Annotated in this window: 50 protein-coding genes and 6 pseudogenes (1 of these 56 only partly in view); 24 read left to right on the top strand and 32 right to left on the bottom strand. The window is 72.9% G+C overall.

The features are described from left to right. Positions 1-311, bottom strand: partial view of an apolipoprotein N-acyltransferase gene (lnt, locus tag AB0O67_RS00280; protein ID WP_365443581.1) — the 5' portion only. The gene continues 1,303 nt to the left of window position 1, outside the view; the window shows 311 of its 1,614 coding nt (coding positions 1-311); it begins with the start codon at positions 309-311; its stop codon lies off the left edge, out of view. A 233-nt stretch (positions 312-544) separates the two neighbouring features. Between lnt and AB0O67_RS00275 the strand changes: the two are divergent. After that, a pseudogene (locus AB0O67_RS00275) lies at positions 545-1,589 on the top strand (O-antigen ligase family protein). Positions 1,590-1,668: 79 nt separating this feature from the next. Here the strand turns inward: AB0O67_RS00275 and AB0O67_RS00270 are convergent. After that, positions 1,669-2,217: a hypothetical protein gene (locus tag AB0O67_RS00270; protein ID WP_365443578.1), complete on the bottom strand. Its 549-nt coding sequence runs from the start codon at positions 2,215-2,217 to the stop codon at positions 1,669-1,671. Between the two features lie 106 nt (positions 2,218-2,323). Beyond that, on the bottom strand, positions 2,324-3,109 hold the full coding sequence (locus AB0O67_RS00265) for an aspartate/glutamate racemase family protein (protein WP_365443575.1): 786 nt from the start codon (positions 3,107-3,109) through the stop codon (positions 2,324-2,326). Positions 3,110-3,148: 39 nt separating this feature from the next. Between AB0O67_RS00265 and AB0O67_RS00260 the strand changes: the two genes are divergently transcribed. Further along, positions 3,149-4,342, top strand: coding sequence for a glycosyltransferase (locus AB0O67_RS00260; RefSeq protein ID WP_365443572.1), 1,194 nt, complete (start codon positions 3,149-3,151; stop codon positions 4,340-4,342). Between the two features lie 13 nt (positions 4,343-4,355). Here AB0O67_RS00260 and AB0O67_RS00255 read toward each other — a convergent pair whose 3' ends face one another. Beyond that, positions 4,356-5,630, bottom strand: a complete 1,275-nt coding sequence (locus AB0O67_RS00255) for a TerD family protein (RefSeq protein WP_365443742.1) — start codon at positions 5,628-5,630, stop codon at positions 4,356-4,358. Positions 5,631-5,931: 301 nt separating this feature from the next. Between AB0O67_RS00255 and AB0O67_RS00250 the strand changes: the two genes are divergently transcribed. From AB0O67_RS00250 to AB0O67_RS00235, 4 genes and pseudogenes are all read left to right on the top strand, one after another. Then, positions 5,932-6,360: a DUF6643 family protein gene (locus tag AB0O67_RS00250; protein WP_365443569.1), complete on the top strand. Its 429-nt coding sequence runs from the start codon at positions 5,932-5,934 to the stop codon at positions 6,358-6,360. Between the two features lie 42 nt (positions 6,361-6,402). Beyond that, positions 6,403-7,224: an MOSC N-terminal beta barrel domain-containing protein gene (locus AB0O67_RS00245; RefSeq protein ID WP_365443566.1), complete on the top strand. Its 822-nt coding sequence runs from the start codon at positions 6,403-6,405 to the stop codon at positions 7,222-7,224. Positions 7,225-7,408: 184 nt separating this feature from the next. Further along, positions 7,409-7,660 (top strand): annotated as a pseudogene (locus AB0O67_RS00240) (hypothetical protein); the annotation flags it as partial. A 231-nt stretch (positions 7,661-7,891) separates the two neighbouring features. Continuing rightward, complete coding sequence (locus AB0O67_RS00235; protein WP_365443563.1) at positions 7,892-10,333, top strand: right-handed parallel beta-helix repeat-containing protein; 2,442 nt, start codon at positions 7,892-7,894, stop codon at positions 10,331-10,333. On the opposite strand, the gene AB0O67_RS00230 is transcribed toward AB0O67_RS00235, so the two are convergent. Further along, complete coding sequence (locus tag AB0O67_RS00230; RefSeq protein WP_365443560.1) at positions 10,326-12,683, bottom strand: hypothetical protein; 2,358 nt, start codon at positions 12,681-12,683, stop codon at positions 10,326-10,328. The two genes, AB0O67_RS00235 and AB0O67_RS00230, sit on opposite strands and share 8 nt — an antisense overlap. 301 nt (positions 12,684-12,984) lie before the next feature. On the opposite strand from AB0O67_RS00230, the gene AB0O67_RS00225 reads away from it, so the two are divergent. Continuing rightward, on the top strand, positions 12,985-13,815 hold the full coding sequence (locus AB0O67_RS00225) for a DeoR/GlpR family DNA-binding transcription regulator (RefSeq protein WP_365443557.1): 831 nt from the start codon (positions 12,985-12,987) through the stop codon (positions 13,813-13,815). 82 nt (positions 13,816-13,897) lie between these two features. Continuing rightward, the gene (locus AB0O67_RS00220) at positions 13,898-14,368 is read left to right on the top strand and encodes an SRPBCC family protein (protein ID WP_365443554.1); all 471 of its coding nucleotides are present in this window, start codon (positions 13,898-13,900) and stop codon (positions 14,366-14,368) included. A 239-nt stretch (positions 14,369-14,607) separates the two neighbouring features. Here AB0O67_RS00220 and AB0O67_RS00215 read toward each other — a convergent pair whose 3' ends face one another. Next, positions 14,608-15,732, bottom strand: coding sequence for a PLP-dependent cysteine synthase family protein (locus AB0O67_RS00215; RefSeq protein WP_365443551.1), 1,125 nt, complete (start codon positions 15,730-15,732; stop codon positions 14,608-14,610). Between the two features lie 407 nt (positions 15,733-16,139). Between AB0O67_RS00215 and AB0O67_RS00210 the strand changes: the two genes are divergently transcribed. Then, a complete protein-coding gene (locus AB0O67_RS00210; protein ID WP_365443548.1) occupies positions 16,140-16,463 on the top strand; it encodes a hypothetical protein in 324 nt (107 codons plus the stop codon). Between the two features lie 306 nt (positions 16,464-16,769). Continuing rightward, positions 16,770-17,294, top strand: coding sequence for an ATP-binding protein (locus tag AB0O67_RS00205; protein WP_365443545.1), 525 nt, complete (start codon positions 16,770-16,772; stop codon positions 17,292-17,294). Positions 17,295-17,413: 119 nt separating this feature from the next. Here AB0O67_RS00205 and AB0O67_RS00200 read toward each other — a convergent pair whose 3' ends face one another. The 3 genes from AB0O67_RS00200 to AB0O67_RS00190 all read right to left on the bottom strand — a co-directional run bounded on the left by AB0O67_RS00200 (position 17,414) and on the right by AB0O67_RS00190 (position 19,666). Next, positions 17,414-17,647: an SHOCT domain-containing protein gene (locus tag AB0O67_RS00200; protein ID WP_365443739.1), complete on the bottom strand. Its 234-nt coding sequence runs from the start codon at positions 17,645-17,647 to the stop codon at positions 17,414-17,416. A gap of 81 nt (positions 17,648-17,728) precedes the next feature. Further along, on the bottom strand, positions 17,729-18,973 hold the full coding sequence (locus AB0O67_RS00195) for an ROK family protein (protein WP_365443542.1): 1,245 nt from the start codon (positions 18,971-18,973) through the stop codon (positions 17,729-17,731). A gap of 42 nt (positions 18,974-19,015) precedes the next feature. After that, the gene (locus tag AB0O67_RS00190; protein ID WP_365443539.1) at positions 19,016-19,666 is read right to left on the bottom strand and encodes an alpha-ketoglutarate-dependent dioxygenase AlkB; all 651 of its coding nucleotides are present in this window, start codon (positions 19,664-19,666) and stop codon (positions 19,016-19,018) included. Positions 19,667-19,891: 225 nt separating this feature from the next. On the opposite strand from AB0O67_RS00190, the gene AB0O67_RS00185 reads away from it, so the two are divergent. Next, entirely contained in the window at positions 19,892-21,025 is a 1,134-nt protein-coding gene (locus AB0O67_RS00185) for a methyltransferase (protein WP_365443736.1), read from the top strand. On the opposite strand, the gene AB0O67_RS00180 is transcribed toward AB0O67_RS00185, so the two are convergent. Together AB0O67_RS00180 and AB0O67_RS00175 are read right to left on the bottom strand one after the other, a co-directional pair. Continuing rightward, complete coding sequence (locus AB0O67_RS00180) at positions 21,015-21,875, bottom strand: class II fructose-bisphosphate aldolase (protein ID WP_365443536.1); 861 nt, start codon at positions 21,873-21,875, stop codon at positions 21,015-21,017. The genes AB0O67_RS00185 and AB0O67_RS00180 overlap by 11 nt on opposite strands. A gap of 77 nt (positions 21,876-21,952) precedes the next feature. Next, entirely contained in the window at positions 21,953-22,828 is an 876-nt protein-coding gene (locus AB0O67_RS00175; protein ID WP_365443533.1) for an SIS domain-containing protein, read from the bottom strand. 128 nt (positions 22,829-22,956) lie between these two features. Between AB0O67_RS00175 and AB0O67_RS00170 the strand changes: the two genes are divergently transcribed. Both AB0O67_RS00170 and AB0O67_RS00165 read left to right on the top strand, forming a co-directional pair. Beyond that, the gene (locus tag AB0O67_RS00170; RefSeq protein ID WP_365443530.1) at positions 22,957-23,736 is read left to right on the top strand and encodes a DeoR/GlpR family DNA-binding transcription regulator; all 780 of its coding nucleotides are present in this window, start codon (positions 22,957-22,959) and stop codon (positions 23,734-23,736) included. A gap of 150 nt (positions 23,737-23,886) precedes the next feature. Next, entirely contained in the window at positions 23,887-25,719 is a 1,833-nt protein-coding gene (locus AB0O67_RS00165) for a glycoside hydrolase family 15 protein (protein ID WP_365443527.1), read from the top strand. A gap of 47 nt (positions 25,720-25,766) precedes the next feature. Here the strand turns inward: AB0O67_RS00165 and AB0O67_RS00160 are convergent, their stop codons facing one another. The 11 genes from AB0O67_RS00160 to AB0O67_RS00110 all read right to left on the bottom strand — a co-directional run bounded on the left by AB0O67_RS00160 (position 25,767) and on the right by AB0O67_RS00110 (position 38,427). Next, on the bottom strand, positions 25,767-27,056 hold the full coding sequence (locus AB0O67_RS00160; RefSeq protein WP_365443524.1) for a phosphodiester glycosidase family protein: 1,290 nt from the start codon (positions 27,054-27,056) through the stop codon (positions 25,767-25,769). A 182-nt stretch (positions 27,057-27,238) separates the two neighbouring features. After that, positions 27,239-28,837, bottom strand: a complete 1,599-nt coding sequence (locus AB0O67_RS00155; protein WP_365443521.1) for an ATP-binding cassette domain-containing protein — start codon at positions 28,835-28,837, stop codon at positions 27,239-27,241. Next, the gene (locus AB0O67_RS00150) at positions 28,834-29,634 is read right to left on the bottom strand and encodes an ABC transporter permease subunit (protein WP_365443518.1); all 801 of its coding nucleotides are present in this window, start codon (positions 29,632-29,634) and stop codon (positions 28,834-28,836) included. The genes AB0O67_RS00155 and AB0O67_RS00150 overlap by 4 nt, the downstream gene beginning before the upstream one ends. Then, positions 29,631-30,584 (bottom strand): ABC transporter permease, encoded by a 954-nt coding sequence (locus tag AB0O67_RS00145; RefSeq protein WP_365443515.1) that lies wholly within the window; start codon positions 30,582-30,584, stop codon positions 29,631-29,633. Before AB0O67_RS00145 ends, AB0O67_RS00150 begins: the two co-directional genes overlap by 4 nt. Next, positions 30,581-32,155: an ABC transporter substrate-binding protein gene (locus AB0O67_RS00140; RefSeq protein ID WP_365443512.1), complete on the bottom strand. Its 1,575-nt coding sequence runs from the start codon at positions 32,153-32,155 to the stop codon at positions 30,581-30,583. The genes AB0O67_RS00145 and AB0O67_RS00140 overlap by 4 nt, the downstream gene beginning before the upstream one ends. Before the next feature lie 28 nt (positions 32,156-32,183). Next, a complete protein-coding gene (locus AB0O67_RS00135) occupies positions 32,184-32,987 on the bottom strand; it encodes a class I SAM-dependent methyltransferase (protein WP_365443508.1) in 804 nt (267 codons plus the stop codon). Positions 32,988-32,995: 8 nt separating this feature from the next. Then, a complete protein-coding gene (locus tag AB0O67_RS00130; protein ID WP_365443505.1) occupies positions 32,996-34,237 on the bottom strand; it encodes an MFS transporter in 1,242 nt (413 codons plus the stop codon). Then, positions 34,234-35,274 carry a dipeptide epimerase gene (locus AB0O67_RS00125; RefSeq protein WP_365443502.1) on the bottom strand — a complete coding sequence of 347 codons (1,041 nt, stop codon included), beginning with the start codon at positions 35,272-35,274 and terminating at the stop codon, positions 34,234-34,236. The genes AB0O67_RS00130 and AB0O67_RS00125 overlap by 4 nt, the downstream gene beginning before the upstream one ends. Further along, entirely contained in the window at positions 35,271-36,350 is a 1,080-nt protein-coding gene (locus tag AB0O67_RS00120; protein ID WP_365443499.1) for a PLP-dependent cysteine synthase family protein, read from the bottom strand. The genes AB0O67_RS00125 and AB0O67_RS00120 overlap by 4 nt, the downstream gene beginning before the upstream one ends. Next, positions 36,347-37,174, bottom strand: a complete 828-nt coding sequence (locus AB0O67_RS00115; RefSeq protein WP_365443496.1) for a DUF364 domain-containing protein — start codon at positions 37,172-37,174, stop codon at positions 36,347-36,349. Before AB0O67_RS00115 ends, AB0O67_RS00120 begins: the two co-directional genes overlap by 4 nt. After that, a complete protein-coding gene (locus tag AB0O67_RS00110; protein ID WP_365443493.1) occupies positions 37,171-38,427 on the bottom strand; it encodes an ATP-grasp domain-containing protein in 1,257 nt (418 codons plus the stop codon). Before AB0O67_RS00110 ends, AB0O67_RS00115 begins: the two co-directional genes overlap by 4 nt. Before the next feature lie 334 nt (positions 38,428-38,761). Between AB0O67_RS00110 and AB0O67_RS00105 the strand changes: the two genes are divergently transcribed. Beyond that, a complete protein-coding gene (locus AB0O67_RS00105) occupies positions 38,762-38,908 on the top strand; it encodes a hypothetical protein (protein WP_365443490.1) in 147 nt (48 codons plus the stop codon). 190 nt (positions 38,909-39,098) lie between these two features. Further along, positions 39,099-39,653, top strand: coding sequence for an alpha/beta hydrolase (locus tag AB0O67_RS00100; RefSeq protein ID WP_365443487.1), 555 nt, complete (start codon positions 39,099-39,101; stop codon positions 39,651-39,653). Positions 39,654-39,714: 61 nt separating this feature from the next. Here AB0O67_RS00100 and AB0O67_RS00095 read toward each other — a convergent pair whose 3' ends face one another. Then, positions 39,715-41,160 carry a glyceraldehyde-3-phosphate dehydrogenase gene (locus AB0O67_RS00095; protein ID WP_365443484.1) on the bottom strand — a complete coding sequence of 482 codons (1,446 nt, stop codon included), beginning with the start codon at positions 41,158-41,160 and terminating at the stop codon, positions 39,715-39,717. 200 nt (positions 41,161-41,360) lie between these two features. Between AB0O67_RS00095 and AB0O67_RS00090 the strand changes: the two are divergent. The 3 genes and pseudogenes from AB0O67_RS00090 to AB0O67_RS00080 form a co-directional block, all read left to right on the top strand. Next, positions 41,361-41,621: pseudogene (locus tag AB0O67_RS00090) on the top strand (hypothetical protein); the annotation flags it as partial. A gap of 200 nt (positions 41,622-41,821) precedes the next feature. Next, positions 41,822-42,991, top strand: a complete 1,170-nt coding sequence (locus AB0O67_RS00085) for an MFS transporter (RefSeq protein ID WP_365443733.1) — start codon at positions 41,822-41,824, stop codon at positions 42,989-42,991. Positions 42,992-43,114: 123 nt separating this feature from the next. After that, positions 43,115-43,855: a maleylpyruvate isomerase family mycothiol-dependent enzyme gene (locus AB0O67_RS00080; RefSeq protein ID WP_365443481.1), complete on the top strand. Its 741-nt coding sequence runs from the start codon at positions 43,115-43,117 to the stop codon at positions 43,853-43,855. 19 nt (positions 43,856-43,874) lie between these two features. On the opposite strand, the gene AB0O67_RS00075 is transcribed toward AB0O67_RS00080, so the two are convergent. Further along, positions 43,875-44,270, bottom strand: a complete 396-nt coding sequence (locus tag AB0O67_RS00075) for a MarR family transcriptional regulator (protein WP_365443478.1) — start codon at positions 44,268-44,270, stop codon at positions 43,875-43,877. A gap of 113 nt (positions 44,271-44,383) precedes the next feature. Between AB0O67_RS00075 and AB0O67_RS00070 the strand changes: the two are divergent. Together AB0O67_RS00070 and AB0O67_RS00065 are read left to right on the top strand one after the other, a co-directional pair. Further along, positions 44,384-44,666: pseudogene (locus AB0O67_RS00070) on the top strand (MFS transporter); the annotation flags it as partial. A gap of 274 nt (positions 44,667-44,940) precedes the next feature. Further along, positions 44,941-45,225 (top strand): DUF6332 family protein, encoded by a 285-nt coding sequence (locus AB0O67_RS00065; RefSeq protein ID WP_365443475.1) that lies wholly within the window; start codon positions 44,941-44,943, stop codon positions 45,223-45,225. Here the strand turns inward: AB0O67_RS00065 and AB0O67_RS00060 are convergent. Both AB0O67_RS00060 and AB0O67_RS00055 read right to left on the bottom strand, forming a co-directional pair. Beyond that, a complete protein-coding gene (locus tag AB0O67_RS00060; protein WP_365443472.1) occupies positions 45,186-45,851 on the bottom strand; it encodes a response regulator transcription factor in 666 nt (221 codons plus the stop codon). The genes AB0O67_RS00065 and AB0O67_RS00060 overlap by 40 nt on opposite strands. Further along, positions 45,848-46,981 (bottom strand): annotated as a pseudogene (locus AB0O67_RS00055) (sensor histidine kinase); the annotation flags it as partial. The gene AB0O67_RS00060 and the pseudogene AB0O67_RS00055, both read right to left, overlap by 4 nt. A 951-nt stretch (positions 46,982-47,932) precedes the next feature. Between AB0O67_RS00055 and AB0O67_RS00050 the strand changes: the two are divergent. Continuing rightward, entirely contained in the window at positions 47,933-48,082 is a 150-nt protein-coding gene (locus AB0O67_RS00050) for a hypothetical protein (protein WP_365443469.1), read from the top strand. Positions 48,083-48,173: 91 nt separating this feature from the next. Here AB0O67_RS00050 and AB0O67_RS00045 read toward each other — a convergent pair whose 3' ends face one another. The 3 genes and pseudogenes from AB0O67_RS00045 to AB0O67_RS00035 all read right to left on the bottom strand — a co-directional run. Next, complete coding sequence (locus tag AB0O67_RS00045; RefSeq protein WP_365443466.1) at positions 48,174-48,380, bottom strand: hypothetical protein; 207 nt, start codon at positions 48,378-48,380, stop codon at positions 48,174-48,176. 352 nt (positions 48,381-48,732) lie between these two features. After that, on the bottom strand, positions 48,733-49,008 hold the full coding sequence (locus tag AB0O67_RS00040) for a hypothetical protein (RefSeq protein ID WP_365443463.1): 276 nt from the start codon (positions 49,006-49,008) through the stop codon (positions 48,733-48,735). A 292-nt stretch (positions 49,009-49,300) separates the two neighbouring features. Continuing rightward, a pseudogene (locus AB0O67_RS00035) lies at positions 49,301-49,400 on the bottom strand (IS5/IS1182 family transposase); the annotation flags it as partial. Positions 49,401-49,740: 340 nt separating this feature from the next. Between AB0O67_RS00035 and AB0O67_RS00030 the strand changes: the two are divergent. Beyond that, complete coding sequence (locus AB0O67_RS00030) at positions 49,741-49,935, top strand: hypothetical protein (protein ID WP_365443460.1); 195 nt, start codon at positions 49,741-49,743, stop codon at positions 49,933-49,935. 318 nt (positions 49,936-50,253) lie between these two features. Here AB0O67_RS00030 and AB0O67_RS00025 read toward each other — a convergent pair whose 3' ends face one another. Next, on the bottom strand, positions 50,254-51,024 hold the full coding sequence (locus AB0O67_RS00025) for a TetR/AcrR family transcriptional regulator (RefSeq protein WP_365443457.1): 771 nt from the start codon (positions 51,022-51,024) through the stop codon (positions 50,254-50,256). A gap of 312 nt (positions 51,025-51,336) precedes the next feature. Between AB0O67_RS00025 and AB0O67_RS00020 the strand changes: the two genes are divergently transcribed. Then, on the top strand, positions 51,337-51,813 hold the full coding sequence (locus AB0O67_RS00020; protein WP_365443454.1) for a nitroreductase/quinone reductase family protein: 477 nt from the start codon (positions 51,337-51,339) through the stop codon (positions 51,811-51,813). A 159-nt stretch (positions 51,814-51,972) separates the two neighbouring features. Here the strand turns inward: AB0O67_RS00020 and AB0O67_RS00015 are convergent, their stop codons facing one another. After that, entirely contained in the window at positions 51,973-53,298 is a 1,326-nt protein-coding gene (locus AB0O67_RS00015) for a geranylgeranyl reductase family protein (protein ID WP_365443451.1), read from the bottom strand. Between the two features lie 250 nt (positions 53,299-53,548). Between AB0O67_RS00015 and AB0O67_RS00010 the strand changes: the two genes are divergently transcribed. Further along, complete coding sequence (locus AB0O67_RS00010) at positions 53,549-54,904, top strand: dipeptidase (protein WP_365443448.1); 1,356 nt, start codon at positions 53,549-53,551, stop codon at positions 54,902-54,904. Between the two features lie 229 nt (positions 54,905-55,133). Here AB0O67_RS00010 and AB0O67_RS00005 read toward each other — a convergent pair whose 3' ends face one another. Next, the gene (locus tag AB0O67_RS00005; RefSeq protein WP_365443445.1) at positions 55,134-56,177 is read right to left on the bottom strand and encodes an NUDIX domain-containing protein; all 1,044 of its coding nucleotides are present in this window, start codon (positions 56,175-56,177) and stop codon (positions 55,134-55,136) included. Between the last annotated feature and the right edge of the window lie 169 nt (positions 56,178-56,346).

Here is a 56,346-nt window from a genome sequence, read left to right as displayed (position 1 = left end):
CAGGGGCCGGGACCGACCTCCACGCCGGTCCACACCAGCAGCGGCAGCAGGAAGCCGAGGCCGAAGACGTAGCCGAGACCCAGGGCCGCCCTCCAGCTCCGGCCGCGCAGCACCCAGCCGAAGACGGCGAAGGCCGGCAGGGCCAGCCACCACAGGGTGCGCGGCGGGAAGCTGACGTAGAGGAGCACTCCGGAGAGCGCCGCGGCGGCGGCCGGGACGAGGCGGCGCAGCGACCGCGCGGTGCGCGACTCGGGCGCGGTTCGCGGGGTGGGGGCGTCCGACTCGTCCACGGAGGTTGCGGTGACGGTCACTCCGGGAGTCTACGGCGGCCCGCCGCGCAGCCGACAACGCGGTCGGGACGCTCCGGACGCCGCCGCCGCATCGTTTCTGCACAAGTCGCCGACACATATCCACAAACTGCCCACAAGCCGTTACGGTGTGGCCGAGCCCAGGTCGCGTGGCGGGACGGCCCGGGCCCGTACAGGTCGGGAGAACGGCCGGTGGCGAGGGGACGGGTGGGGTCCACGGGAGTGACGTCTGGCCGATGCGCAGGCCGACGGCGGAAGACGCAGCGCCTCCGACGCGGCGGGGTGTCGTCGCGCTCGGCGCCTGTGCGCTCTGGTCGCTGATCACGGCGGCCGTCCAAGCGGACGCCCGGAAGGCGTGCTGCTGGTGGTGCTTGCCGTCACGGCCGGTTACGCCGCGGGCCGCATCTGCGGGGCGATCGCGCCGGTCGCCGCGCCCCTGACGGGCGCGCTGGCGGGAGCAGTGCTGACGATCACCGTTCCGCCCCTTTCCCCGGGGCCGCCGCCCGGTGTGCCGCTGGGACACGCAGGCGCCACGGCCGCCCTGCTCACGCTCGCGACCGGCGCCGCGTGCTGCGCCGCCTGGTCCACGGTCGTACCGGCGCTGCGTCCGGCCCTGTGGGCGCCGGCGGCCGGCATCGTGGCGACCGCGGCCGTGCTCGGCACGATCACCGGGGTCGTCGCCTGTGCCGGAGTCCTGCTCTGCTCGCTGGCGGCCGGGCGCATGGGTCACCGTGGATCGGCCTCGCCGGCCTGGCCGCGGTGGCGGCGTCGGTGACCGGCCTGAACTGGGCGGTCGCGAGCGGCGTGCTGCCCGCGGGGCTCGCCTCGGCCCTGGAGGGTCCGCTGACCGGGCACCGCGTGGAGCTGTGGCGCGACGCGCTGTCGATGGCCCGCCAGGACCCCGCCCTGGGGGTCGGTCCGGGGCGGTTCGGGGAGCTCAGCGCGACCTCGGCGGTGGCGCCGCTGTCCGACGGCAAGCCGCACTCCGCGGTGCTTCAGCAGGCGGCCGAACAGGGGGCCATTGGAGTGACGCTGCTCGCGGCGGCCTTCTGCTGGCTGCTGTACGCGCTGTGGCGCACCGCGCGGCCGACGCCGGTCGCGCTGAGCGCGGGCGCGGCACTGACGGCGCTCGCGGCCATCGCCGCGGTGGGCAACGCGCTCAGCTTCACGGCGGTGTCGGCGGGAGCCGGTCTGCTCGCGGGGCTGGCCACCGCACGACCGCTGGTGGAGGAGCCGACGCACCAGCAGGACGTCCTGCCCACGGATCGCCCGGTGCCGTGATCCTCGCCACGCTGTCCGCGAGGCCGCCACGCCGCGCCGGCGTCGTGAACCGGGCAGCCGCTCACGGCGGCCATCGGCCTCAGCGCACGGCCCCCGGCGTGGTCGGCCGCAGGCGCTCCTTGATGACCCGGACCGCCGCCTCCGCGTCGTCCACGGTGATCGTGAACGTGTGGCCGTCCCACAGCCGCAGTTCCAGGCCCTCGCCGCGTCGCACGACGACCGCGGTGCCCTTCTCGGGCCGCCAGCGGTAGCCCCAGCCGCCCCATTGGCGCGGGGTGACGTGCGGCACGAACTCCGCGCCTGCCACCTGCGACAACGGGATACGGCGGCGCGGCACCCCGATGTGGCCGCAGCGCACTTCGAGGCACTCCTTGTCCACCCGCAGGGCGACGTGCACGAAGGCGAGCGTGCCGAACAGCACCAGCAGACCGGCGGCGATGCAGCCGACCACGGACATCACCAGCGGCGCCAGACCCTCGTCCGTCCACGCGGAAGCGACGGCCAGCTGGATGCCGAGCGCCAGGCAGGCGGCGCCGACGAGCGCGAGCAACCACTGGACCCGGTTGGTCGCCCGGCCCGTCCAGATGTCGGGGTGCGAGGTGCGCTTGCCGTGGGGGTGGTGCCTCATGTCATTGAGACTACTCAGGTTTCGCTGAGCGGGTAGGGGGTCGCACACAGTGACGAACGAGGGCAAGGCTCGGTGCGGACCGACAGCTTCCGGCAGTGACCGGCGGTCACCGTACGGGGCTGGCGGCCGCGAGCAGGCGGCCTTCCTCGTATGCCAGGGCGGCTGCCGGCAACGCGCCCTCGCGGCCGCTCAGCAGCACCGTCACCGTGCCGAGAGGCGTGGTCGCCGGGTCGGGACGCGCGCCGATCCGCCGCAGCGCCTGGGCGGCCACCGCCCCGGCGGAACCGTGCAGGGCGAGCGGGGGCAGGCCGGGGCGCTGCACGGCGGCGCGGATGCGCTCGGCGACCAGTTCGTAGTGGGTGCAGCCCAGCACGACGGTCGTGACGTCGTCCGGTGTCAGCGCCGCCGCGGCGGCGACGGCGATGTCGACGGCCGTCTCGTCGGCGCGTTCCACTGCCTCCGCGAGTCCCCAGCAGGGCACCTCGGCGACGTCGACGCCGTCGGCGAAGTTCTCGATGAGCCCGCGCTGGTAGGGGCTGCCGGTGGTGGCGGGCGTCGCCCAGATGGCGACCGGTCCCCCGCCCGCTGCGGCCGGCTTGATCGCCGGGACCGTGCCGACGACCGGCAGGGCGGGCTCCAAGCGGGCGCGCAGGGCGGTCAGGGCGTGCACGGTGGCGGTGTTGCAGCCGACGATGAGCGCGTCGGGACGGTGCGCGGCGGCCGCCTCGGCGACGGCCAGGGCGCGCTCGGTGAGGTCCTGTGGCGTGCGGGGTCCCCAGGGCATGCCGTCGGGGTCGAGGGAGAGCACGAGATCGGCGTCGGGTCGCAGGCGCCGTACCGCTGCGGTGGCCGCCAGCAGACCGATTCCGGAGTCCATGAGCGCGATCTTCACCCGGTCACGATAGACGATGGGCCTCCTGCGGCCGGTCCGGTGGGGCAGACTGCGCGGGTGAGCGCCCTCCTGTGGATCGTCGCCGGATCTCTCGCCGCCTGGCTGTGGCTGCTGCTCTGTCAGGGCTTCTTCTGGCGCACGGACGTTCGCCTGCCGCCTCGGACGCCACCCGCCGTCTGGCCGTCCGTCTGCGTCGTCGTACCCGCGCGCGACGAGGCCGCGGTGCTCCCGACGGGCCTGCCGTCACTGCTCACGCAGGATTACCCCGGGCGGGCCGAGGTCTTCCTGGTGGACGACGGCAGCACGGACGGCACCGGGGAGCTGGCGCGCGAGCTGTCGCGCCGGTACGGGGGGCTGCCGCTGACCGTGGACTCACCGGGCGAGCCGCCGCCGGGCTGGACCGGCAAGCTCTGGGCGGTGCGCCACGGCATCGGCCTCGCCCGCGCGCGTGACCCCGAGTACCTGCTGCTCACGGACGCCGACATCGCGCACGCGCCGGACAGTCTGCGCGAGCTGGTGGCGGCGGCGCGCACCGGCGGCTTCGACGTCGTATCCCAGATGGCCCGGCTGCGCGTCGAAAGCCTCTGGGAGCGGCTCGTCGTACCGGCTTTCGTCTACTTCTTCGCGCAGCTGTATCCGTTCCGCCGGATCGGCCGGGAGGGCGCGCGGACCTCGGCCGCGGCGGGCGGCTGTGTGCTGCTGCGTACCGAGGCCGCCGAGCGGGCGCGGATCCCCGACGCCATCCGGCACGCCGTCATCGACGACGTGGCTCTCGCTCGGGCGGTCCGCAGCGGCGGCGGGCGGATCTGGCTGGGGCTCGCGGAGCGGGTGGACAGCGTGCGCCCGTATCCCCGGCTGCACGATCTGTGGCGCATGGTCTCGCGCAGTGCCTACGCCCAGTTGCGGCACAACCCCCTCGTGCTGGCCGGGACGGTCGCCGGGCTCGCGGTGGTGTACCTGGTGCCGCCCGTCGCGCTCGTCGCGGGCCTGGCCCTGGGGGGTACCGCGACCGCGGCGCTGGGCGCCCTGGCCTGGCTCGTGATGACGGGGACGTACCTCCCCATGCTCCGCTACTACGCGCAGCCGCCGTGGCTCGCTCCGCTGCTGCCGCTCACCGCGTCCCTGTACCTCCTCATGACGGTCGATTCGGCGGTGCAGCACTACAGGGGACGGGGTGCGGCCTGGAAGGGCCGCACGTACACGCGTCCGGACGCCGTCCCCGACGAGGGGTGAGCCGGCCGCGGGCTCACTTGCGGCCGGGCGTCCAGTTCATGCCCCACCCGTAGGCGTGGTCGACGGCGCGCTGCATGCTCACCCCGCGGTCGGGGACCAGGTAGCGGGCCTCGCGCTGGACGACCAGGTCCTGGCCGGTGTTGGTGATGAGCGCGAGCGCGCACACCGGGGAGGGGACCGTGCACTCGTCCAGTGAGAATTCGATCGGCGCGCCGAACTGCGGATGCAGGGTGACGGTGGCGTGCAGGTCGGCGAAGGAGCGGGCGCCCTCGTAGATGGTGACGAAGACGAGGATGCGCCGGAACGCCTGCTTGTGGTCGAGGTTGATGGTGAGGTTCTCACCGCTCGCCAGGGCACCGGTGCGGTCGTCGCCGTCGAGGTGGATGTACGGCGGCTGGTGCAGCGACCCGAAGGTGTTGCCAAGGGCCTGCACGACGCCCTTGCTGCCGTCGTTGAGTTCGAACAGGGCGCACAGGTCGAGGTCGAGGTCCGCGTGCAGGGCGACCGCCCGGCCGCGCTTGCTGCCCCACCCCGAGAACTGTTTACGCACCTGCCAGTTGAGGTTCACACGCATGGCACCCGACGTTCCGCCCTGCTTGGTGAGCGAGACCGACGGGGACGCCTTGGTGAGCGTGACCTTGGTGAGCTGGACCGGCGCGGGCGGGGCGGGAGGAGCCGGACGGGAGACCGGCGGCGCGGCCGGGACGGGCGGGGGGACGGTCGCCGGCCGGACCGGGGTGACCGGCGGCGCGCTGGGCGCGTTGTGCTGCGGCTCGTCCACCGTGATGCCGTAGTCCGTGGCCAGGCCCTCCAGGCCGCTGCTGTACCCCTGGCCGACGGCACGGAACTTCCAGGCGCCCTGGCGCCGGTAGAACTCGCCGAGCACGAACGCCGTTTCGACGGTCGCGCCCGCGCTGTCGAACCGCGCCGCCACCGTTCCCCGGCCGGCGTCCTTGACCTCGATGTACAGACCCGGCACCTGCGCGAACGTCCCGCCGTCGGCGGACGCGACGAGCACCACCGTCTCGATGGCCGGCTCCACGCGCGTGAGGTCGACGATCAGGGTGTCGGTGACCTGGCCGCCGGCATCCCGCTTGCCCTCGTGCCGGATCGCTCCGGAGGAGTGCTGTGGCTGGTTGTAGAAGATGAAGTCCGCGTCCGAGCGGACCTTGCCGCCGACCAGCAGCAGTGCCGAGGCGTCGGTGTCGGGCACTCCGGGCCCGGAGCGCCACCCCAGTTCGACCCGCAGCGCCGTCGTCGGCACCGGGACGTTCGATCCCTTCGGCATTGACATGTCCGCCCCCATCAGCTGTCACCACGCCAGGTCTCACGCCCCGGCATCCCATCGCGTTCTTCGCGTCTCCCAACGTATTGCCCAGGACGCCGGACGCCCATGAGGAGCGCGAAAAGACGAGTGGTCAACCGCCGGTAACCGCCTGGGAACTGAGCTTTTACACGATCCGAACACCGTCTGGTGCCCTTTTTTCCCAAGTTCGCTCGCATTGGGGATCCCACGTCACCGCCGACACGGAAAACAACCCTCTTATCGGTCTCCCCAACCAGCACATCGTGGGCTTAACTTATGTGCCATGACCTCCCCCCGCTCCACCTATGGCGGCGGCTACTACTCCGCCTCCTTCCCGGACACCCCGATCTACGACTCGCTCGTCGCCGAACGGGGCACCCCGCAGATCGCCCCGATCCGGGTCCCCGCCGCGTACGACACCCCGGGCAGCCACCTGCCCGCCCTCCCGTCCGCGCTGCCCGCCCTCCCGGCGGCCCCCTCCCAGCCCGCGTACGGCTACCCGCAGACGCAGCACCACGCTCCGCTGCAGCAGGCGCCGACGGCGTACATCCCGCAGCAGGCGGGCCCGCCGCGCGGTTATCCCGGCCCGCAGCAGCCGCGCCCCGCGGCGCCCGGCGGCACGGGTTACGAGGCGATGCGCCCGGCGGCTCCCCGGCCCAACCCGGCGCCGTACCAGGACCCGTACAACAACCAGCAGTACCGGGGTTACTGATCTCTCGGTGAGGTCGTCGGCGCCGACTGGCACGATGGCCTCATGGGGAACGCGGAGCTGCTGTCGATTCATGTCCATCCGGTCAAGGCGTTCCGGGGCCTGGCGCCCCGTGAGGCCGTCGTGGAGCCCTGGGGGCTGGCCGGGGACAGACGCTGGGTGCTGATCGACGACGGGGGAAGGGTCGTCACCCAACGCCAGCAACCGCGCCTCGCGCTGGCCGCCGCCGAGCTCGTGCCCGGCGGCGTCCGGCTGTGCGGCCCCGGCCTGGATCCGCTGATCGTGCCCGTCCCGGAGGCGGCGGGCACGATCACGCTGGACATCTTCGGCAACAAGGTGGAGGGGGTCCTCGCCGGCCGGTCCGCACACGCATGGTGCAGCGCGTACCTCGGTGTGCCCACGCGTCTGGTCCACATGGACGACCCGGCCACGCGCCGGCCGGTCGACCCGGAATACGCGCTGCCCGGCGAGACGGTCTCGTTCGCCGACGCCTGCCCGCTGCTGCTCACCTCGGCCGCCTCGCTCGGCGCCCTGAACTCGCTGATCGCAGAGGACGGTCTGGCCGAGGAGGGCCCCCTGCCGATGAACCGGTTCCGGCCGAACGTGGTCGTCGGGGGCACCGCGCCCTGGGCCGAGGATCACTGGAGGCGCATCGCCGTCGGCGAGGTCGAGTTCCGTGTGGCCAAAATGTGCGGCCGGTGCGTCGTGACGACGACCGACCAGGACACCGCCGAGCGCGGCCGGGAGCCCCTGCGCACCCTCGGACGGCACCGCAGGATCCGCGGCAGCCTGGTCTTCGGACAGCATCTCGTGCCCCGGTCCCCGGGCACGATCCGCGTCGGTGACCCGGTGCGCGTCCTCGAATGAGCGATGCCGCCCAGCAGGGCGGCCGGTCGGGAACCCGGTGGCGCGACCCGGGCGTTGAATTCTTCGTGAGGCGTTCGTGAGGCGTTCGTGAGGCGTTCGTGGGGGATCCGGGGCGCAGGCGATGTCGCTCTCTCTTCGACCGGTGCCGCGGGTGAACGGCTCCGCCGGGGGGGTGTCATGGAACCCCGAGCCGGGCGACCGGTTCGCGCTCTGGACCGACGAGCAGGGGCGCACTGTGGCCCGCCCGCTGGACCCCGCCACGGCGACGACGCACGCCGTGCTCGCCGGTGTCGGCGCGGCCCTGCTGACCATGTGCCTGGCCGAGGCCGGCAGACGGCTCGTCGTGTGGCGCATGGTCCTCCGCCGGTACGCGCGTTGGGACCAGGCATGGGACCGGGCGGGTCCGGACTGGGGCAGGACCGGCACGGGCAGCTGACGGCCTTCCGGCTCCGGTCAACCCGGCGTCCGCGCGCACGCTACGGTGGACCGGCCGAAGCGAATTTCGGCATCGACCTGCGCGCGAGCTAGCTTCAGGGGCGCGCCGGTGTCGAGCGCGCGAGCGTGCCACGGCTTCAGCGGCCGGGCGCGGTCCGGGGTCCGCACCGGCTGTGGTGCCCCGAGGGCGAACGAGCCATCAGTACGACCGAGGTGGGGGCACAGCAACGCCATGGCACAGGGCACGGTCCAGGTGACGCACGCCGGTACATCGCGGTGGCGGCGCCGCACAGGTGAGTACGCCTCGCTCGCCGCCGCCCTGGAGGCCGCGGCCGACGGTGACGTCCTCACCGTCGCCCCGGGGACCTACCGGGAGAACCTCGTCGTCCAGCGGGCGGTGACCCTGCGCGGTCCCGAGGGTTCCCCCGGCTCGGTGCGAATCGCGCCCGTCGACGGGGTGCCGCTCACCGTGCGCGCCTCCGCGGTGATCCAGGACCTGCACGTGGAGGGCCAGGACGCGGCGGCGCCCGCGCTGCTCGTCGAGGAGGGCACGCCGGAGCTGACCGACGTCCGGGTCGTCACCCGGTCCGCCGCCGGCATCGAGGTGCGCGGCAGCGCCCGGCCGACCGTGCGGCGGTGCACCGTCGACAACCCGGCGGGCATCGGGATCGCCGTGGTCGACGGCGGCGCCGGGGTGTTCGAGGACTGCGAGGTCGTCGCCGCCGGGCAGGCCGGCGTGGCCGTGCGCGGGGGCGCGCATCCGCGTCTGGAGCGCTGCCGGGTGCACCACGCCGCCGGTTCGGGCCTCACCGCGACCGGGGAGAACTCCGCGCTGGAGGCGGTGGGTTGCGAGGTGTACGAGGTCCGCGGCAGCGGTGTGCAGATCACCGGCCGGGCCACGGCCCACCTCACCGACTGCGACGTCCACCGCACCACCTCCGACGGTGTCACCCTCGACACGGACGCCGTGCTCACCCTCGCCGACTGCCGTATCCACGACATCCCGGAGAACGCTGTCGACCTGCGCTCCCGCTCCGTCCTGACACTGACCCGCACCAGCGTGCGGCAGTTCGGACGCAACGGCCTGTCGGTGTGGGACCCGGGCACCCGCGTGGACGCCAACCAGTGCGAGATCTTCGACAGCACCGGCGACTACCCGGCGGTCTGGGTCAGCGACGGCGCCACGGCGGTGCTGGACTCCTGCCGGGTGCACGACGTGCCCGACGCGCTGTTCGTCCTCGACCGCGGCTCGCGCGTGGACGTCGTCGACAGCGACCTCTTCCAGGTGCGCAACACGGCCGTGTCGGTGAGCGACGGGGCGACCGCACAGCTCGACGACTGCCGGATCAGGGACGCCGCGACCGGCGCGTGGTTCCGCGACCACGGCAGCGGCGGCACCCTCGGCAACTGCACGCTGGACGGCACCCAGACCGGCGTGATCGTCACCAAGGGCGCCGACCCCACCATCGAGCGGTGCACCGTCGACTCCCCCGCCGAGGCAGGGTTCTACGTCTCGGCGGGCGGCCGCGGCAGCTTCCTCGACTGCCGGGTGCGGGGCAGCGGCGGCTACGGCTTCCACGTGCTCGACGGCTGCCGTACTACGCTCCGCAAGTGCCGCACGGAGCGGTGCGCGCGCGGCGGTTACGAGTTCGCGGACGGCGGACCCGACGCCGAGTCGGGCACGGGACCGGTCGTGGAGGACTGCACCAGCGACGAGAGCGCGGGACTGCGCACCCCCACGGCGCCCCCCGAGCCCGCCGTACAGAGCGCCGGTCAGACGCCGGGGCTGCTGGGCGCGATCCCCGGGCAGCGCACGACCGAGCAGGAGCCGCTCGTCACCGCCGCGCAGCCGCAGACACCTGCCCGGACCTCCAAGGCCGTCATGGGTGAACTGGACGCCTTGGTGGGCCTGGACAGCGTCAAGCGCGAGGTGCGGGCGCTCACCGACATGATCGAGGTGGGCCGGCGTCGGCAGCAGGCGGGCCTGAAGGCCGCGTCGGTCAAGCGGCACCTGGTCTTCACGGGCTCCCCCGGCACCGGCAAGACCACGGTCGCGCGGCTGTACGGCGAGATCCTCGCCTCGCTCGGGGTGCTGGACAAGGGCCACCTGGTCGAGGTGTCCCGTGTCGATCTGGTCGGCGAGCACATCGGCTCGACGGCCATCCGCACCCAGGAGGCGTTCGAACGGGCCCGGGGCGGCGTGCTCTTCATCGACGAGGCGTACGCGCTGTCCCCCGAGGACGCGGGCCGGGACTTCGGCAAGGAGGCCATCGACACGCTGGTGAAGCTGATGGAGGACCACCGGGACGCGGTCGTGGTGATCGTCGCGGGCTACACGGCCGAGATGGAGCGCTTCCTGTCCACCAACCCCGGTGTGGCCTCCCGCTTCTCACGCACCATCACCTTCAGCGACTACGGCCCCGAGGAGATGCTGCGGATCGTGGAGCAGCAGGCGGAGGAGCACGAGTACCGGCTGGCGCCGGGTGCCGCGGACGCCCTGCTGAAGTACTTCACGGCCATCCCGAAGGGCCCCGCGTTCGGCAACGGCCGGACCGCGCGGCAGACCTTCGAGGCGATGGTGGAACGCCACGCGAGCCGCGTCGCCCAGGTCGACGAGCCGAGCACGGACGAGTTGACCCTGCTGTACGCGGAGGATCTGCCCGACCTCACCTGAGCGTGGGCGGTCGGAACGTGTCCCCGGGGCGCTGGCCCGGCAGCCCCGGGTGGAGCCGGTCGAGCAGGTGGCCACGCTCCCGGTCGAAGGTCGGGTCGGCCTGGTAGTCGGAGTGCCCGAGGATCGGGGCGGGCAGCGGGTGGAGGTCGCTGCGGGCGTGGGCCAGGGGGTCCCGCATCGGCTCGCAGTCGACCTGCGGACCGTCGCCGTCGGACACCTGCACGGGGCCGCCGATCGGGTCGGTGAGCCGGTACAGGTTGCGCCAGCAGTCGACCTCCTCGTGCAGTGCGGCCAGCGAGGACGGGCCGAAGTGTGCCGGGAACCAGCGGCCGTACAGGCGCTCCAACGGTGAGCCGTACGTCAGCAGCGCGACCCGCCCGCGCACGGCCGGCGGCAACTGCCAGGCAGCGGCGGCGGCGAGGACGCTGCCCTGGGAGTGGCCCGAGATCACCAGCCGGCCGCCCGTCGTGCGGGTCCAGGTCGTGATCCGCCAGGTCAGGTCGGGCACCGCGCGCTCGGCGTAGCAGGGCGGTGAGAAGGGATGGGCGGCGCGCGGCCAGAAGGTGCCGACGTCCCACAGGACGCCGACGGTGCGCCGCGCTGACATGTCCTTGTAGGCGCGCCGGCCCAGGGCGACGAACAGTATGAAGCCGAAGCCGACCAGCCAGGAGCCGAGCGCCTGGGCGGTGTCGGCGGCGCCGTGGACGAACGGGTGGGTGTGCTGCGCGGCCGCGCTGGGGGTCTTGTCCGTCGCCATCGCGCCGACCAGCGCGGCCGTGCCGAGGATCAGGGAGACGGTGGAAACGGCGGCGATGAAGAGGGGGCCGCGGTCGGTGAGCGTGGCCATCGCGCGCGTGCGGGCGATACGGCGGGTGCGGTCGGGGTCCGTGGCCTCTCCCGCGTAGTCCTCCTCCACGACGGCGCGTTCGGCGCGGGCCAGCCGCACGGCGCGCCAGGCCTGCCCGCCGGCGAGCAACAGCAGGACCAGGAGGAGCGGCGGGATCACCGAAGCCTGCCAGGTCAGCACGACCGGCGGGCCGGGAAGGGAGGCCCGGGTGCCGTCCACCCAGTCGGCGACGCGTTGGGACACACCGCCGGACATCACGCCGCCCAGCGCGCAGGCCAGCATCGCGACGGCGGGTCCGGCGAGGCCCCGCATCGCCGTGCGCGGGTCGGGGTCGCTGCGGTACAGCAGGTGGGCGACGACGGCGAGGACGATCACCAGCAGGCCCTGGGCCAGGGCGATGCCACCGAAGGCCACGTCGCCCGGCAGCCGGCCGCCCGACTCCCATGCCGGGCGGTCCCAGCCGGCGTACGCGAGGGTGAGGGCGAGCAGGACGAGGGCGGCGAGCGGCAGGTGCCGTACGAAGGAGGCGTCGATCTCCCGGTCGAGGTGCTTCTCGCTGCGGCCGCGCCGGCAGACGACCACGACCACCGCGACCGCGGCGAGGACGAGCGCCGCCTCCAGCACCCGGCCCAGCGTCTCCAGGGCGGCCGGGCCGCCCGCCTCTCGGTCGTACCGGGCGGCGGCCTGGACGACGGCGGCGGCGACCGTGAGCAGTCCGGCGGCGGTGTGGGCGCCGCGCAGCCGGGCTACCAGGCGCCTGCCGTACCAGAAGCCGGGGCGGCCGAGCGCGCTGCGGGCGGGGTCCTCTTCGGGTTCACGGACGAGCGGCTGCTCGGACTCGTACGCGCTCCAGGTGCGCCGGGACAGGTACCAGAGCAGGCCGACGAGGGCGGCGGGCACCAGGGACGCGAGGGCCAGCCGGCGGCCCGGCGGGCTCCACCAGCCGTCGCCCGAGGCGGTGGGCGACAGGAAGCCCAGCCAGGTGTGCCGTTCCGCGCACGCGCGCGTGCCCGCGCACTGCCAGGCCGTGAGGTCCAGGGCGACCTCACACGCGGCCGCGACCAGCAGCACGGTCAGGCTGAGCCCGACGAGCCGCACCAGCAGCCCGTAGAGACGGATCGTGCGCGCGCGGTCGCGGGCCGAGGGACGCATCCAGTGGGCGAGGTTGGCCACCATGAACGGCAGTAACAGCAGCCACAGGGCTCGTGCGCCGTTCCCGGAGGTGAGGTTGCACCAGACGTACGCCTCGGGCACCGGGCGGCCGTCGGTGCCGGTCTCGCGGCCGGCGGGACGGTTCTCCGCGTCCACGTCGTCGGCCCGGCGGAAGACGGCCGCCGTGTCGTCGCCGGAGACCCGCACGGTGCGCGGATCGTCCAGCATCTGCTCGGGCGTGGCGCCGCCCACGCCGTGGACCAGAAGTTCCAGGGTGGCCCCGGTTCCCGCCGGCCGTGCCGTGGGGCCGGTCGCCCCGTCGTCCAGGCCACGTTCCTGCGCGCTTTCCACTCTCCGCACTTCCCCCGTGTCTTCCGCACTTCCCCCGGACCCGCCGTCGGCATGTCCATGCGGCACCAGGATCTCCCGTGGAAAGGCGTTGCACACCCCTCGTCACGGAATCTCCCCGATACGTGTGAGGACCGAGCAACGGATGAGACGCAAGTGACATGTGCGCGTCGGGCAACCGGTGGCGCGACTCCGGCAAAGCCGTGCGAATATGGGACGCCCACGCCCCGGGGGCGCGAGAATGTCCTAGTGGGAGCAGGTGCGAGGGTGTGCAGGACGGCTTGAGGAAAGGACCGGAGCGTACGTGAGTGAGAATCAGAACCTCCTCGCGGAGCAGCGGCGCGCCCTGATCCTGGACGAGGTGCGGCGGCGCGGCGGCGTACGCGTCAACGAGCTGACCCGCAAGCTCGGGGTGTCCGACATGACCGTCCGCCGCGATCTGGACGCGCTGGCCCGCCAGGGCGTCCTGGAGAAGGTGCACGGCGGTGCGGTGCCGGTGCTGGAGGCGAGCACCCACGAGCCGGGCTTCGAGGCCAAGTCGGGTCTGGAGCTGAGCGCCAAGGAGGACATCGCGAAGGCCGCCGCCCAGTTGGTGGCTCCGGGTTCCGCGATCGCGCTGTCGGGCGGTACGACGACGTACGCGCTGGCGCATCATCTGCAGGAGGTCGCCGACCTCACCGTGGTCACGAACTCGGTGCGGGTGGCCGACGTCTTCCACGCGGCGCAGCGCTCCTCCGGCCAGCGGCAGGGCGCCGCCACCGTCGTACTGACCGGCGGGGTGCGCACGCCCTCCGACTCCCTGGTGGGGCCGGTCGCCGACCAGGCCATCGCCACCCTCCACTTCGACGTGCTGTTCCTCGGCGTGCACGGGATATCGGCGGAGGCCGGTCTGTCGACGCCGAACCTCGCTGAGGCCGAGACCAACCGGCGGCTGGTGCAGTCTGCGCGGCGGGTCGTGGTGGTCGCCGACCACACCAAGTGGGGCACGGTGGGGCTGAGTTCGTTCGCGACGCTGGACCAGGTCGACACCCTGGTGACCGACTCCGGGCTGGCCGACGAGGCGCGCGAGGAGATAGCGGAGCATCTGCGGCAGCTGATCGTGGCAGGCGAGGACGAGAGCGCCGACGAGCTCTGATCCCGTGCGCGGCGCAGACACGCGGCGGAGCGCCGACTAGGGTGAGCGGCCCTGTCCCTGCCCGTCGCACAGGGGGTTTCGCATGGCGCGCCGACTGCTTCCGGTGGACGTCGACTTCGTCCGATCCGCTCCGGTACGACTGGTCTTCGTACGGCAGATCGCCGCTTCCCCCGAGTCCGTCTTCCACGCGCTGGCCGAGGAAGTAGCCGACTGGCCGCAGTGGTTCTCGGCGGTGGCGCTGGCCCGGCCGACCGGCGACGGTACCGGGCGGGAGATCAGACTGCGGGGCGGTACGCGGGTCGCGGAGACGGTCCTCGTGGCGAAGGGGCCCGAGGTGTACGCGTACCGCATCGACGAGACCAACGCCCCGGGCGTCCGCGCGCTGGTCGAGGAGTGGCGGCTCACGCCCGCCGGTACCGGTACGCGGGTGCAGTGGACGTTCGCGGCCGACGGACCGCCGCCCCTCCGCGCGGTGCTGAGGCTGGCGCGGCCGGGCTTGGGACGGGCGTTTTGCAACGCGGTGGCGGCACTGGACCGTCGGCTGACGCGGTAGGGAGCCTCGTCCGGACCGGACGCGCTGGACCGGCGGCCGGCGCGACAGGGCGCCTCGGCCGGGCCGGGCCGGCACCGGCGCCGGCAGCGGGTCGAGGACCTGGGCGGCACGCCTCGGTCCGGCCGGACGCCCGTGGCCGGCAGCGAGCCGACTGCCGCGGGCCACGGCCGCCGCGGCACGCCTCAGTCCAGGCCGGACACCCGTGACCGGCAATGGGTCGAAGGCCGCGGCGGTACGCCTCAGTGCGGCCACACGCCCGTGGCCAGCAGTGATTCGATGGCCGCGCTGTACGGGGCGATGTCCAGGCCCTGATCGGCCAGCCAGACGTCCGAGTAGTACTTGTCGAGGTAGCGGTCGCCCGGGTCGCACAGCAGGGTGACGACGCTGCCGGTACGGCCCTCGTCGACCATCTCTGCGACGAGCTTCAGGGCGCTCCACAGCCCGGTGCCCGTCGAGCCGCCCGCCTTGCGGCCGATGCCCTGCTCCAGGGCGCGGACGGCGGCCACGCTCGCCGCGTCCGGCACCTTCATCATCCGGTCGATCGCCCCGGGCACGAAGCTCGGTTCCATCCGGGGACGGCCGATACCCTCGATACGGGAGCCGCAGTCACACGTGACGTCCGGATCGCCGGTCGTCCAGCCTTCGAAGAAGCAGGAGTTGTCCGGGTCGGCGACGCAGACACGCGTGTCGTACTGCATGTAGTGCACGTAGCGCGCGATGGTCGCGGAGGTGCCGCCGGTGCCGGCCGTGGCGACGATCCACGCGGGCTCCGGGAACCGCTCCAACTCCAGCTGGCGGAAGATGGATTCGGCGATGTTGTTGTTCCCGCGCCAGTCCGTGGCCCGTTCCGCGTAGGTGAACTGGTCCATGTAGTGGCCGCCGGTCTCGGCCGCGAGGCGGGCGGATTCCTCGTACATCCTGCGGGAGTCGTCCACGAAGTGGCAGCGACCGCCGTGGAATTCGATCAGGCGGCACTTCTCGGCGCTCGTCGTGCGGGGCATCACCGCGATGAAGGGGACGCCGACCAGCTTCGCGAAGTACGCCTCGGAGACGGCCGTCGAGCCGCTGGACGCCTCGATCACCGGGCGGTCCGGACGGATCCAGCCGTTGCAGAGGCCGTAGAGGAACAGCGAGCGGGCGAGGCGGTGTTTGAGGCTGCCGGTGGGGTGGGTCGACTCGTCCTTGAGGTAGAGGTCGATGCCCCAGTGTTCCGGCAGGGGGAAGCGGAGGAGGTGCGTGTCGGCCGAGCGGTTGGCATCGGCCTGGACCTTGCGGACGGCGTCCTTCAGCCAGGCGCGATAGGTGGAGTCGGTGCGGTCGACGTCGAGGGTGGCGCCGGTCCGGGTCTGCTGGGGGGTGGTCACGGCGGAACTCCTTAGGGCTGCACGCCGACGGCGGGTCGCGCGGCCGACACACCGATCATAAGCAGCTTGCGCACGCTCCTCACCTGCATAAACGCATCTTTGGGGCGCTCAAAGGGGGCCATGGGGGCGGGGCGGAGCACCGGCGCGCCGCTGGCCGTCCGCCCAGGCATCTCCCTTGGGCCGGCGTCCTTCACGCCACCCGCGGCGGACCGTGACCGCACCCCACCCACGGCGGCCGGGAACGCCCTTCCCGCCGACCCGTCCGGGGGCGCATTCGCGTGAGTGCACCGGGTGGCCTATGCCTTGGTGATGTGCGCACTGGTGCGCGACTGCGGGGCCGTGCAGACTGCACCGGGTGGGACGGACACCCGGAAGAGGACCCGCAGGCGACGAGGGGGCGGGAGGTTATGGCGGAGCCGGAGTTCACGGCCTTGGGCGTGCGGATCGGGAAGGGCCTGCGCTCCCTCACCCGGGCCGGGCAGGTCCGGATCAGCGGCGGCCGGGTGGAACTGCTCACCAGCTACGGCAGCGAGATCGACAGCGCGCCGGTACAGGCCGTGCGGGCGTCGAAGCCGTGGTTCGCCTCCGGGGACCGCGCGCTGGCCGACCTCAACGGCAAGCGCTACGTGCTGACCCTGGGCGAGCAGGACCCCGCCCCCGGCGAGCCGGGGCCACCCGCGGCACGCCGGTTCATCGAAGCCGTCCGCAGGGCGGCGGGGCGTGGCACCTGACGGGTGTCGCAGCTCCGCGCCGACGCGGACCGGCTCCGACGGGCGGCGCGAGCCGGGGCGGACCGGCTCCGACGGGCGGCACGCACCGAAGTGGCCGAGACACAACCCTGCCACCCCCCGTCCGGAACACCGCGAGTTGCGGCCTCAGACCCCTTGCGCCACTCTGGTCTCACGTCACTCTGGGTTTACCGGCGATAACGCTGCGAACCAGCCCGCCGGACACGACAGCAGGCGGCCGTTTTCACGCAGGCGCTGCTGGATCCGAACTCCGTGTTCTTCCGGACCTCACGTCGGGGAGTCGCAGCCGTGATCAGTCACCCAAGCAGGCACTGCACGGTGGAGCTCCAAGCCCTGCCGTCGCGGATCGGCCAGGTCCGCAGAATCGTATCTGCGCAGTTGCGCTACTGGCATCTGGATCCCCTGATAGACCGAGCGGCGCTCGGTGTGACGGAGTTGCTCTCCAACGTCCACCGGCACGCGCAACCCGACAAGACATGCACCGTCGAGATCGAGCTCCTGCTCGACCGGCTCACCGTGTCGGTGCACGACCGTGACCCCCGTCTGCCCGTCGTGGCCGACGCGGATCCGCTGGCCACCTGCGGGCGCGGGCTCGCCATGGTGGCGGCGTTGAGCGAGAGCTGGGGCGTTCGGCCGGACGGCGACAACGGGAAGATCGTGTGGTTCACGCTGCCCACGACGGCCCCCGCCATGAAGGCACCGCCGCATCCGGCCCGCCGTACGCTCACGGAACCGGTGCGCCGGTTCGCGGAGGTCGAGCCGGTCGGCCGCGCGCCCGAACACACTCCCGCCCGGTCGGCCGTTGCCGGCTGACCGGGCGGTGAGCCGGGCCGGACACTCACCCCGTCCGGGCCCGCACGGCCGCGCCCCCGGAGCCGTACGCCCGGACGGCGTTCGGACGGCGTTCGGAACGGCGGCGCGGATCGAGGTGGTCACGCCGCTCCGCCCTTGCCGGTGCGGCCGAACTGCTCGTCCAGGACGGACAGTCGGCGCCAGTACTCGTCCTCGTCGATCTCGCCGGAGGCGAAGCGCCGGCCGATGATGGCGATGGGCGAGTCGCCGGTCGGGCGGCCGTCGTCCGTCGCGCGCCACGGCACCCGGCGGCCGCGCCCCGGGGTGCGGCGCACCATGGTGACGAACCCGAGGATCACGGCGGCCCAGATCAGCTTCCGGCGGCTGCTTCCGCACGGCGTCGTGCGGGGCCTGGCAGGTACCTGGCGGCGCCCCACCGCTGCGACCGGCCGGTCTCAGGCCTCGGCCAGGGCTCCCAGCGGATCGTCCAGTACCGGCTGCCACGCCAACTCGGCGGCTCCCACGAGGCTGTTGTGGTCCAGGGAACAGGCGAGGATCGGCACTCCCCCGCTCTGGCCCCACAGGCTGCGATCGGCGACCACCGCCCGCAGCCGCTCGGGGTCGGCGTCGAGGAGGGTGCGGTGCAGGCCGCCCAGGATGATCCGGTCGGGGTTGAGGATGTTCACCAGACCGGCGAGACCCAGTCCCAGCCGGTCGATGAGGGCCTCGGCGGCCGTGCGGACGGCGGGGTCCGTGTACTCGTGCCGGATCAGGTCGTCGGCCTGCTTCAGCAGGGACACCTCGGGGCCGGGTTCGAGGCCGGCCGCGGTGAGGAAGGCGAGCGGGTCGGCCTCGACGTCGAGGCAGCCGCGGCCGCCGCAGTGGCAGGGGCGGCCCTCGGGGTTGACGGTGAGGTGCCCTACCTCCAGCGCCAGGCCCGAACTGCCGGTGTGCAGCCGCCCGTCGAGCACCAGCGCGCCGCCGACGCCGCGGTGCCCGGTGGCCACGCACAGCAGATCGCGGGAGCCCCGCCCGGCGCCGTGCCGGTGCTCGGCGAGCGCGGCGAGGTTGACGTCGTTGGCCGCGAACGCGGGGCCGGTGATCCCGGCCGCCCGCACGCACTCGGCGAAGATCTCCCGCACCGGCGCTCCCGCCGGCCACGCCAGATGCAGCGGATTCAGCGCCAGCCCCGCCGGCTCGGCGACCGCCGACGGTACGGCGAGCCCGGCGCCCACGCACCGCCGGCCGGTCTCGCGCAGCAGCTCGGCGCCCGCCTCCACCACCGAGCCCAGCACCTTCGCCGGGTCGGCGTCGACGGTCTCGCAGCCGGGCGCGGTGGCGACGATCCGCCCGCCGAGACCGACCAGCGCGGCCCGGAAGCCGTCGGCGTGCACCTGCGCGGCGAGAGCCACGGGGCCGTCCTCGGCGAGGTCCAGCCGGTGCGAGGGGCGGCCCTGGGATCCGGCGGCGGCGCCGGGACGGGCGTCCACGCGGATAAGGCCCAACGCCTCCAGTTCCGCGGCGACCGCGCCGGCCGTGGCGCGGGTGACGCCGAGTTCGGCGGTGAGGACGGCGCGGGTCGGGGCGCGCCCGGTGTGCACGAGCTCCAGCGCGGGCCCGAGGGCTCCGCGCCCCCGGTCCAGCCGCGTTCTCGAGGTGGTCCCTTCCCCCGCCGTCCGGGGGTCCGCCTTGCCACTCATGAGGGCGAGTCTCCCATGATCCGCTGCTGCGCCGGCGGTGGCCTAGAGGCCGCTCACGCGCAGGGTCACGTTCAGCCGCCCGGCCAGCCCCAGCACGCCGGGCGCCGTCCCCGGACGTACCCGGGGCACTCCGTGGTAGGCGAGCCGTGCCGGTCCTCCGAACACGAACAGGTCGCCGCTGCGCAGCTCGACGTCGGTGTACGGGTTCGTCCGGGTCTCGGTGTTGCCGAAACGGAAGACGCAGGTGTCGCCGAGGCTCAGGGACACCACCGGCGCGTCGGACCTCTCGTCGCTGTCGCGGTGCATGCCCATGCGGGCGTCGCCGTCGTAGAAGTTGATCAGCGCGATGTCGTACGCGGCTCCGGTCGCCGACTTCGCGCCGAGCGCCTCGGTCACCGCGCGCCGGCCCAGGTCGCCGAGCCATGCCGGGAAGGGTTTCACCGGGGTGCCGTCGCCGTCGGCGACCGTCCGGGCGTAGGCGTACGGGTACCAGTGCCAGCCCAGGCAGACCTGCCGGGCGGTCATGGTGCCGCCGCCCGGGGTGCGGACCGTGCGCAGCCCCGCGGGCGGCCGCGCCCACTCCCGGCAGGCGCGCAGCAGCTCACGCTGGGCGTCCCCGTCCAGCCAGTCCGGCACGTGCACCGCGCCGGGCGCGACCTCCGTGCGCTCCCTGGGGAACAGTTCGGCGTCCATGCCCTCCATCCTCGCGCACCGGCCATGGGCTGCGGCGGCCATGAGCTGCACCGCCCATGAGCTGCGGCGGCCAGGGCCTGTCCGGCGGGTCGGGCCGCGGACGCGGGGGCCGGCACCGGCTCGTCGTGGCGACCCCCGCTCACCTACCTCGACGAGTCATCGCAGACTCCCCGCGACCTGACCCGCCCGACAGGCCCTAGCCTGGACGGCACCATGAACGACCGTATGACGACGCCCTGGGGCGAGCTCGCGCTGGCCCGCTTTCCCGAGGACCCACGTGACCGCCTGCGCGCGTGGGACGCCTCCGACGAGTATCTGCTCAGGCACCTCGCGGACCAGGACGTCCCGCTGTCGGGCACGGTCGTGGTGGTCGGGGACCGCTGGGGCGCGCTGGTGACGGCGCTCGCGCGGCACGCGCCGGTGCAGATCACCGACTCGTACCTCTCCCAGGAGGCCACCCGGGCCAACCTCACCCGGGCCGGCGTCGAGCCGGGCACGGTGTCGCTGCTCACGACGCAGGACCCGCCGCCCGAGCGGGTCGACGTGCTTCTGGTACGCGTCCCGAAGAGTCTGGCGCTCCTGGAGGACCAGCTGCTGCGGCTGGCGTCCGCCGTGCACGAGGGCACGGTCGTCGTCGGCACCGGCATGGTGAAGGAGATCCACACCTCGACGCTGGACCTGTTCGAGCGGATCCTCGGCCCGACCCGTACGTCGCTCGCGGAGAAGAAGGCCCGTCTGATCCTGTGCACGCCGGATCCGTCGCGCGAGCGGCCCGCGAACCCATGGCCGTACCGCTACGCGCTGCCCGAGGGCGTCGGCCCGGTGTCCGGGCACACGGTGGTCAACCACGCGGGCGTGTTCTGCGCGGACCGGCTCGACATCGGCACACGGTTCTTCCTCGCCCATCTGCCGCGGACCAGCGGGGCGGCCCGCGTGGTGGACCTCGGGTGCGGCAACGGTGTCGTCGGTACGGCGGTGGCGCTCGCCGACCCGGCCGCCGAGGTGCTGTTCGTGGACGAGTCGTTCCAGGCCGTGGCCTCGGCGGAGGCGACGTACAAGGCGAACGGGGTGCCCGGGCATGCCGAGTTCCACGTCGGCGACGGGCTGGCCGCAGTGGCGCCCGGCAGCGTCGATCTGGTGCTGAACAATCCGCCGTTCCACTCGCACCAGGCGACGACCGACGCGACCGCCTGGCGAATGTTCACGGGCGCGCGGCGGGCGTTGCGGCCGGGCGGTGAGCTGTGGGTGATCGGCAACCGGCATCTCGGGTACCACCTGAAGCTGCGGCGGCTGTTCGGGAACAGCCACCTCGTGGCGAGCGACCCGAAGTTCGTGGTGCTGAAGGCCGTCAAGCGCTAGGCCCTGCGAGCGTGCGCAGGATCGCCGCGACCGTCCGCACCATCGCCTCCCGGCCCACGCTGAGGTACTTGCGCGAGTCGACGGCCTCGGGATGCGCGGCGAGGAACTCCCTGATGGCGCCGGTCATGGCGATGTTGAGGGCGGTGCCGACGTTGACCTTGGTGATGCCGCCCGCGACGGCCGCCGTCAGCTCGCCGTCCGGGACACCGGAGGAGCCGTGCAGGACGAGGGGGACGTCCAGGGTGCCGGAGAGGCTTTTGAGGAGAGTGTGGTCGAGGGTGGCCGTGCGGGTCGTCATGGCGTGGCTGCTGCCGATGGCGACGGCCAGCGCGTCCACCCCCGTGTCGGCGACGAAGGCGCGGGCCTGGGCGGGGTCGGTACGGGCGCCGGGCGCGTGGGCGTCCAGCGGCGGCCGGCCGTCCTTGCCGCCGACCTGGCCCAGCTCGGCCTCGATCCACAGCCCTTGGGCGTGCGCCCAGTCGGCGGCGGCGCGGGTGGCGGCGAGGTTCTCGGCGTAGGGCAGACGCGCGGCGTCGTACATGACGGAGCTGAATCCCGCGTCCGGTGCCTGGCGCAGCAGGCTGTCGCTCTGGATGTGGTCGAGGTGCAACGCGACGGGCACGGCGGCGCGTTCGGCGGCGGTGACGGCGGCGCGGGCCAGCGGGAGCAGCCGGCCGTAGCGGAAGGTGACGGCGTTCTCGCTGACCTGGAGCACGACCGGGCTCGCGGTGGTCTCGGCGCCGGCGACTACGGCCTCGATGTGTTCCAGCGTGATGATGTTGAAGGCGGCGACGGCGGAGTGGGAGCCGGCGGCGCGCGTGACGAGCTCGCCGGTGGTCACGAGGGGCACGGCTTCTCCTTGCTGGTGCTGCTGCTCGGAGGATCACGCGGGTCAGGGGCGGGGCTGCCCCTCCTCGCGGGCGCGTCTCAGAGGATCACCGAGCGGGTGAGGTGGCGGGGCCGGTCGGGGTCGAGGCCGCGGGCCGTCGCCACGGCCACGGCGAGGCGCTGGACGCGGATCAGTTCGGCCAGGGGGTCGAGGCCGCTCGGCACCCACTGTCCGCCGGTGGCCCGCACCTGCTCGGCGAGGCCTTCCGGCGCGGGTCCGAGCATCCAGGTCGCGGTGCCCTCGGTGGTGATGCTGAGGGGGCCGTGCCGGTACTCCATCGCGGGGTAGGACTCGGTCCACGCCTGGGCCGCCTCGCGCATCTTCAGCGCGGCCTCGTGGGCGAGCCCCACGGTCCAGCCGGTGCCGAGGAAGGTGAACTGGCCGCGCTCCACGAGTCCTTGCGGCAGCTCGGTGTCGAGTGCGGTGCGGGCGTCCGGGACGACCGCGTCGGTGTGCAGGCCGAGGTGGGCGCGGAGCAAGGTGAGTGCGGTGGTGGCGAAGCGCGTCTGCACGACCGACCGCTCGTCGGCGAAAGCGAGGACGACGACGTCGTCGGCCGCATCCATGACGGGCGTGTGCGGGTCGGCGGTGATCGCCGAGGTGCGGGTGCGTCCGTTCACCTTGCGGAGCAGGTCGAGCACCTCGGTGGTGGTGCCGGAGCGGGTCAGGGCGAGGACACGGTCGTAGCCGCGGCCGTACGGGAACTCCGAGGCGGCGAAGGCGTCCGTCTCGCCCTGGCCGGCCTCCTCGCGCAGCGCCGCGACGGACTGCGCCATGAAGTACGAGGTGCCGCATCCGACGATCGCGACCCGCTCTCCCGGCGCCGGCAGCGCCGCGCGGTGCTCCGGCGCGAGCGCGGCGGCCCGGGTCCAGCACTCGGGCTGGCCGCGCAGCTCGTCCTCGACATGCGTCATGCCGTACCCCTCCCTACGTTCTGATTGTTCCTGCAAGATACAGCGCACTTTCAAGCAGAATCAAGCATTATGCTGATCGAGGGCTGCGCTAGGGTCACGGGTACCGAGGAACGTGCAGGGAGGTGCGGATGTCGCGGGACGCCCGCTGGAAGGCGCTGCTGGAACTGCTCGTCGAGCGCGGCCGGCTGGACGTCGAGGAGGCCGCCACCGAACTGGAGGTGTCGGCCGCGACCATCCGCCGGGACTTCGACCGGCTCGCCGAGCAGCAGATGCTGGTCCGCACCCGGGGCGGCGCGGTCGTGCACGGAGTCTCGTACGAGCTGCCGCTGCGCTACAAGACCGCCCGCCGCGCCTCCGAGAAGCAGCGCATCGCCCAGGCGGTCGCCGATCTGATCGCGCCCGGCGAGGCGGTCGGGCTGACCGGCGGCACGACCACGACCGAGGTGGCGCGGGCCCTGGCCGTGCGCGGCGACCTCGCCGCCGGCACGCCCGCGCTGACCGTCGTCACCAACGCGCTGAACATCGCCAACGAGCTGGCCGTGCGTCCGCAGTTCAAGATCGTGGTCACGGGCGGGGTGGCGCGGGCCCAGTCGTACGAGCTCATCGGGCCGCTCGCGGACGGTGTGCTGAGCCAGATCACGCTGGACGTGGCGGTGCTCGGGGTCGTCGGCCTGCACGTAGCGGACGGAGCGGCCGCGCACGACGAGGCGGAGGCCGCGATCAACCGGCTGCTGTGCGAGCGCGCCGAGCGGGTGATCGTGGCGGCCGACTCCAGCAAGCTGGGGCGGCGCGCCTTCGCCCGGATCTGCGGGACCGAGCTGGTGGACACGCTGGTCACGGACGCGGCGGTGGACGCGGAGACAGTGCGGCGCTTCGAGGAGGCGGGGGTGACGGTGGTGACGGTCTGATTCCCCCCCTCACTCCTGCCTGGAAGGCACCCACCCGGCACTCATGCCCGGTACACCCGATGTATCCGGTACACCCATTTCATCCCGCCACCCTGTTCGATCGCGCCTAAGCTGGAGAGGCGCTGTACGGGCCGGTCCTGGGAGGCGGCGATGGACGGAACATCGAGCGACGGGGCGCCCGGGCGCCGCGGGTATCTGCCGATCTCCGAGCACGGGCTGATCGGCGATCTGCGCAGCGTCGCGCTGGTGGGCTCCAACGGCACGATCGACTGGTACTGCTGTTCGGCGTTCGACGCGCCCAGCGTGTTCGCGTCGATCCTGGACAAGGAGCGCGGCGGCTGCTTCGAACTGGCGGCGTCCGTGCCCGCGCGGACCAAGCAGTTCTACTTTCCCGACACCAACGTCCTGATCACCCGATTCTTCACCGAGGACGGCGTCGGCGAGGTGCAGGACTTCATGCCGATCACCGGCGAGTCCGCCGAGGCGGAGCGGCACCGGCTGATCCGGCGGGTGCTGTGCGTCCGCGGTGCCATCCCGTTCCACGCGCGGGTGGCCCCGCGCTTCGACTACGGCACCCAGCCGCACACCCTGCGCATGGTGTCGGACGTGGCGGTCTTCGAGTCCGCCGACCTGTCGCTCGGCCTCACCTCCACGGTGCACCTGGACGCCGCCGGTCTCGACGCCCATGCCGACTTCAAGCTCTCCGAGGGCGAGTCGGCGGTGTTCGCGCTGGACCAGGTCGGCGACGACGTGGCGCCGCGCTGCTGCCCGAGCCAGGAGGCGGAGCAGCAGTTCTCGGCGACGGTGGCGTACTGGCGGCGCTGGCTGTCCGCCTCCAAATACCGCGGCCGCTGGCGGGAGATGGTGCACCGCTCCGCGCTCACGCTGAAGCTGCTCACCTACGCGCCCACCGGCGCGATCGTGGCCGCGCCGACCACCAGCCTGCCCGAGCAGTTCGGCGGCGAACGCAACTGGGACTACCGGTACGTCTGGGTACGCGACGCCGCGTTCTGTGTGTACGCGCTGCTGCGACTGGGCTTCACCGGCGAGGCGGACGCGTTCATGAAGTTCGTGACCCAGCACATCACCCCGGGCGACGGCAAGCCGTCGGGGCCGCTCCAGATCATGTACGGCATCGACGGCCGCACCGACCTGCCCGAGCGCGAACTCGACCATTTGGAGGGGCACGAGGGCTCGACCCCGGTGCGGATCGGCAACGCCGCCGCCGATCAGCTCCAGCTCGACATCTACGGTGCGCTGATCGACTCCGTCTACCTGTACGACAAGTGGGCGCGGCCGATCTCCAGCGCCCAGTGGGACGACGTGTGCGCGCTGGTCGACTGGGTCTGCGAGCACTGGCACCAGCCGGACGAGGGCATCTGGGAGACCCGCGGCGGCCGTAAGAGCTTCCTGTACTCGCGGCTGATGTGCTGGGTGGCGATCGAGCGGGCCATCCGGATGGCCAACCGGCGCGGCCTGCCCGCCGACATCGTGCGGTGGCGGGGCGTCCGCGACACGATCTACCGGCGGATCATGAGCCAGGGCTGGTCCGAGCGGCGTATGGCGTTCGTCCAGCACGAGGACGACGAGGTGCTGGACGCGGCGGTGCTGATGATGCCGCTGTCGAAGTTCATCGCGCCCACCGACCCCAAGTGGCTGTCCACCCTGGACGCACTCACCCAGGACCTGGTGTCCGACTCGCTGGTCTACCGCTACGACCCTCGGGCCAGCCCCGACGGGCTGCGCGGCGACGAGGGCACGTTCTCGATCTGCTCGTTCTGGTACGTCGAGGCGTTGGTGCGCGCCGGGCGGGTGGAGGAGGCGCGGCTGGCGTTCGAGAAGATGCTCACCTACGCCAACCATCTGGGCCTGTACGCCGAGGAGATCAGCCACACCGGCCAGCAGCAGGGCAACTTCCCGCAGGCGTTCACCCATCTCGCGCTGATCAGCGCCGCGTTCAACCTGGACAAGGCCCTCGGCTGACCGGCCGACCGCGAAGGACGGCCGGTCAGCGAGACGGACAGCGGGGTTCAGCCGCGGAGGATCAGGGCGTCGCCGACCAGCCGCTCGGTGGTGCCGCTCGGCCGGTTGACCAGTTCGCCCCGGACGGACATGGCGGTGGAGCCGCCGCCATCGAGGTTGACCGCGTCGTGCATGCCGAGCGCCTGGGCGACGGCGGCGGTCTCGTCCATTGTGGTGCCGACGCTGCTGGTCATCCGGCCGTCGATGGTCGCGAGGACGATCCGGCCGTCCTTCGTCGTGCCGCCGACGGTGCGGGGGTTGCGGTCGAAGAAGCTGCCAGTACCGTCCGGGACGACGATCCGGCCGTCGGCCGTGAGCCGGTAGCGGCCGTTGACGCCGGTCAGGCCGCTGTGCAGCGGGACCCGCTGACCCTTCTCGTTCACCAGGTCGGACTTCGTCCGCAGGCAGCCCTCGCCCGCGACCTGCAACAGCGAGGCCGTCTCACGGCCGGTCGCCTGGAGGGAGGTCTGACCCGTGGTCAGCTCCGTGCCCCGGCTCGTGGCGGTGCGGACCACACAGCCACGCCGGTCGAGGACGACCTCGGCACCGGCGCCGGACGGGGTGGCCGCGGCGAACTCGGGCGTGAAGCGGACGACGTCACCGGGCTGGGTGCACTGGGTCTGGTCCGGGAGCGCCGTGCACCCGGCCGGGATCACCGGCGGGTGGTTGATGAACTCCAGCAGCAGGCTCGCCCCGGTGTCCCGGTTGTGCACGCTGCCGGACCAGCTCAGCTTGCCCATGACCACCCGGTCGGTGCGGGAGTCCACGACGAAGTTGACCTCGGCGGGATCGCTGGACGGCTCGCTGAGCAGCTTGCCGCCGTACAGGCCGAGCCCCACGGGGTCACCGGGGTACTGCGCGTTGGCGGTGAAGGTGAAGAAGGAGGCGTTGACGCCCACGAGCGCACCGGAGGCGCGGACGAGGTCGGTGGTCTTCTCGGTGCGGGCGAGGTCGGGGCCGTAGGTGGCCTCCAGGTGGCCGCGCGCCTTGCGGGGGTCGATGGTCAGGACGTTGACGACCCAGGGGCCCCGGGTCGTGGTGTTGATCTCGTCGGCCGGGGCGGGCTCGGTGCCCCGGACGACACGGGTGAGGGTCACACCCCGGGCCAGGGTCTGGCTCGTACGGGTCTCCACCAGGTCGGCATCGCCGAGGGGCAGGGTCCGGGCCGCGAGGGTTGCCTGCGCGGCAGTGGCGGCCCGCGCGGGAGGGGCGGCCTGGGCGGAGTGGGCGGCCAGGATGGCCAGGGCTGCGGCGGTGGCCGCGGCGACACGGGACAGTCCGGCTCTGGTCGTTGTCATGCTCGCGAGGGTCCGAGCCGCAGGCAACAGCCACCGCTTCGCCAGTTGGCCCCATACCGCCGTGTGGGTTAACAACCGCCCGCTCGTCGGGGCATGTTGGCCGGGAGGTGACGGCCACGAGGTACGGCGCGTTGCCTGCCGGTGAAGAGCCTCGGCGCGGCCCGGTCTCGGGCGACGCGCCGTCAACTCTGTGCCGCCAGGCGCTTTGTCGTCATCATGAGGGACAGGGTAAGGACGTGACGGGGCGCGTCCAGTACCTGATCGGCCAAGCCGTGTTCGACGAGTTCGCCCGCGTCCAGGACGGCGATGCGGTGCGCCAGGCGAGCGGTGTCCAGGTCGTGGGTGATCAGGACGAGGGAGATGTCGCCGCGGGCGCGCTCGCCGTCGCGTGCCCGGTGATGGCTTCCGTGGCCGTCGCGGAGCAGCTCCACGAGGACGTCGAGGATGCCGCGGCGGGTCACGGGGTCCAGCCCGGAGGTGATCTCGTCGCAGATCAGGACCCTGGGGCGGGCGAGCAGGGCGCGGGCCAGGGCGGCGCGCTGGAGCTCACCGCCGGACAGCTGCCCGGGGCGGCGCCCGGCCAGGTCCTCGGGGAGGCCGAGGCGGGCGAGGGTGGCGAGCGCCTCCGCCCGGGCGGTCCGCCCGTCGGCGCCGCGCAGGCGTACGGCCGTGCGGGCGACCTGCGGAAGGACGGGCCGGAACTCGTCGAAGGCGGACCGCGCGTCCTGGAAGACGTACTGCACCGCCGCCAGCTGTCCCCGGTCGCGCCGGCGCAGACTGGGTGGCAGCGCGCGGCCGTCGAGCAGGATCTCCCCGCTGTGGTCGCGGTGGAGCCCGGCCAGGCAGCGCGCCAGCGTGGTCTTGCCGCTGCCGGAGCGGCCGACCACGGCCAGGCACTCGCCGGCGGCGAGGGTGAGGTCGGGGACCCGCACCGCCACGGTCGCACCCTGGTGACCACCACGGTGACGTGCCGTCAGGTCCCGCACGGTCAGCACCCCGGCACCGCCCTCCGGCGCGGGCCCGTCCTCGGCGACCGGCGTCCGCGCCTCCAGCAGCCGGCGAGTCCACGCGTGACGCGGCGCCCGCCACAGCCGCTCGGGCGGGCCCGACTCCACGACCCGGCCGGCGCGCATCACCAGCACGTCGTCGGCGAGGGCGCGTACGACGTCGAGGTCGTGGCTGAGCAGCACCACCGCGATGCCCTGCGCGGCGACCGCGGCGAGTTGGTTGACGATCCGGCTCTTGGTCAGGGCGTCCTGACCGGTGGTGGGTTCGTCCGCGACGACGACCCGGGCGCCGGACAGGAGCGCCTGGGCGAGGACGACGCGCTGCTGCTGACCGCCGGAGAGCTGGTGCGGATAGCGGTTCAGAAGGGCTTCGCCGTCGTGGAGCTGTGCGTCGGCCAGCGCTCGCAGGACGCGTTCGCGGGCCGCCGCCCGCCGCGCGGGGCGGGGCACTTCCCTGACCCGGTCGCGGGCGATGTCGTACAGGAGCGCCGAAACGCGGCGGGCGGGGTTGAGGACCGCCGCCGGATGCTGGGGAACATGGCCGACAGCCGCCGGTGCGCGTACGTCGCCGGTGACGCGGGCGCCCGGCGGGTACTCCCCGAGCAGCGCGAGGCCGGTCGTGGTCTTGCCGCTGCCGGAGGCGCCGACGAGCGCGGTCACCCGGCCGGGCAGGACCCGCAGGTCGACGCCGTCGACGACGGCCCTGCCGTCGATCTCGACGCGCAGGCCGGCGATCTCCGCGACAGGATCCGGGTGGTTCGCAACGTCGTTCACTGCTGTCGTTCCCTTTCTGTGGCCGGCTTGTCGAGTGCGGCGTCGAACAGCAGGTTGCTGCCCGTCGTCAGGGCGACGATCAGCAGGGCGGGCACCACGACGGCCCAGGGCTGCAGGGCCAGGCCGGTGCGGTTGCGGTCCACCATGACCGCCCAGTCGGCGGCGTCCGGCGCGACCCCGACGCCGAGGAAGGCGGCGGTCGCCACCAGGTAGAGCACGCCGGTGAGGCGGACGCCCGCGTCGGCGGCGAGGGTGCGCAGCGTGGAGCGGGCGACGTGACCGACGGCCATGCGCCACCATGTCTCGCCCTGCATGCGCAGCGCCTCGACGGCGGGCCGGGCGGCGGACTGCGCGGCGGCGGCCCGGACGATCCTGGCGGCGTCCGGGATGTTGACCACCGCCACGAGCACCGCGAGTCCGGCCGCGCCCGGCTCGAACACCGCGGAGACCAGCAGGATCAGCAGCAGCGACGGAACGGCGAGCAGCACGTCCAGCGGCCGCATCAGCAACTCCTCCAGCGCGCGCCGGTGGGTGAGCGCGGCGAGGAGGCCGAGGGGCACGGCGACGGCGTAGGCCAGCGCGGTCGCCGTGAGCGCGGTCACCACCACCGGCCGGCCGCCGTGCAGCACCTGGTGCCAGACGTCCCGTCCGACGAAGTCGGTGCCGAGCCAGTGGCCGTCGCCCGGTACGAAGGACATGCCGCGCGGGCCCGGTTCCCCCGCGAACGGGGGCCCCAGCACGGCGAGTAGGAGGGGCACGCCGACGACGACCGCGCCGAGCACGAACCGGTACCTCACGCGGCCACCCCCGCACGCGGCGCGAACCGGTGGGCGACCAGGTCGGCACCGAGGTTCAGCACGACGGTCAGCACGCCGAAGACGACGGCCAGGCCCTGCACGACCGGCACGTCGCGTTCGGCGACTGCGTCGAGCAGGACCGTGCCCAGTCCGGGGATCACGTAGAGGGCCTCCACGACGATGACGCCGCACAGCAACCAGTCGACGGTACGGGCGAGCTGCTGCGCGGCCGGGGCCAGGGCATTGGGCAGGGCGTGCGCGTAGCGGACCCGGGCGCCGGGGACGCCGTAGCGGCGGGCGTGCACCGCGTAGGACGCCGCCAGGGCGTCGACCATTCCGGCGCGCACCAGGCGGGCCAGTGAGCAGACGGGCCGGGAGAGCAGAACGAGCACGGGCAGGACAAGCGCGGCCGGATGCGCGAGCAGATCGGTGCCGTAGCCGACGGCGGTGGGTGGCAGCCAGCCCAGCTGGAGCGCCAGGACGCCGACCAGCAGCACGCCCAGCGCGAACTCCGGGACGGCGTACACGGCGAGCGTCACCGAGCTGACCAGCTGGTCGACGGGCCGCCCCGCGTGCCGCGCGGCCAGCACACCGAGGCCGAATCCGAGCGGCACCAGCAGGACGACGGTGAGCGCGGCCAGCAACAGGGTGGGGCCGAAACCGTCGCTGATGTACTGGCCGACCGGGCGGCCGGAGACGAGCGAGGTGCCGAGGTCGCCGTGCGCCAGTCCCACCGCCCACCCCGCCAGCCGCTCGTGGGCCGGCCGGTCCAGGCGCATGGCCTCCCGGATCGCCGCGACACGCGCCGGGTCGGGCTGGTCCCCGGCGAGCGCCACCGCGGCGTCGCCGGGGAGCGCCTCGGTGAGCGCGAAGACCAGCAGCACCACGGCCACGGTCTGCGCGACGCCGAGGAGCAGCCGCCGGGCGACGAAGGAGCGCAGTGCGCTCACCCGAGCCACACCTTGTCGAACCGTGCCCAGTCGAGGGTGTTGGCGGGCGCGTTCTTCTCGACGCCCCTGACGTTCCGCGCCGTCGCGAGGATCCAGTCGGCGAAGCCCCACACAAGGAAGCCGCCCTCGGTGTACAGGCGGCGCTGCATCCGCTCGTACACGGTGGCCCGTTCGGTCCGGTCCCTGGTGGACTGGGCCTGCCGGTAGAGCGCGTCGAAGTCCTTGTGCTGCCACTTCGTGGCGTTGGTGGAGGAGTCGGTGAGCAGCCGCTGGGAGAGGTGCGCCTCGATGGGCATGGCGCCGGAGCGATAGCAGGACAGGGTTCCGCTGTCGAGGATGTCGCTCCAGTACGAGTCCTTGCTGCCCATCCGCACCTCGACGGTGATGCCCGCCTTCCTCGCCTGGTCACGGAAGATGCTGGCGGCCTCGGTGAACCCGGCGGCGACGGCCGAGGTGTCCAGGGTGACCCGGAGGTTCTCGGCGCCGGCCCGCTTGAGCAGGGCGCGGGCCCTGTCGAGGTCCTGCTCGCGCTGGGGGAGACCGTCGGCGTAGTACTCGTAGCCCTTGCCGAACAGGTCGTTGCCGATCTCGCCCGCGCCGGACAGCGCGCCGTCGACGAGTTCCCGGCGGTCGGCGACGAGGAAGAAGGCCTGGCGGACCCGTTCGTCGTGGAAGGGAGGCCGGTCCGTCTTCATCGCGAAGGCCTGCATGGCGCTGTTGCGCAGACGGACGATCTCGATCCGCCCCTGGTTCTCGTGGGCACGCGCGGTGGTCGGGTCGAGTTCGTGGGCGTACTCGACCTGGCCGCCGAGCAGGGCGTTGACGCGCGCGGACTCCTCGTTGGCGACGACGAACTCCAGCTCGTCCAGGTACGGGGCACCGTCCCAGTAGCCGTCGTACCGGCGGACCACGGCCGAGCGGCCGGGGACGAAGGAGACGAACCGGAAGGGCCCGGAGCCGATCGGCTGCCGCTCGGCGTCCGGCGACGCGTGAGCGGGCACGATGTACGCGCCGAACGCGGCCAGCACGTTGGGGAATTCGGCCGTCGGCCGCTTCAGGACGAACTCGATGCCGCGTTCGCCGGTGGCGCGGCTGGCGTCGAGGTCGATCGGCTCGAGGGAGGCCTTGGCGCGGAACGCCTGCTGCGGGTCGGCGATCCGGCGGTAGCTGTGCAGGACGTCGGCGGCGGTGACCGGCCTGCCGTCGTGGAAGGTGGCCTCGCGCAGGGTGACCTGCCAGCGGTCCAGGGTCCTGTTGGGCTCCCATGCGGTGGCGAGGCGGGGTCGGGCGGCCAGGTCGGGGCCGTGGTCGGCGAGCTTGTCGTACAGCGCCTTGGCGCGGGCCACGTCGACGAAGAGGTTGGCCAGGTGCGGGTCGAGGGTCTCGCTCGCGCCGCCCCCGGCGAACGCGGCACGCAGCCGTCCGCCGCGCCGTGGCCTGCCGTCGCCCGCGCTCGTTTCCGGATCGCCGGTGGAGCCGCAGCCGGTGAGCGCGAGGGCGCCGAGGGAGGCGGCGCCGGTGGCGGCGAGGAATCCGCGACGGCGCAGGCTCGAGAGGCGTTCGTGGTGCATGAGGGTTCCTTGGTGTGGAAGGGACAGGTCAGTGGGGGGTGGTGAGGCGCGCGACCACGTGGAGCCGGTCGGCGTCCGCCGTCGTGCCCGGGGCCATGCCTTCGCTCCACCGCGGCTCGGTGCGCGGCCCCGGTCCGTCGTGAAGGTCGAGGACCTCGAAGCCGTGCGCGGCCAGCACGTACCGCAGCTCCTGCGGGAGGAGCAGACGCCAGGCGGAGCGCTGCGCGACGGGCGCCGTTCCGTCGTCGGCCGTCCATGTCCGGACCCGGCGCAGGAGCTGCGCGGTGCGGTCCACGGTGAGGGTCGTGGTGGAGCGGTACTCCGTGCCCCGCCAGGTGAAGGAGTCGACCTTCGGTGTGTCGAGCAGGTCGGTACGGCCCAGGAAGTAGGCGCCGTTGCGCATCTCGGCGACCAGCAGGCCGCCCGCTGCGAGGGACTGGCGGCAGGACGTCAGGAAGCCGTCGAGCTGGTCGTTGGTGTGGCAGTACAGCAGCGCGCTGTCCAGGCACACCACCGCGTCGTAGGCGCCCCGGCCCAGGTCGAAGCCGTGCAGGTCGGCACGGACGTACGCGGGCCCGCGATGGTGGTCACGGGCGTACGCCAGCATCGTCTCGGAGAGGTCGGCGCCGGTCACCCGGCGCCCGACGCCGTACAGATGGGCGGCATCACGCCCGGTGCCGCACCCCATGTCGAGCACGCGGCGTCCGGCGTCGTACCGCCGCAGGCAGTCCTCGGTCCAGCGGCCGGCAAGACGGCCGGGGTCGGGGAATCGGGCCTCGTACAGCTCGGGGTTGTCGGAGAGGAGGTTGCTCGCCGGAGTCGTCGGGGACATGACTCTCCTCAGGCCGGGGACGGTACGGCCGTCTGCCGCGGGGACGGCAGCGCGTTCCGCCGGTGCAGCAGGGCCACGCCGAGGGCCGAGGCGAGCCCGAACAGGGCGCAGCACGCCCAGGGCAGCCATGGGGCGCCGTCCTCCCCGGTGTCCATGGCCCAGCCGACGACGGTGTTGCCGAGGGCGGCGGCGACGCCGGAGACGACGTAGAAGATCCCGTAGTAGGTGCCGGTCAGTTCGGGGCGGCCGAAGCCGGGGATCAGTTCCATGACGAACGGAGAGGCGATCATCACGCCGACGTAGAGCATCAGGGTGCCGAGCAGGATCGGCACCGCGTCCAGCGGCCCGGCGAAGGCGGTGCCGGCCACGGTGGCGGGCGGCAGGAAGGCCAGGCCCATCAGCAGCAGGCCGACGGCTATCCAGCGGGCCCGGTGGCCCCGTCGCTTGAGGGAACGGGTCAGGCGCAGTTGCAGCGTGAGGTTGACCAGCGTGCCGACGAGGAAGACGAGGCCGGCGGCGCCGTCCCAGCCGGTGGCCTGGCGGGCGCCGGACGGCAGGAGCAGGTAGAGCTGGTTCTCCAGGGTGAACATGCCGACCATGGCCAGCGCGAACGCCAGGAAAGCCCGGTTGCCGACGACTTCGCGCCAGTCGGCGAGGACGCCGCCCCCGCTCGGCTCGGCCTGCCGAGCGGGCAGGACCAGGGCCTGGGCGATCGTCAGGAGCGCGAAGATCGCGGCGGCGGTCAGGGCCGACGCGCGGAACCCGACGAGGAGGAGCAGGCTGCCGAGCAGGGGGCCGATCAGCGCACCCGTCGTGGCGAACACGTTGAACAGCGCGAACGCCTCCGCCTTGCGCTCCCCCGACTCCCGTGCGAGGTAGGCCCGTACGGCGGGGTTGAACAGCGCTCCGGCAAGTCCGCTCAGCACGGACGCGGCGAGCAGCACGGCCGGCCCGTCGCCGAGCGCGAACAGCCCGAACCCGACGGTCCGCAGCGCGCACCCGGTGATGATCACCCCGCGCGCCCCGAGCCGGTCGGCGGCGGAGCCGCCGATGACGAACATGCCCTGCTGGCTGAGGTTGCGCACGCCGAGGACGATGCCGACGACGGCCGCCGACATGCCGAGGTCCTCGGTGAGATGGGTGGCGAGGTAGGGAATGAGCAGGTAGAAGCCGACGTTGACGCCGAGCTGGTTGACCAGCAGGAGGCGCACGGCGAGCGGGAACCGGCGTATCTCGTGCCACGCCCTCATGCCGTCACCTCCTCGACTCCGAGCCCCGGCAGGTCGGTTGCGCGGACGAAGCCGTCGGTGCCGCCGATCCCGGTCCACGGGTCGTGTGCGAGCAGCAGATGTCCGTCGAGATCGGCCCAGCGGGCGCGGTCGGCGAGGTGCACGGCGGGGGCCAGGCCGAGGCTGCTGGCGGTGAGGCAGCCGAGCATCAGCGCGGTGCCGCTGCCCTCGACGGCCTCGGCGATGCGCAGCGCCGCGTGCACGCCGCCGCACTTGGCGAGCTTGACGTTGACGCCGTGCACGCGTCCGGCGAGACGGCGGGCGTCGTCGAGGCTCACGGCGTCCTCGTCGGCGATGACCGGCAGCGGGGAACGCTCCGCGAGGGCCGCCAGCGTCTCGGGGTCGCCGGGGGCGAGGGGTTGTTCGACGGCTTCGACTCCGAGGCCGGCGTAACGGTCGAGCAGTTCGGGTGCCTGCGCCGTTGTCCAGGCCCCGTTGGGGTCGAGGAGCAGCCGGGCGCCGGGCGCGGCGTCGCGGATGACACGCACGCGCTCGATGTCGTCCTCGGGATCGGGGGTGCCCGCCTTGACCTTCAGGACCTCGAAGCCGGCGGCGGCCAGGCGCCGGGCCTGGGCGGCGGCGTGCAGGGGCGCGCAGATGCCGAGGGTGCGGGCGGTGGCGGCGACCGGCGGGGCGGCGGCACCGAGGAGCCGGTGGACGGGGCTGCCCGCACGCTTGCCGACGAGGTCGAGGAGCGCGGCCTCGACGGCGGCGGTGACGGCGGGCGCGGTGCCGCCGGCCAACCGGCCTGCCCGCAGTGCCTCCAGGGCGGACTCGGGGTCGGCGTGACGGTTCAGGCCGACGGTGGCGGTGGCCAGGAGCCGTTCGAGGGTCTCGGTGCCGAGGCCGTAGTACACGCTGGTGACGGCTTCCGCGTAGCCGTGCAGCCCGTCGTGTTCGACGGTCAGCCACACGGCGTCGCGTGCGGACATGAGGGAACGGGAGATGCGCAGCGGCTCGGCGAGGTCGAGACGGACGGTGCGCCGGGTGGCCTTCACGGTGAGTCCTTCGGGGAGTCGAGCGGAGCGGTCACACGGGTGCAGCGCACCCATCCGGTGGCCTCGGTGGCTCGCGGGTGCTGGATTTCGACGGGGCGCGGGGCCGCGGTGGCCGGGTCGATGCCGTGTGCGGTGGTGAAGTCGTCGTCGAAGACGGTGCCGAGGTAGCGGTGCGGCCCGTCCGGGAAGACGGTGGCGACCACCGCCCCCGGATGGACGCGGGCCGCCCAGGCGGAGACGAGCGCGACCGCGCCGGTGCTCCAGCCGCCGGTGACGAAACCGCCGCGGGCCAGGCGGCGGCAGCTGTCCACGGCCTCGGCGGGGCCGATCCAGTGCACTTCGTCGAAGGCGTCGTGGGCGACGTTGCGCGGGTGGATGCTGCTGCCGAGGCCGCGCATCACCCGGGGGCGGTCCGGCTGGCCGAAGATCGTCGACCCGGTCGCGTCGACACCGATGAGCCGCAGGCCGGGCCAGTGCCGGCGCAGCGGGCCGACGATACCGGCGCTGTGGCCGCCGGTACCGACACTGCACACCAGGACGTCCACATGGTCGAGCTGCACGGCCAGTTCGGCGGCGAGCGAGGCGTAACCGGCCGTATTGTCGGGGTTGTTGTACTGGTCGGGCCAGTAGGCGCCGGGCAGGCCGGTGAGCAGCTCCCGCAGCCGTGCGAGGCGGGCCGCCTGCCAGCCGCCCCGGGCGGCGGGCCGGTCGACGATCTCCAGCCGCACACCGTGGGCGCGCAGCAACTGCCGCATGGACGGCTCCAGTTCGGTGTCGCCGACCAGCACCACGGGATGACCGAGGGCCACACCCGCGAAGGCCAGCCCGAGGCCGAGGGTCCCGGACGTCGACTCCACGACCGGCGCACCGGGCCGCAGCTCCCCGCGCTCGCGGGCGCCGAGCAGCATCGACACCGCGGCCCGCGCCTTCATCCCGCCCGCCGCGAGGCCTTCGAGCTTGGCCCAGAAACCGGGGTGCGGACCGGGCAGTTCGGTGCCGATCCGGACCAGAGGCGTACGGCCGAGGAGGTCGAGCAGCTCGGGGCGCGCCGGGGTGCGTACGGCGGTGGTGGTCATCGCTCGCCCTCGCGGTAGCGGTGGATGACGCCGGGCCCGCCGTCCAGCCAGAAGAAGGGGTACGGCTCCGCGCACACCGCGCTCACGCCCTGTCCGAGAAGGCGGGGCAGGACGGCACTGCCGGTCTGGGCGAACATCACCAGCCGCTTGTCGTGCCGCTCGGCGTGCGCGCGCAGCGGGTCGAAAGTGCCGTTGCCGAGCGTCATTCCGGAGACGAGCAGCGCGTCGCAGCGGCCGGCGGCGGAGAGGGCGTCGGTGACGACCGGCTCGCCCCACTCGGTGACCCCGCCCTTGAGGTCGCAGGGAAGGTAGTGGACCCCGCGTGCCCGCAGCTCCTCCAGCAGCGAGTTGACGACCCCGACGACCAGCACGGTGGACCCGGCCGGCGGATCGAGCAGCTCGACGACGGCCCGTGCGCGGGCGCGCGACTTCTGCAGCGAGGACCCGGCGGGCAGCCGTACCGGCTCGGCCCCGTGCTCCGGCGTGTGCGGGAAGACGTGCGCCAGACAGGCGTCGAGCGCCGCCACGCGCACCGGCGGCAGCGGGTGGGCCAGGAGCCGGGCCACGTCCGCGCCCGCACAGTCGTCGAGGGCGCTCTCGGGCAGCGCCCCGGGTTCGACGGCGCAGGACCCGACGGCCTCGCCGAGGCGCAGGCTGAGGACCTCGTTGCGGTAGCCGGTGCCGCGCCCGGTGTGCCGTACGGCCTGTCGGGTGGTGAAGGCGACGGCGATCCGCAGTCCGGCGGGGTCGAACCCGAGCTCTTGAGCCCGGACCCGGTCCACGAGATCGGCGAGCGTCCGGTAGGTGGCGGTGCCGAGGGTCATCGGATCACCATCCCGGCGCGCACTGCCGTCAGCAGGGCCTCGACGCGATCACGGGCGCCGGGGCCTTCGGCGTCGCCCGCCATGACGTGGCCGAGGTACTCGTTGTTGCTCCCGGCCGCCGTGACCGGGCGGCCGGGCTCGGCGAGATGGGCCTCCAGCACGCCGGGGGCGGCGGCGAGTCCGGCGCCGTCGAGGGCCTCGAGGGTGCCGGCGGTGTGCGGTACGAGGAAGCCGATGGCGGCGCTGCGCAGCCCGGTGTCGGTGCGGCGCAGGTCAGGGGTGCGGCCCAGGGCGACGTCGACGAAGGCCGCGGCGAGGTCGATACCGGTGACGTGGCGGACCAGCTCGGTGATGCGGTTGCCGGCGGGACGCGGGTTGACCTCGACGACGCGCGGACCGGCGGAGGTCAGTTTGATCTCGGTGTGCGCGACCACGCCGTCGGTCAGCCCGAGCGCCTTCAGGGCGCCCAGCGCCGTCCGCTCGGCGGCCTCCGTGCCGGCGGGCCCGAGGGCGGCCGGGAACATGTGGCCGGTCTCGATGAAGGCGGGCGCCCCGCCGACGCTCTTGTCGGTCACGCCGACGATGTGCACCGCGCCCGCGTGGGACACGGTCTCGACGCTCACCTCGGGCCCGTCCAACAACTCCTCCAGGAGGACCACGGGTGCCCGGCGCTGCCCGCGCGCGTTGACCGGGTAGCCGGCCAGCGCCCGCCACGCGGCGGCCAGTTCGGCCTCGTCGTCCACGCGCCGCACGTACATGCCCGCGCACAGGTCGACGGGTTTGACGACCAGCGGGTAGCCGATCTCCCGGGCGGCGCGTGCGAGGTCCGCCCACGCCTCGTGGACGGCGAACCGCGGCTGGGGCAGTCCGGCGGCGGCGAGGACGCGGCGGGTGGCGTCCTTGCGGCAGGCGTTCGCGACGGCTTCCGGACCCGGTCCGGGAAGGCCGAGGCGGCCGGCGACGCGCGCCACCGCCGGCAGGTAGTAGTCGCAGGACGTGAGGACGCCGTCGAAGCCCAGCAGCGGGTGCAGCCGCTCGACCTCGAGCAGCAGCGCCTCGGTGTCGTTGGTGTCGGCGGTGATGATGTTGCGGGCCCCCAGCAGCGGATGCGCGGTGCCCTCCGGTGCCGACCGCAGGTAGTGGTGCAGGTCACGGGTGAGGAACGTGAAGTGGTGTCCTCCCTCCCGGATCGCACGCGGCAGCAGCCTGCTCATCGAGCCGACCCAGCTTTCGACCACCAGCAGATGACCCACAACTCCCCTTTTCAGGCGCGTAGTTCAGACGTCGGCGCAGCCCGGCGGGGCCCCTGCTCGGAGCAGGGCGCCGGGTTGTGCGCAGCACACGTTAGCGACAATGATTCCCATTGTCATCTGACTGTCCGACAAGCGTTCGGAGCGCCTCGCGCCCCTCCCCTCCCGCCGCACCGTCCTGCTGTGCGTCCTCGCGGCCGGTGCCGCGGCCCTCTCCCCCGCCGGTCCGGCAGCCGGGAACGCCCCTACCGCCGCCCCCACCCTCCGTTTCGGCGCCTGCCCCGCCTCCCTACCGGCGCCGCCCGCCCCGGACCGCGTCGAGTGCGGGAGCGTCACGGTGCCGCTCGACCGGGACCGGCCCCGCGGGCGGCGTATCGGGATGGCCGTCTCCCGCGTCCCCGCCTCGGGCACGACCGCCGAACGGCGCGGCATCCTGCTGGTCAACCCGGGCGGGCCGGCGGCTCCGGGCTGGCCTACGCGGTGACGAAGCGGGCCAAGCTCCCCGAGAGCGTGCGGCGTTCGTACGACGTCATCGGCTTCGACCCGCGCGGCGTCGGCCTCAGTGCCCCCGCCGGCCGCGGCCCGATGGGCGGCCTCTTCGACAGCCCCGGCGCGGACCCGGTGCCGGCGGGCCTCACGGCGGAGCGCGCGTACCCGCGGAGTTCGACCGGGCGGTGTACCGCGCCCTGGGCCGTACCGAACGCTGGTCGGGGCTCGCCGACGGTCTGCGCACCCACCTGCGGGACGCCGCGGTGAGGGGCCTGCGCCCGGCCTCACCTTTCGACAGCGCCTCCTCGCGCAACTACGAGGCGGCGAACCGGATCGTCAAGTGTGCCGGCGGGCCGGCGCCGACGCCCGAGCACGTCCTGACGGACATCCGCCGCACCCGCCGTATCGACCCCCAGCCGGTACCGACCGGCATGGAGGCGTCCACCTGCGCCTACTGGCACCACGGTCCGGCCCACGCACCCCGCTCGGCGGCGTGCCGCCACTGCTCCTGGTGGCCTCGGCACACGACCCGGTCACGCCCGTCGAGGGCGCGCGGGAGCTACGGCGGCTGCTGCTCACGCCTGGTGACTCTGGAGAACGACTACTCGCACGGGGTGTTCGCCAGCCGGGGCGAGGCGTGCGTCGACGACACGGTGGCGGCGTACCTGCTGGACGGGAGGGTCCCGGCGGCGGATGTACGGTGCGCGGGGCCGGGACTGCCGGAGCCGTCGGGCCGCTGAGAACGCCGACGCCCGGACCACAGGTGAGCAGGGTCCGGGCGTCGCTACGGCGTGCGGTCGGTCAGGCGACCGGTGCCGGGTAGGTCGGGTACTCGACGCCGGAGACGTACTGGACGACGCGGACGACCTGGCAGGAGTAGCCGAACTCGTTGTCGTACCAGAGGTAGAGGATCGCGTTGTCGCCCTCGACCTTGGTGGCGCCGGCGTCGACGATCGAGGCGTGGCGCGAGCCGATGAAGTCGCTGGAGACCGCGTCGGGGGCGCTGGTGAAGTCGATCTGGCGCTTGAGCGGCGAGGTCAGCGACACCTCACGGAGGTGGTCGAGGACCTCCTCGCGGGTGGTCTCGCGGGCGAGTTGGAGGTTGAGGATCGCGATCGAGACGTCCGGCACGGGGACGCGGATCGAGCTGCCGGTGATCTTCGCCTTGAGGTCGGGCAGCGCCTTGGCGACGGCGGAGGCGGCGCCGGTCTCGGTGATGACCATGTTCAGCGGCGCGGAGCGGCCGCGGCGGTCGGCCTTGTGGTAGTTGTCCAGCAGGTTCTGGTCGTTGGTGAACGAGTGGACGGTCTCCACGTGGCCGCGCAGCACACCGAACTCGTCGTCCATCGCCTTCAGCGGCGGGACGATCGCGTTCGTGGTGCAGGACGCGCAGGACAGGACGGTCTCGTCCGGCTTGAGCATGTCGTGGTTGACGCCGTGCACGATGTTGGGCACGTCGCCCTTGCCGGGGGCGGTCAGCACCACCTTGGCGATACCCGGCTGCAGGTGCCTGGACAGGCCCTCACGGTCCCGCCACCTGCCGGTGTTGTCGATGAGGATGGCGTTCTTGATGCCGTACGCCGTGTAGTCCACCGACGTCGGGTCGTCGGAGTAGATCACTTTGATCTCGTTGCCGTTGGCGAAGATCGTGCTGCTCGCCTCGTCGACGGTGATCGTGCCCTGGAACTGACCGTGGATGGAGTCCCGGCGCAGCAGCGAGGCCCGCTTGACGATGTCCTGGTCGCCGCCGCCCCGGACCACCACGGCGCGCAGCCGCAGGCCGTTGCCGGAGCCGGCCTTCTCGATCAGCAGACGGGCGACGAGGCGGCCGATGCGGCCGAAGCCGTAGAGGACGACGTCGCGCGGCTCGCGGCGCTCGGCCCGGTCGTCACCGGTGGCGCCGGCGACGGCCTCGGCGGTGAACTCCTCGACGCTCAGGCCGCGGTCGTCGGCCGTGTACGTGGCCGCGAGCATGCCGATGTCGATCTGGGACGGGCCGAGGTCGAGGGTGGTCAGCGCCTGCAGGAAGGGCATCGTCTCGGTGACCGAGAGCTCCGCGCCGGCGATCTGGCGGGCGAAGCGGTGGGCCTTGAGGATGCTGATGACCGACTTGTTCACCAAGGAGCGGCTGTGCAGCAGGACGGTGACGTCCCGCTCGCGGTGCAGCTTCCCGATGATCGGAATCATCGACTCCGCGATCTCCTCGCGGTTCTTCCAGTTGGTGAACGAGTCGTCGTTGATCGTCACGGGCCTATCTTTCGAGCTAGGTGGCGCTCATATGCTAACCACACCGTCGTTGCGATCATTCACCGGGTGGTCGCGTGGGGTTCTCCGGCCGGCCCGGTCGAAAAGACGTGGCGGCCTGATCGAGGCGGCGTTGCGCACACCGGCGATGACGACTCACTCCCTTGGCAGATTGGGGCCCCGCCCGCGCAAGGTGAGTGCTGATGCGCCCTCCCACCGCGAACGGCGAACCCCGCCTTTCCCTCTGGCTGCGCGTGCGCGAGTTCGCCGTGCCGCACTCGATGATCGATACCGCGACCGCCCGCCGCGGTGCCGGGGACTGGGCCGGGGCGGGCGTCGACGTCGACCTCGACCTGCGCGCCGCGGCGCGCACTCACGGCCGCGGGCTGGTGAGCCTGCTCCACGCCGACCTCCGCCATCTGGCCCCGGACCTGCTGCGCTGGCACATGCCGAGGACCGCTCCCGCTGCGCGACCACCACGGGCGCAGTGACCGGGTCGCGCGCCAACGCGGGCTGACCGGCGCCGGGGAGCGACTGCGTGCCATCAGGCCACGTCGAGCCCCTGATACCCCTCCCGCTGCTCCCCCTGCCCTTGCCTCCCTCCCCGTCACCGACCTAACCTCACTTTGTGCCGCAAATAAACAAACTCCGCTCGCACAACGCCGTGCCGGGCAAGGGCAACGACCTCACCCGCCTCCGCATCGCCCTGACCACCTTCTTCGCCCTCGACGGCTTCATCTTCGCGGGCTGGGTCGTCCGCATCCCCGCGATCAAGGAGCAGACCGACGCCACCGCCAGCACCCTCGGACTGGCCCTGCTCTGCGTCTCCGCCGGCGCGGTGGTCACGATGACACTCACCGGACGCCTGTGCCGCCGCTTCGGCAGCCACCCGGTGACCGTGGTCTGCGCGGTCCTGCTCTCCCTCAGCGTCGCCCTGCCGCCGCTCACCCACTCCGCCGCGGCCCTCGGCGCCGTCCTCCTGTTCTTCGGCGCGGCCTACGGCGGCATCAACGTCGCCTTCAACAGCGCCGCCGTCGACCTCGTCACCGCGCTGCGGCGCCCGGTGATGCCGAGTTTCCACGCCGCCTTCAGCCTCGGCGGCATGGTCGGCGCCGGCCTCGGCGCGCTGGTCGCGCGGTCCCTCTCCCCCACCCGGCATCTGCTCGGACTCACGGTCGTCGGCCTGCTGGTCACCGCCCTGGCGGGACCGGCGCTGCTGCGCATCGAACCGCCGGCGCCACCGGAGCGGATCACCCACGACGCCGAGGCCCGCCGCCGGATGGCCCCCCGCACCAGGGGCCTCGTGTTCGTCTTCGGCCTCATCGCCCTGTGCACGGCCTACGGCGAAGGCGCGCTGGCGGACTGGGGTGCCCTGCACCTGGAACAGGACCTGGACGCCTCGGCCGGAGTGGCGGCGGTGGGCTACTCCTGTTTCGCCCTCGCCATGACGGTGGGCCGACTGAGCGGGACGGCACTGCTCGAACGCCTCGGCCGCACCCGTACCGTCGTCGCCGGCGGCGCGACCGCCGCGGCCGGAATGCTGGTCGGCGCGCTCGCGAACTCCCTGTGGGCGGCGCTCCTGGGCTTCGCGATCGCCGGACTCGGTCTCGCCAACCTCTTCCCCGTCGCCGTGGAACGCGCGGGCGCGCTCGCCGGCCCCAGCGGCGTCGCCACCGCCTCGACACTCGGGTACGGCGGCATGCTCCTCGGCCCGCCCGCCATCGGGTTCATGGCCGACTGGTTCTCCCTCCCGACGGCGCTGACCAGCGTGGCGGCACTGGCGGGGATCGCCGCGGTGATCGGCGTCGCCACACGCAAGGCCGGTGGCGGGTGAGGGTGCCGAGCACCCCGCGCGGCGCCCGGAAGTCTCCCTGCCGGACATACGGACATGGGCAGAGCCACCGGACAGGTGCCCCGACTCCCCCGTGCGCCGTCTCCGTACGGCAGACTCACCCGCATGGAGACCGCCGACTTCATCGACACCCTCGACCGCGAGGGCCGGTTGCTCGCCACGGCCGCCGCCGAGGCCGGGACCGGCGCCAAGGTGCCGACCTGCCCGGACTGGGAGGTCAGGGACCTGCTGCGGCACACGGGCATGGTGCATCGCTGGGCGTGCGCCTTCGTCGCCGAGGCGCGGACCTCCTACCAGCCTGGCGGTGAACTGCCCGGCCTGGACGGCGAGGACCTGCTGAACTGGTACGAGGAAGGGCACCGCCGGCTCGTCGACACGCTCGCCGCCGCCCCTGCCGACGTGCGGTGCTGGCAGGTGCTGCCCGCGCCGTCCCCGCTGGCGTGCTGGGCACGGCGGCAGGCGCACGAGACGACCGTGCTCCGCGTCGACGCGGAGGCGGCACGCGGCGGTACGGGCGCGGAGATCGCCCCCGAGTTCGCGGTGGACGGCATCGACGAGCTGCTGCGCGGCTTCCATGCGCGCCGCAAGAGTGCCGTGCGCACCGAGAAGCCACGGGTGCTGCGGGTGCGGGCGACCGACAGGGACGACGCGGTGTGGACCGTACGGCTGTCCGCGGAACCGCCGGTGACCGAGCGGGGCGACGCCGGTGCCGCCGACTGCGAGATCGGCGGGCCGGCCGTACAGCTCTATCTGTCGCTCTGGAACCGGCTGCCGTTCCCCAGGATCGACGGGGACACCGCGCCGGCGGATCTGTGGCGGGAGAAGTCCGGGATCGTGTGGAGCTGACGCCCCATCCGGCCGGGGGTCAGTCCGTCAGCATCCGGGTCAGCACCGCCCGCTGCACCGGCAGCACCTCGCCGTGCAGCTCGCGCCCCTTCACAGTGAGCGCCACGCGGACGCCGCGCCGGTCCTCGGGGCACATCGCGCGCTCCAGGAGCCCGTCCTTCTCCAGCCGGGCGATCAGCCGGGACAGCGCGCTCTGGCTGAGGTGGACCCGCTCGGAGATCTCCTGGACCCGCAGGGCACAGGAGCCGGTGCCGGCCGTGGAGCCGGCGGCGAGCACGTCGAGCACCTCGAAGTCGCTGGCGCACAGGCCGTGTTGATGCAGTGCACGGTCTATCTCACACTGCGTGCGCGCGTGCAGCCCCAGGATGTCCCGCCACTGCTCCTCAAGCGCCTGCTCGGCCTTCTTCGCCGCCATGACCGCACCGTAGCAGAGAAGCAAATTCATTGCACCGGCATTAAATGCACATACATTCGGGCATTCGCATACGGTGGCCCCGCGGCTGTGGGGCACCCTTCTCGTGCTCTGCACTGCTCAACACGTCCGTGCGGGTCGGCGGCGCGATCTTCCCGGCCGTGGTCACGGCGGTGGTGACCGCGGGCGCCCCGGCGGACCCCAGACCGCAGGCCGTCCAGGACAGCTACCGGACCGGTCTGATCGCGGTGACGGGCATCGCCGTCGCCGGACTGCCGATCGCAGTGTCGGGGCCGCGTCGCACGGAGCGGGCACAGCAGACGGTGGTGGTCGCCCAGTCCGGCGCCCGCTCCATGGTGGAAGGAGACGGACGCGGGTCGGGTACCGGTCCGCGACTAGTGGAGCGGGGCTCGGTTCGCGGGTGGCGCGGCCGGGACCGGCCCCGGCCTGGCGGAGCCGGTCCCGGCTCCCGAGTGCCGTGGCCGGGCCGGACTCGCGGCTTGTGGCACCGCGCCCCGAATGATGGCGCCGGGCCCTGGTCACGACTGGTGGCGCCGGGACTGCTTCGCGACTCGCGCGGAGCCGATGCCGGTCCGCGATCAGGGGGACGTCTCCGGAGTGCGCCCGGCGGGGCCTGCTTGCTCCGCCGGGCGCACGCATGTTTGATGCGGTCATGGAGAGCTACGGGGGACGGCGGACGCCGGCCGAGCGCGACGCGATCACCGTCGAGATCGGATACGCGCTGTGCAGCGCGGCGTTCGCGGCGGTGGTGGTCCTCGGGGCGGTCGCCGGTCCGGCGTGGCTCTTCGATCTGCCGCGCGTGGTGGAGTCTGCACTGGTCCGGACGGGACCGGTCCTCGGATCGGCGCTGTTCGTCGTACGGGTGGTCGCCGTCCTCGTCCGCTTCCGGCAGGCGGGTCAGCCGAGCCAGCCAGGCCGCACCAGCCCCGACTCGTAGGCCAGCACGACCAGTTGGGCCCGGTCCCGTGCGCCCAGCTTCACCATCGTGCGGCTGACGTGCGTCTTCGCGGTCAGTGGGCTGACGACCAGACGGCGGGCGATCTCCTCGTTGGACAGGCCGATGCCGACCAGCGCCATCACCTCCCGTTCCCGCTCGGTGAGGCCGGCGAGGGCGCCGGCGGCCGCGGGCTCCTTGGAACGGGCCGCGAACTCCGCGATCAGCCGCCGTGTCACACCGGGTGAGAGCAGCGCGTCGCCCGCCACCACCGCCCGTACCGCGCGCAGGAGTTCGTCCGGTTCGGTGTCCTTGACCAGGAAGCCGGAGGCGCCGGAGCGGATCGCCTCGAAGACGTACTCGTCCAGCTCGAACGTGGTCAGCATGACCACCTTCACGTCCCTCAGGGCCGCGTCCTCGGTGATACGGCGGGTCGCGGCGAGCCCGTCGAGGACGGGCATGCGGATGTCCATCAGAACCACGTCGGGCCGCAGTTCGCGCACGGCGCGCAGCGCCTCCTCGCCGTCGCAGGCCTCGCCGGCGACCTGGATGTCCGGCTGCGCGTCCAGCAGCGCCTTGAAGCCGGCCCGGACCAGTGCCTGGTCGTCGGCGAGCGTCACACGGATCACCGGTCGTCGTCCTTCCTCGTGAGCGGCAGTGTCGCGAGGACGCGGAAGCCGCCGTCGGTCCGGGGTCCCGCCTCGATCGTGCCACCGAGCGCGGCGGCCCGTTCCCGCATGCCGGCCAGTCCGTTCCCACTGCCCCCCGCGTCGGCCTCTGTCGCGGGCCCGTCGTCGTCGATACGCAGGCGCAGCGCGCCACCGCTGTGATCCAGCTGCACGCGCGCGTGCCGGGACCCGGAGTGCCGTACGACGTTGGTGAGGGCCTCCTGGACGATCCGGAACGCGGCGAGGTCCGTGCCGGGCGGCAAGCGGGGCGCCTCACCGTCGACCGTCACCGTCAGTCCGGCGCTCGCCGCCTGTTCGACCAGCTCGGGCAGCCGGTCCAGGCCGGGCGCGGGGGCGCGCGGCGCGTCCCCCGGCGTGCGCAGGGTGTCGAGCACCTGGCGGACCTCGCCGAGCGCCTCCTTGCTGGCGTCCTTGATGGTGGTGAGCGCGGTGCGCGCCTGCTCCGGATCGCTGTCGAGGAGCGCGAGACCGACGCCCGCCTGCACGTTGATCACGGAGATGCTGTGCGCGAGGACGTCGTGCAGTTCGCGGGCGATCCGCAACCGCTCCTCGTCCGCCCGCCGCCGCGCCGCCTGCGCCCGCTCGGCCCGCTCCCGCGCCCACTGCTCACGCCGGGTGCGTACCAGCTCCGACAACGCCACGACCGCCACCACCCAGGTGGCGATCACGATTTCCTGGGTCCACGCGACCGGCGCGTCCCCGGAGGGCGGCAGCCACCGGTACAGCCAGTGCGCGACGAGCACATGCGCCGCCCACAGCATCCCCAGCGCCGCCCAGGCCGCCTTGCGGTGCCCCGCGACGATCGCGCTGAAGCAGGCCACGGCAACCGTGAACAGCACAGGCCCGTACGGATACCCGGCGCCCAGATACACCGCGACGGCCACGGCGTTCCCGAACACCACGACCACCGGGAACCGCTGCCGCCACAGCAGCAACCCCGCCGCCACCGCGAGCAGCACGCGCGCGAAGGGGTCGAGGGCCGCCCGCTGCCCCTCCTGCGCTTGCGCGGCGAATTGGGAACCGACGAGCACGAAGACGGTGAGCAGCACGGTGGAACCCCACGGCCACCGCCCACCCGACCCACCACCCCAACGCCCTCGCGACTGGTCAGCGCCCCCGTGCCCACGCGACGGGTCGCTTCCCCTAGGACCTCGCTGCCGTTCGCTTCCCCGCTGACCTCGCTGCCGGTCGTCGCCCCAGCGATCCCGCAGCTCGGCGTCCCGGCGATCCCGTGACTCCCCGTCCCAGGGACCCGGGTGCTCGTCGTCCCAGCGGGCCCGCCGCTCGTCGCTCCAGCGGCCGCGCCAGGGCGGCCCATGGCGCCACCACCTGCCGCGAGGTCCCCACTGCTCTTCCATGCCCGCCACGCTAGACCGCGCCCGCGGCGGACGGCGTCAGCCGTGCGGCGTGATCACGGGTACTCCCGCGGAAGTACATCCACGCAGCGAAGTCGGAGGTGCCTCGGGCAGAGGGTCGGGGGTCGGGCCCCTATGGCTCGTCACCTTCGAAGACGCACATCATGCGGTGCGCCGGCGTCACGTGCTCACACTTGGCGGGGAATTCCGCCAAGGCCAGGCTGACCCAGCAGCGACTTCACCTGCGGGTTGAGGTCGCGCACGCGGTCGAGGGGCGGCTGTAGCCCCATCGACTGCGGCCATCTGATCGGCGAGGATGTTCCAGCACCTCTCACAGAGCCTGGCCATGAGCTCGATACGTCCACGGTCGCGCACAGCAGGGCTTTTGCAACGGTTCCCATCCACCATCCTCGCTGCTGGCGTTCCACGACCTCGTCGGCCTCGTCCCTGCCAGATCGATCGTCCTGGGCGAACCGTGGACCGCGCAGGCGGTCACCGGAGCGACCGACTGGTTCCAGCGCACGGCCGCGACCACACAGCTCGTGACCACCCCCGACGCCCTCCGACTGCTCGCCGAGCACGGACGAACCCGCCGCGTCCGCAAAGCAGCAGCCCACCGGCTACGTCAGCTGGAACAGGCAAACCGAGTGAGTGTTGACGAACGGAGTGACCACCAAGGCTCGTTGTCTGACATCGCCGCCGCTCGCGAGCCGACAGGCACGAGCTGCCTGGCATCTGGAACTGCTCGATGACGCCGGCCACGGCTTCGCGGTGGAGACCACGCCGGTCGGCCAGCGGGTTGAAGGCGAGCATTGAGTTCTGGTCAGGCGGCACCCATTTGTTTCGAGTGCTTGTCGTTGAAAACCGCTGCTCGGCCGGACTGATTGCCCAGCCGTGCGCCGAACGGTCAAGTGATCGCCGGCGTGGTCCCGTCAGGCAGCGCGCAGGCGTCGCCGGCGTAGGGGCGTGAAACGATCTGGCCGCCGGCGGCCATGCAGTCGTCTCTGGAGATGTTCGGAGGCGAGACGGCCCCGGCGCTGACAGCGCCGAAGGCGCTCACCCCGGCAAGGGTTGCCGCGGCCAGGGCGAGACCCAGGATTCTTCGCATGCGCATGACTTCCTCCTCCTCTCAGGCGCCTTCGTTCGGCCTTCGGGAAGGACAAGTCTCAAGAAGACGGCGCCCTCTTACTCAGCATGGGCGCTCGGCATGAGGCCCGCGAGGCGAGGCTGGGCGCCGCGCCCGGGCGGTGACTGCCCGGCCCCGGAGAGGCCCGACGTCACCGACCTCGACCGGCCGCATCGGTACATCGCGTGCGCCTCGGTAGGAGCGTAGGGACGTCGATGTGCTTGGCGGTCGAGACAGCCAACCGGGGCCGCGTTGTGTCCGGGCAGGTTGGGGGTTGAGGAGGAGACGGGCCGCACCTGCCTCCAACCGGTACCGGGGGGCGGCTGCCGCGTGCGGTCCTCTAACGCGGTTCGTGGGCCGCCGCCCGGCAGGCACCGGTCGCGGCGCCGCCCGCAACTCCGGCCCCGGTCAGCCCGGTCACACAAGCCTGCAGGTCTCCAACCACGCCACGGCTGCAAGCCGCTGTGACGGCGTCGGAAGCGGTGGCACCGGCCAGTTCGGCCATCCTTGTACAGGCGGGGATGTCGGCCCGGACCGCGGGAGCTGCGAGGACCGCACCGCCGAGGGTGAGGGTCAGGCCGGTGAGGGCACCGGCGATACGGGTCGACGTGCGCATGGGACGCACCTGCCTTCCGGGTTGGTCGCGCGGTCCTGGTCCCGGCGGGCCGGATCCTCGCGGTAGGCCGCCTGGCGACGATCGGTGAGTGGTGCCGCCGGCCGGCGCGCTCACAGACTGACCGCACGATTCTGCGTCGCATCCATTGAGTCGCACCGGGACATGGTCGCCAGGCCGAAGGAGAGGGCTGGGGACCTGATGAGGCGCACTCGGACCTTCACTCACGGGCCCCTCACTCCAGCGTCGCATCCTCTCCCCCGCCCGTCCTGGGCACCCGGGGGCCGCGCTGAGTAACCGCGACGATGGCCGCGAACAGGGTCTCATCAGAAATGTCCCGCGTCACTTCACCCTGAGGCCGCACCTTCGACGGCGGGGATCAATGGCTTCGCAATCTCCTACAATCCGCCCGGAACAGTCCAACTCCATGTACCCCGCCCCATGACGAGACCGACAACGCCTCACCACGTAGGACACCGTCCAAGGGCGCGTTTCTGCAGGTCAACACGACTCTTAGCATGGGCCGGTTGCGGACGCTGCCCCCTCGGCCGCAACGAAAGACCAACCGTCCGGCCGGGGTGGTCTCTTCGTTCCAGGGCCTGTCCGCGGGTCGCGTCACCGACCCCCACCCGACAGCACCGTCACCCGAATGGCCCAATAAGACGTGCCACCCACTTGGGTGAACATAAAGCTGGTTAGTGCCCCAACCGAGGCAATCCGTGAAAGGCGAACCAAATGCGCATTCGACGAACCCTCGCCGCCGTCATCGCCACGGCAGCCCTCGCCGGACTCGGCCTCACGGGCGCCGCCACCGCACAGGGTGCCCCATCCGACGTCACCCCTTCTGAGTGCAGGCAGGGCGGCGGAACGCCCGATCTGGCGGACAACCGCTGCAAGGGCGGTACGCACGACGGGGAGCAGGTCGACTGAACCCCAAAGGCGCCCCGCAGCCACGCGCCGTGGGGCGCACCCGCGCGAGCGCAGCCGGGAGAGTCGCAGGGACTGTGCCGACCCGTCGGGCACGCTAGGTCCGAGTCGGCCGCTCGCCCATGACGAGCGTCTGTCAAGTCGCTCCCATGCGGCAGTCACTCCCAGCGTTACCCGCGCCTCAGCGTTGCGCATAGGCCAGCGCTCCGTGCCGTCGAATTGGTTCTGGCCAGCCCCTCCGCCGCAGGTGCGCCGACCAACGCGATGGGTACGGGACCGGGGCATGGCGGACTCGGCGGGTTGCCGGCCTGCGCCGCCGCTTCAGGACCCCGGCCTGCTGCCCTTGCCGCCGCCTCCGGCGCCCGGGCGGGACTGCGCCGCAGCGCCCTCCTGCGGGTACACGAGGCCCACGGTCCGGGCGAGTTGGCCGACCGCTTGGCGGAAGAAGGGTTCGCGGTCCTCCACGACCCTGGTGAACTGCCCGAACACCTCGAAACCCACCAGCCCGTACAACTGCGCCCACGCCGCCACCAGCGTCACCACCACCTCGGGCGGCAGATCGGGTGCGAGATCGGCGGCCATCCGTACCGCCTCCGGCCGCAGTTCCTTCGCCAGCCGTGGCTTCGCCACACCCAGCCCTCCGTGCGCGTCCCGGGCGATGCCGAGGAGCAGGTACCCGACCCGCGCGGCGGACGGGACGGTGGTCTGGGGCGCGGTGTAACCGGGGACCGGGGAGCCGTAGATCAACGCGTACTCGTGCGGATGCGTCAACGCCCAACCACGCACGGCCTCGCACACCCGCATCCAACGCTCCACCGGGCCGGCGTCCGCCACCTCGCCGTGCGCGGCCTCGGCGGCGGCGCCCAGGGAGTCGTAGGCGTCGATGATGAGCGCGGTGAGGAGGTCGTCGCGGCTGGGGAAGTATCGGTAGACGGCCGAGGAGACCATGCCGAGTTCGCGGGCCACGGCGCGCAGGGAGAGCTTGGCCGCGCCCTCGGCCGCGAGCTGTCTGCGAGCCTCGTCCTTGATGGCTTCGGTGACTTCGATCCTGGCGCGGGCCCGGGCGCCGAGTGGGGTGCTGCTGGTGGTCATGGGAAGAGTTTTCCATGTTTTGGAGCACTGCACACGATAGTGAGCGATGCTCTCGGGGTGGATCGGCGCGCATAAATTGGAGCAGTGCTCTCAGAGCCCCCGGAGCGCGGAACCCACTAACGCGGGACTCACGGGGGACTCACACGCCACTCCTCTCCACCTCACCCCCGGCCCCGCCGCCCGTCCATCACCTCAATCCAAGAGCGCCGCACACAAAGCAGAGCACTGCTCTTGCTTTAGAGCGCCGCTCGCCCGCAAACTAGCCCAAGCGAGAGCGAGAGCACCGCTCTCCCTTCCCACCAGGAGCCCCTCATGTCCACGCATGTCCAGAAGCCCGGCTGGTTCACCGTCAACGTCTTCAACCGGGCGGTCGCCTGGCTGACCCGCCGCGGCATCAGCATCTGGGGCTCCCGCGTCCTCGCCGTCCGCGGCCGCAAGAGCGGCGCCTTGCGCACCACCCCCGTCAATCTGCTGACGGTCGACGGCCGGCAGTACCTCGTCGCGCCCCGTGGCCACGTCCAGTGGACGCACAACATGCGTGTCGCGGGCGGCGGGGAGCTGTGGCTCGGCAAGAACGTGGACACCTTCGCCGCGACCGAGGTCGGCGACGACGACAAGCCCGCGCTCCTGCGTGCCTACCTCAAGCGCTGGAAAGCCGAAGTGGGCGTCTTCTTCAACGGCGTCGGCCCCAGCTCCTCCGACGAGGAGCTGCGCCGTATCGCCCCCGACCACCCTGTCTTCGCGATCACCTACACGAACGCGACAAGCCCCACGAACCTCAGAAGCTGAGCTCGCCGAGCGCCACGGACCGCAGACGGGCCTCAAAGACTGACGCCGCCGACCGCGACAGACCCCTGGTCTGCCTGGCGCCGCAGAGGCCGGCCTCAGGCCGGCGCCAGGCAGACCTCAACCGGAACTCAGCCGGAACTCAGCCGGAACAGCCGCAACTCAGGAGCCGGCCTCGCCGCGCTCACCGGCACCCCCCTCAGCGGTACCGCCGGCAGCCGCACCCCCCGCAGCCGCTCCGGCCCCCGCCGCACCGGCCTCCCCAGCCGTCCCACCCCCACCCCTGCGGTCCAGCGCGGTCAGGGCGCGCTGGGCCATCGGATGGGTGCGGACGAGTTCGCCCAGCGACGTGGCGCCCCGCGTGATGTCCCGGAACGCCTTCCACGCCGGCCGGAACCCGGTGAGCGCCGCGTGGAAGATCCCGGGCCGCCGTTCGAACGCCGTCAGCATCCGCTTGCCGACCGCCATCTCCACGCCCAGCCCGGCCTTGACGGCGAAGGCGTAGTTGAGGGCCTGCCGACGCGTGTCCACCGCGTCGTGCGCCTCCGCAATCCGTACCGCCCACTCCCCCGCGAGCCGCCCCGACCGCAGGGCGAACGAGATGCCCTCCCGCGTCCACGGCTCCAGCAGCCCGGCCGCGTCACCGCACACCAGCACGCGCCCGCGCGACAGCGGTGAGTCGTCGGCGCGGCAGCGGGTCAGGTGCCCGGAGGAGATGCTCGGCTCGAAGCCGGCGAGTCCCAGCCGTCCGACGAAGTCCTCCAAGTACCGCTTGGTCGCGGCGCCTTCCCCGCGCGCCGAGATCACGCCGACCGTGAGCGTGTCGCCCTTGGGGAAGACCCACCCGTAACTGCCCGGGATCGGCCCCCAGTCGATGAGGACCCGGCCCTTCCAGTCCTCCGCGACGGTGTCCGGCACCGGGATCTCCAGCTCCAGGCCGAGATCCACCTGGCCGAGCTTTACCCCGACGTGCGCGCCTATCCTGCTGGCGCTGCCGTCCGCACCGACCACGGCCCGCGCCAGCAGCGTCTCACCGCCCTGGAGCACGACGGCGACGGTGCGCCGGTCCGGCACTGCCGACCCGTGCTGCTCGACCCGCGACACCGTGACGCCGGTACGCAGCTCGGCGCCCGCCTTCTGGGCGTGCTCGACGAGCTGCTGGTCGAACTCGGGCCGGTTGATCAGGCCGAACAGCATCTGCTTGGAGCGCCGCGTACGGCTGAAGCGGCCGTTGTTGGAAAAGGTGACCGCGTGCACCCGGTCCTTGAAAGGCAGTTCGAACCCGGGTGGCAGGGCGTCGCGCGAGGGGCCGATGATCCCGCCGCCGCACGTCTTGTAACGGGGCAGTTCGGCCTTCTCCAGCAGCAGTACACGTCGTCCCGCGACCGCCGCCGCGTAGGCCGCCGAGGCCCCCGCGGGTCCCGCGCCCACCACGACGACGTCCCACACCTGCTGCCCGTCGTCCGCCGAAGAGTTCTCGCTGCTCACGATGGTCTACTGCTCCCGATCCGCCGCCTGCCGATCTGTCCCCCGCATCCTACGGCGGTGATCGCCGCAGGCCGCTGTGGGAGGATCGGCACCGTATGCGCCCCGCACACCAGGGCGCGCCTACACTCACGCGGTCGGTGCAGCACCTGCGGCAGCCGCCGACCACCCGGACCGTACAGGTCCGGTACAGACAGACCCGTACAGAACCCGTACACAGAAGTACAACGTCGCACCTACGAGGAGCGTGCCCATGACGTCGAATCCGGTTGCCGAGACCGTCGCCTCGCTGATGCCGAGGGCGAAGGAGGAGCTCGCCGAACTGGTGGCCTTCAAGTCGGTGGCCGACTTCGACCAGTTCCCGCGCAGTGAGAGCGAGGGCGCGGCGTGCTGGGTCGCGGACGCCCTGCGCGGCGAGGGCTTCGAGGATGTGGCGCTGCTCGACACCCCGGACGGTACGCAGTCGGTGTACGGCTACCTGCGGGGACCGGAGGGCGCGAAGACCGTGCTGCTGTACGCCCACTACGACGTGCAGCCGCCGCTGGACGAGGCCGGCTGGACGACCCCGCCCTTCGAGCTGACCGAGCGCGACGGCCGCTGGTACGGCCGGGGTGCCGCCGACTGCAAGGGCGGCGTGATCATGCACCTGCTGGCACTGCGCGCCCTGAAGGCCAACGGCGGCGTGCCGGTGCACGTCAAGGTGATAGCCGAGGGCTCGGAGGAGATGGGCACGGGTGGCCTGGAGCGGTACGCCGAGGAGCACCCGGAGCTGCTGGAGGCCGACACGATCGTGATCGGCGACGCGGGCAACTTCCGCGTCGGACTGCCGACGGTGACCTCGACCCTGCGTGGCATGACCCTCCTGCGGGTGCGGGTCGATTCGCTGGAGGGCAACCTGCACTCGGGTCAGTTCGGTGGTGCCGCGCCCGACGCGCTGGCGGCGCTGATCCGCGTACTGGACTCGCTGCGCGCGCAGGACGGGTCGACCACGGTCGACGGGCTGACCTCCGAGGCGCGGTGGGAGGGGCTGCAGTACGAGGAGGAGCAGTTCCGCAAGGACGCCAAGGTGCTGGACGGCGTCGGGCTGATCGGGTCCGGCACGGTCGCCGACCGGATCTGGGCGCGTCCGGCGGTGACCGTGCTCGGCATCGACTGCCCGCCGGTCGTCGGCGCCACCCCGTCCGTGCAGGCGAGCGCCCGCGCGCTGGTCAGCCTGCGGGTGCCGCCGGGCGTGGACGCGGTGGAGGCGACCAAGCTGCTCCAGGCGCACATCGAGGCACACACGCCGTGGGGTGCGCGGGTGAGCACCGAGCAGATCGGCCAGGGGCAGGCGTTCCGGGCGGACACGTCCAGCCCGGCGTACCAGGCGATGGCCGACGCGATGGCGGTGGCGTACCCGGGTCAGGAGATGCAGTACGCCGGCCAGGGCGGCTCGATTCCGCTGTGCAACACCCTCGCCGCTCTCTACCCGCGCGCGGAGATCCTGCTCATCGGCCTGAGCGAGCCGGAGGCCCAGATCCACGCCGTGAACGAGAGCGTCTCGCCCGAGGAGCTGGAGCGGCTGTCGGTCGCGGAGGCGGAGTTCCTGCGCAACTACGCGGCGAGCTGAGCACCTGGCCCGTAGCCTCACGCCCCGGGCGACCCAGCCCCGCGCCCGGCTACGGGCCTACCCGCGACCGGAACGCCCCCGCCCGGATCCGGCCGGCCGCACACCCGACGCCCTCCTCCGGCTACGGAGCCCCGCCCGACACCTGGTTTCCCGCGCCCTGCCACGGGCGCCCCGACCGAATTGCCCGCCTCCGGGTCCGGGCCACCCCGCCGAGGTGTCCCGGCACGGCTCACCCCCCGACCGGAACCCCCGCCTCCAGATACAGCGCCTTCCCGCGCTCCCGAGCCCGCAGGGCCCACCGGAGCCGCTCGTAGCGGACGGGTGGCAGCAGGCCCGCGGCCTCCTCCTCGGTGGCGAAACGCCACCCACGCAGTTCGGGGCCGGGCAGCAGCAATTCCCGTGCCGCCGCGGAGTCGAGGCTCCCGCCGTCGAAGAGGAGGCGCAGACCGCCGTACCCGGGAGGGGCGGGCGGCTCCCAGTCGACGACGAGCAGGCGCAGTACGTCGTCCAGGTGGAGCCCGGTCTCCTCGGCGACCTCGCGGATGCCGGCGCGGGCGGGCGCCTCACCGGGTTCGACGACGCCGCCGGGAAATTCCCAGCCGGCCTTGTAGGTCGGGTCGACGAGCAGCACGCGGTCCTGCTCGTCGAAGAGCAGGACGCCGGCGGCGAGGGTCTCGGCGGTGGGTTCGGGCGTCTGCACGATGTCGCACACGGGCACGGCACCCGAGCCGACGGCCTCGGCGATCCGGGCCGCGGTCTCGAACGGGGTGAGGGCGCCGTTGTCGACGGGATGGGCGTCGGTGGTGAGCCAGGAGGCGAGCGCGGCCTTGTAGGGCTCTATGTGTGCGTACGACCACTGCCGGACCCGTATCTCGCCGTCGGTCAGCTCCTGCGGTATCTCGCGGGCGGCTATTCGCTCGCGCAGGATCGTTTCGGCCGGGGAGAGCAGTACATGCCGGACCGTGATCCGGCGGGCGGCGAGGCCGCCGAAGATCTCGTCGCGGTACTCCTGCCGCAGCAGGGTCATGGGCACGACGAGCGTGCCGCCGAGTTCGGCGAGCATCGCGGCCGCCGTGTCGATGACGAGGCGCCGCCAGATCGGCAGATCCTGGAAGTCACCGACCTCGGCGAGGCGTTTGGCCGGCAGCAGGTGCGTGAGCGTGCCGCCGATGACCTCGGGGTCGAAGAGCGTGCTGTTCGGGATCAGGTCGATCAGTTCCCGTGCGGTGGTGGTCTTCCCCGCACCGAACGCGCCGTTGATCCAGACGATCACGGTTCCCCCTCTTCTGTTGGCCCCCTGTGCCTTGCCCGCTCCACCCTGCCACGGAAACCAGCCCCAGTTGAGGGTGCACAAACGGAGGCGCCGGCACCCGTTTCCCGGGCGGAGAAGTCGAAGGAGTTCGCCGCCGCCGGCAACCGGGTTTATCTGCCGATCGCGGACT

It is taken from the genome of Streptomyces sp. NPDC086077, assembly GCF_040686175.1.
Taxonomy (GTDB): domain Bacteria; phylum Actinomycetota; class Actinomycetes; order Streptomycetales; family Streptomycetaceae; genus Streptomyces.
The sequence above is the reverse complement of the archived record's forward strand: the minus strand, read 5'-3'. Positions and strand labels throughout refer to the sequence as shown.

What these genes read in the sequence shown, in the direction of transcription:
- AB0O67_RS00270 (WP_365443578.1), bottom strand. Translation starts at nt 2,217, where the DNA reads ATGAGGCACCACCCCCACGGCAAGCGCACCTCGCACCCCGACATCTGG.
- AB0O67_RS00255 (WP_365443742.1), bottom strand. Translation starts at nt 5,630, where the DNA reads ATGCCGAAGGGATCGAACGTCCCGGTGCCGACGACGGCGCTGCGGGTC.
- AB0O67_RS00250 (WP_365443569.1), top strand. Translation starts at nt 5,932, where the DNA reads ATGACCTCCCCCCGCTCCACCTATGGCGGCGGCTACTACTCCGCCTCC.
- AB0O67_RS00245 (WP_365443566.1), top strand. Translation starts at nt 6,403, where the DNA reads ATGGGGAACGCGGAGCTGCTGTCGATTCATGTCCATCCGGTCAAGGCG.
- AB0O67_RS00235 (WP_365443563.1), top strand. Translation starts at nt 7,892, where the DNA reads ATGGCACAGGGCACGGTCCAGGTGACGCACGCCGGTACATCGCGGTGG.
- AB0O67_RS00220 (WP_365443554.1), top strand. Translation starts at nt 13,898, where the DNA reads ATGGCGCGCCGACTGCTTCCGGTGGACGTCGACTTCGTCCGATCCGCT.
- AB0O67_RS00210 (WP_365443548.1), top strand. Translation starts at nt 16,140, where the DNA reads ATGGCGGAGCCGGAGTTCACGGCCTTGGGCGTGCGGATCGGGAAGGGC.
- AB0O67_RS00195 (WP_365443542.1), bottom strand. Translation starts at nt 18,973, where the DNA reads ATGAGTGGCAAGGCGGACCCCCGGACGGCGGGGGAAGGGACCACCTCG.
- AB0O67_RS00190 (WP_365443539.1), bottom strand. Translation starts at nt 19,666, where the DNA reads ATGGACGCCGAACTGTTCCCCAGGGAGCGCACGGAGGTCGCGCCCGGC.
- AB0O67_RS00185 (WP_365443736.1), top strand. Translation starts at nt 19,892, where the DNA reads ATGACGACGCCCTGGGGCGAGCTCGCGCTGGCCCGCTTTCCCGAGGAC.
- AB0O67_RS00175 (WP_365443533.1), bottom strand. Translation starts at nt 22,828, where the DNA reads ATGACGCATGTCGAGGACGAGCTGCGCGGCCAGCCCGAGTGCTGGACC.
- AB0O67_RS00170 (WP_365443530.1), top strand. Translation starts at nt 22,957, where the DNA reads ATGTCGCGGGACGCCCGCTGGAAGGCGCTGCTGGAACTGCTCGTCGAG.
- AB0O67_RS00165 (WP_365443527.1), top strand. Translation starts at nt 23,887, where the DNA reads ATGGACGGAACATCGAGCGACGGGGCGCCCGGGCGCCGCGGGTATCTG.
- AB0O67_RS00160 (WP_365443524.1), bottom strand. Translation starts at nt 27,056, where the DNA reads ATGACAACGACCAGAGCCGGACTGTCCCGTGTCGCCGCGGCCACCGCC.
- AB0O67_RS00140 (WP_365443512.1), bottom strand. Translation starts at nt 32,155, where the DNA reads ATGCACCACGAACGCCTCTCGAGCCTGCGCCGTCGCGGATTCCTCGCC.
- AB0O67_RS00135 (WP_365443508.1), bottom strand. Translation starts at nt 32,987, where the DNA reads ATGTCCCCGACGACTCCGGCGAGCAACCTCCTCTCCGACAACCCCGAG.
- AB0O67_RS00130 (WP_365443505.1), bottom strand. Translation starts at nt 34,237, where the DNA reads ATGAGGGCGTGGCACGAGATACGCCGGTTCCCGCTCGCCGTGCGCCTC.
- AB0O67_RS00120 (WP_365443499.1), bottom strand. Translation starts at nt 36,350, where the DNA reads ATGACCACCACCGCCGTACGCACCCCGGCGCGCCCCGAGCTGCTCGAC.
- AB0O67_RS00115 (WP_365443496.1), bottom strand. Translation starts at nt 37,174, where the DNA reads ATGACCCTCGGCACCGCCACCTACCGGACGCTCGCCGATCTCGTGGAC.
- AB0O67_RS00080 (WP_365443481.1), top strand. Translation starts at nt 43,115, where the DNA reads ATGGAGACCGCCGACTTCATCGACACCCTCGACCGCGAGGGCCGGTTG.
- AB0O67_RS00075 (WP_365443478.1), bottom strand. Translation starts at nt 44,270, where the DNA reads ATGGCGGCGAAGAAGGCCGAGCAGGCGCTTGAGGAGCAGTGGCGGGAC.
- AB0O67_RS00065 (WP_365443475.1), top strand. Translation starts at nt 44,941, where the DNA reads ATGGAGAGCTACGGGGGACGGCGGACGCCGGCCGAGCGCGACGCGATC.
- AB0O67_RS00045 (WP_365443466.1), bottom strand. Translation starts at nt 48,380, where the DNA reads ATGCGCATGCGAAGAATCCTGGGTCTCGCCCTGGCCGCGGCAACCCTT.
- AB0O67_RS00040 (WP_365443463.1), bottom strand. Translation starts at nt 49,008, where the DNA reads ATGCGCACGTCGACCCGTATCGCCGGTGCCCTCACCGGCCTGACCCTC.
- AB0O67_RS00030 (WP_365443460.1), top strand. Translation starts at nt 49,741, where the DNA reads ATGCGCATTCGACGAACCCTCGCCGCCGTCATCGCCACGGCAGCCCTC.
- AB0O67_RS00025 (WP_365443457.1), bottom strand. Translation starts at nt 51,024, where the DNA reads ATGACCACCAGCAGCACCCCACTCGGCGCCCGGGCCCGCGCCAGGATC.
- AB0O67_RS00020 (WP_365443454.1), top strand. Translation starts at nt 51,337, where the DNA reads ATGTCCACGCATGTCCAGAAGCCCGGCTGGTTCACCGTCAACGTCTTC.
- AB0O67_RS00010 (WP_365443448.1), top strand. Translation starts at nt 53,549, where the DNA reads ATGACGTCGAATCCGGTTGCCGAGACCGTCGCCTCGCTGATGCCGAGG.